Raw genomic sequence first — 57441 nt, 5'->3', positions numbered from 1 at the left:
TGTATCACGTTTTGCAATGATAGAAAGTAATAAAATATCTATACTTCCCTTCAAGATTTCTTTGTCCAACAATACCACCACCTTATATACATAGTATAACAACATATGTCGTTATACAACATAGTTAGAAAAATAACCCATAAAAAAACCACCTAAAGGCTCCCCTTCAGGTGGTTCTCTATTTTATGCTAACGCAGCTGCCTGTTCTTGTTGATCTACAGGAATTACAGCGTCTGTTAATGCTTTTTCTAGTTCAGCTGTATATTTCATTTGTTCTTCTTTGCTCCAGCCTAGTTTCGCAGCCATGTAGTTGATTACTGCTTCTTTCCACTCATATACCCAGTGGATGTTGAAGAATACAGCGCCTCTGCGGCGTACGAAGAAGTCAACTGGTTTTGCTGTCATTTCGTAATCCATTGCGTATACAAGTGGGATTAGAACGTCAAGCGGCATGTTGTATTCTTTCGCTTCGTCTTTATGTTTTTTCGCTAAGCCAAATAGTACATCAACGTTAGAACCATAGAATTTTGCGAATTCTTCTGCTTGTGCTTTCGTTAAACCAGATTTCGTACCTTCGTCTGCTTTTTTCGCAACGAATGCCGGGAATCCGTGTGAACCATCTACATGTCCACCAGAGATCGGCATATGTTTCGTATCACTCTTCGGATATGCACTATGACCTTCTTTTTGTAGTAAGTTCGTTACGTAATCTACTACCATTTCAGCCATTTTGCGGTATCCTGTTAATTTACCACCTGCGATTGTAATTAAACCAGATTCAGAAGTCCAAATTTCATCTTTACGAGAAATTTCAGATGCATTCTTACCTTCTTCATAAATTAACGGACGTACACCAGCCCAGCTTGATTCAATGTCTTTCTCTGTAATTTTCACGCTTGGGAACATGTAGTTAATCGCATTAATGATGTATGTGCGATCTTCTGTTGTCATTTGTGGTACAGCTGCGTCTTTATCATAGAACGTATCTGTTGTACCTACGTATGTTTTTCCTCCGCGAGGAATCGCGAACACCATACGTTTATCTGGTGTATCGAAGTAAATTGCTTGCCCAAGTGGGAAACGTTTTTGATCAATTACTAAGTGAACACCTTTTGATAACTGAAGTACTTTTCCTTTTTTCGAGTTATCTTTTTCACGAAGTGTATCTACCCAAGGACCAGCTGCGTTTACAATTTTCTTACCGTAAACTTCATATACTTCACCGTCTAGTAAATCGATTACACGTACACCGCATACTTTTCCATCTTTATATAAGAAACTGTCTACTTTTGCGTAGTTAACAGCTTTCGCACCATGCTCAATTGCTTCTTTCATTACTTCAATTGTAAGACGCGCATCGTCTGTACGATATTCTACGTAGTAACCGCCGCCTTTTAATCCTTCTTTTTTTACAAGAGGCTCTTTGTTTAGCGTTTCTTCACGGTTAAACATCTTTCTGCGCTCGCTTCGTTTTACACCTGCTAAGAAGTCGTATACACGAAGACCAATTGATGTACTAAATGATCCGAACGTACCGCCTGTATGGAACGGAAGTAACATCCACTCTGGTGTTGTTACATGGGGACCGTTCTCATATACGATCGCACGCTCTTTACCCACCTCTGCTACCATTTTCACTTCAAGTTGTTTTAAATAACGTAGACCACCGTGTACAAGCTTCGTTGAACGACTTGATGTACCTGCTGCAAAGTCCTGCATTTCAAACACAATTGTTGATAACCCGCGTGTTGCTCCATCTAATGCAATACCAGAACCAGTAATACCTCCACCAATTACGATCACATCTAACTCTTGTTTATTTACTCCGTTTAATACGTCTTTACGTTGTTTACTTGAAAATTTCATGGTAATTCCTCCCTTTGATAACGAAAAAAGAGACCACAAACTCCGCTATAGATTTCGCCTCTATAGCGCGTTGTGGTCTCTCCAAATCTCCTACCGAATTATTAACTTGTCACCATTATAACACTGTTTATGATTATTTGAAAGCTTTTGTTGCTTCAATTGCTTTTTTCCATCCAGCATATAGCTCTTCGCTTGTTTCCGCTTCCATCGTTGGTTCAAAGCGTTTGTCCATATGCCACTGTGATTTAATTTCATCTTGGTTTTTCCAATATCCAACCGCAAGACCAGCTAAGTATGCTGCACCTAGAGCCGTTGTTTCGTTAATCACTGGACGCTCTACAGGAACATCTAAAATATCACTTTGGAACTTCATTAAGAAGTTATTTTTAACTGCTCCGCCATCAACGCGTAATGTTTTCAGTTCAATACCTGAATCTGCTTCCATTGCGCATAATACATCTTTCGTTTGGTAAGCTAAAGATTCTAGCGTTGCACGAATGAAGTGCTCTTTCGTCGTACCGCGTGTTACACCAAACATAGCGCCGCGTACTTCACTATCCCAATAAGGTGTTCCTAGTCCAACGAATGCTGGTACAACGTATACACCATCAGTTGATTCAACGCGACTCGCATACACTTCACTCTCACTTGCATCTTTAAACATGCGCATTCCGTCACGTAACCACTGAATTGCAGAACCTGCTACGAAAATACTTCCTTCTAATGCGTAGTTTACTTTACCATCTATTCCCCATGCAATTGTTGTTAATAGACCGTGCTCAGAAGCTACTGCTTTTTCACCTGTGTTCATTAACATGAAGCAACCAGTTCCGTAAGTATTTTTCGCCATACCTTCACCGAAACAAGCTTGTCCAAATAATGCTGCTTGTTGGTCACCAGCTACACCTGCAATCGGTACATTTTGGCCGAAGAAGTGGTAATCAATTGTTTCTCCGTAAATTTCAGATGATGGACGTACTTCTGGAAGCATGCTCTTTGGTACTGTTAACATTTCTAGAAGCTCATCATCCCACTGTAAGTCGTGAATATTAAACATTAACGTACGTGATGCGTTTGAATAATCTGTTACGTGTGCTTTACCACCAGATAGTTTCCATACAAGCCACGAATCAATTGTTCCGAATAATAGATCACCGTTTTCTGCTTTCTCTCTTGCACCTTCAACGTTATCTAAAATCCATTTTACTTTCGTACCAGAGAAGTATGCATCAATTAAAAGACCTGTTTTTTCGCGAACCATTTCGCTATAACCTTTTTCTTTTAACTCATCACAAATTTCAGCTGTTTGGCGAGATTGCCATACAATTGCGTTGTAAATTGGTTTACTAGTTGTTTTATCCCAGACAACCGTTGTTTCACGTTGGTTCGTAATACCGATACCTGCGATTTGTTCTGGTTTTACATCTGCTTCGCTTAAGCAAGTTGCGATAACTGCTAAAATAGATCCCCAAATTTCTTGTGCATTATGCTCTACCCAGCCCGGCTTTGGAAAATGTTGTGTAAACTCTTTTTGAGCTGAATGAACAATTTCACCTTTTTTATTGAAAAGAATTGCGCGTGAGCTTGTTGTTCCTTGGTCTAATGAAAGAATATATTTTTTCATATCGGTTTCCCCCTTATGCTACTTTTCTACTATTTGTATTGCTTCCGCTTTTTTTACTTGTCATATAAGAGATTGCTAGTACAATCACAGTTGCGATAATCACATAAATAAGTGCTGAATTTTGCTTTCCTTCAAATACAACTTGATGGAATAAACCTGCAAGTGATCCACCTAAAATTGGACCTACTACTGGAATCCATGCATACTTCCAGTTTGAACCGCCTTTTCCTGCAATCGGAAGGAAGAAGTGTGCGATACGCGGACCTAAATCACGTGCTGGGTTAATTGCGTATCCTGTTGTCCCACCTAATGATAAACCAATACTTACAATTAAGAAACCTACGATAAATGGATTTAATCCATCTGCAAATTTATTTGCACCAATTGCTAATATACCAAATACTAAAACGAATGTTCCAATCATTTCACTTAAAAGGTTTGCAAATGTGTTCGGAATTGCTGGACCTGTTGCAAATACACCTAACTTTGTTCCTGGATCTTCTGTTTCTTTCCAGTGTGGTAAGTAATGTAAATATACGATAACTGCCCCGATAATTGCCCCAATCATTTGTGCTACGATATAACCTGGTACGTCACTCCATGGGAACGCTCCCTTAAATGCTAGTCCTATCGTTAAAGCTGGATTCAAATGTGCCCCACTAATTGATCCAACCGCATACGCTGCAACCGCTACTGCTAAGCCCCAGCCCATTGTAATAACAATCCAACCTGAATCTTTCGCAAACGATTTCTTTAAACTTACACCAGCACAAACGCCGCCACCAAGTACGATTAACAACGCAGTCCCTATTAACTCTCCTAAAAATGCTGACATAGTATCCCTCCACAATCAATTTAAACGCTTCCAAATGTGATAGAGGTAAAATGAATGGCCATTCGTTTTTGTCAAAAGAAAAAGACCCACAGCTTTGCACGCTTCTATATAAATTTATATAGAAACAATGAAATGTGGATCTCTTCTTTTCTCCGTCACGTTTATTAACTTGTCTATAATGTTAACCTCTTATGAAAGCGGTGTCAACAGAATTTTTTCACATTTTCGTCACTTTTTTTGGTAATGTTTCCATAGTTCGCGTTTTGACGTCGTAATCGCTGTCGCACCAGCGTTTAAAGCTCTTTCCACATCTTCTACAGTACGAATAAAACCACCTGCTAAAATCGGTACACCAGTACGCTCTTTCACTTCAGCGATAATATCCGTCATTGCTCCTGGAAGCACCTCAATATAATCCGGTTTCGTCTTATCTAAAAGATTGCAGCTCTTCTCCATCGCACTCGAATCGATTAAAAAGATGCGTTGTATTGCCACAACACCTTTTTGCTTCGCCTTCATAATAACGCTCGCCTTTGTCGAAAGTAACCCGTACGGCCTAAACTCCTGACATAAATATTCCGTCGCATGCCCATCACTCTGCAAGCCATGAATTAAATCCACATGTAAAAACACCTTTTTACAATATTGCTTCGCAAGTGATATAACACTCTTCAATTGGCCGACATGAATATCTAAAATAACGATATATTCATACGAACTATGTAATAGCTTTTCCAAATCTTTAATTTGCCTCACTGCCGGCAAAATCTTCTGTTCATGAAATTCCATTCTCTATATCCCCTTCTTTATGTCATCCTATCCTTTATAGTACACAATTTAAGTGAAAAGAACAGCTAGTGTAGGGGATTTCTTTCAAATCTTTCCTCTATTTATATATTTTCTTCAACTTATCAGAACCTATACCACCTATAATCATGAATACAAGGGGCAAAAGATTCATTACATATGGCGCATCTGCTACAATTGCAATACTTGCTCCAGCAAATTTATTTAGCATCCATACAACGATTTTTGCAATAAGTAAAAATACCCCTATCATAAATAAACTATCAAAAAACACCTTCCATTTTGGATATGCCAATTTCTTACTATCTTCAATTACTTTCTGCGTCAATTCTTCATCACTCCTTAGCAGTTCATCAATCGTAATATCGAACAAATCACTTAAATGAATAATAATTTCAATGCTCGGATAGTTCTTTCCCGTCTCCCATTTCGAAACAGATTGCCTACTTACATGAATTTTTTCAGCCAAATCATTTTGCGACCAATTTCTTTTTTCCCTTTCTTCTTTTAAACGCTCACTAAAAATCATACTGTGTTTATCACCTCTCTATGCCCATTATGTTCAAATAAATGATGAAGAGTAAAGCTAGTTATCGTTGCATCGCCTGTGCAACTTATGCGTTACAGCTTATAATAGTGCTATTTTATATGTATCTTCCCTATACTATGCTCCAATAATAATTTCCCGAACAATAATACAAAGAGCGGATACTAATAAAGTGAAACTTTAATCAGCCCTCACCAATCGGGCTTTTACAGACAGCCCGGCAAATAGCGGGATAAAGACTAGATTAGGCATAAAAAATACGCCATCCCTTCTTATCAGTCTCCAGAAAGAATAACGCAAATTTTCATTTTTACTCATCATTTTTCGGACTATATGAAAACCCCGGATATTTCACAACAGGCCACTTCTCCTTACGTAGGGAATCCATTACTTGCGGGCCAACATGTATATTACTCTCCACTATTTCTTTAGGAGTCAGTGCCATCCATTGATTTAACGATACATCTTCAAAACGATTGCTTCTGAACATCTCTAAAAACCATAATGTTTCGGTACCTGTATTTTGAATATAATGCCCCGTCGCAAACGGTACATATCCGACATCACCAGCTCTATAATCAAATGTACGAGCGGTACCATTTCCAAGAAACACAGTCATTCTCGCTTCTCCTGTCAAATAATATTGCCATTCATCATTATTCGGGTGCCAATGAAGTTCTCTCATTCCACCAGGCTCAACCTCAACGAGCGCTGCTGCGATCGTTTTTGAAATAGGGAAATTTGTAGAATCTACAATTCGAACGCTACCACCAGGAGTCTTAATTGGCTTTTGTTTTAACAGTTCATGTTTAAATGTTAAAGGAACTTCCCCTTTCGGTGATTGAACTTCCTGACTTTCAAGCGAACCTGGCACCTCTCCTTGATAAATATAAACTTGACCTGAAGGGATAGAATGAAAAGCACTCTCAGGTACTCCAAAATTAGCCGACAACACTTCTTTTGGCGTATGCGCAAACCAATCAGAAATAGCTAAAGTAGATAAATCAGAAAAATGTCCATCATCGAAAACAAGTAGAAATTCACAATGTTCCAATCCTTGAATGGAATGCGGAATACCAGGCGGAAAATACCAAAGATCACCTGGTCCAACATCAGCAATAAAATTCCGTCCATTTTGATCAACAGCCGTTATGCGTGCCCGTCCTAAAAGCATATACGCCCATTCCGCTTCTTTATGCCAATGAAGTTCTCGTATTCCACCGGCCGTTAAGCTCATATTTACCCCAGCAATCGTCGTCGAAACTGGTAGTTCCCGAGCAGTAATCTCCCGAGACCACCCGCCGTGTTTCAAAATCATAGAAGTGTCCGAGAATGAAAACTTCAAGTTAGGAACTAATCCTGCATCCGTTATAGGTGGAACAAGCATATTCGGATTTTGAATATCTCGCATAACATTACGAGGTCCAGAATCAATTGCACCTGCTCCGTCGCTGCGGATTGGTTGCGGCACTTTCCCTCCCGCTTCATTAACAGTACGTTTCTTCATGATTACACCCCTTTTTCATCCGGTTATTAGGTGAAAATCCTCCACCATAGTGTATGAATTGGGCTTTAGATGGTTACAGTTACTATGGAGTTACATCAACTGCCTATCATTATCGTTTTGTTCATTTCTCAACTTATACTAGTATGGACAGCGTCTGGAAAGATAATGAAGAAATTAAATTAAAACTAATAAAAAACCCTGTAAAATTTATTACAGAGTTTTTCACCAATTATTTATTGTTTTACATATCGAATACGAACATTATCGTCCATATGATAAATTTGTAATGTGTTTCCATAACTAATTCCTAACTCTTCACTTGCACCAACTGCACCCACAAGTACCCCTTAAAATAATTTATTCTTAGTTGGTTTTACTACCGATACTCTTCGCTGCCTCTTCAAACAGTTTCGAACCTTCTTGTGCTTTACTTAATGATTGATGCATTTTACTCTCGTCTTCTTGGTCTAATGCATCAAAGAGAAGTTGGAAACAATCCGCATACAGTTCCATCGATTGCTTTATCTTCACTTGTTCTCCCTGTAATTCAGGAGGTGCTTGTAGATTCTTCAGTTTCGTTGCAGTTGCCTTTGCTCCACCTAAACTCAGTTGTACTTCACTTTTCTTTTGTTTGTATGATTTTACGTCTGAATCTGCTATTCCTTCAATTAATTTCATTGTATCTTCAATTTGAGTAGCACTATTTATGATATCTGCCTTGTACCTTTCAACATCTGAACCAGTTACCTTACCAGTTGAAGAACTAGAAGAAGTTGAATTATTTGAAGAAGAACTTGGTTGACTACTTGATGAACTACTATTTGTACCTTCACCTTTCGCTACAGATAAGCTATCCTCTTTCTTGCTATCAGTTGACTTACTCTCTTTTTCAGAAGTCTTATTCTCTTTCTCTACCTTTTGCGTTTCTTCTTTCTTTGGCTCAGCTTTCTTACCATCAGTTTCAATTGTAATACAACCACTCAATAACATAACTGGTAACGCTAAACTTACTAATTTCTTTGCTTTCATGATTACTAATACCCCTTTATTTGTAAAATGTAGTGCAAACAAGTTAATATACTTAACTAATAAATTTCCCCCGAATAATTTATTAAAATCTACTATCCATAGATTTCCTGTATATTCATAATCTTTCCATATATATCATTTTACAAAGAATTACATATTTGGTCAAAGGGATTTATGTAGTCCTTAAAAGAAAATTTTAATCACAAAGAAAAGAAGCTAACAATAAATTGTTAACTTCTCGGCTTAAGGAAAAAATACTATCTTTCCTTATCTTCTAATATCTAGGTTGTGATTGAATATTTGTAAGATGAACATCATACATATCAATGATTTCAAGAAATCTATCAGCTTCACGGAAAACATGGTCTGCCAATAATGGATGAATGATGCTCTTTATTTTACATTGCTCAATTAAATCACGTGCTGTTTTCTTAAAATCCCGAAGAGATGCAACTGACACGCGATTTTGATCTAAAAATTGATCTAAAAGAGGAGCTGTTTGGGATTGTGGTTTCATAGATTCTAAGTCAATTGCTTGATACATCAATTCATCAAAATCATTGCTAAAATTCCGTGCTGTATCTACAAGCTTTCTTTCCGATGGATCAAGAAGATGGCCAATAAATTTAGCATGGTCTGCCATAATCCTTAAAAAGAAAACATTTTCTTTAATAATAGCATCAGGAAGAGCATCTAATTTACCTTCATTTAATTGTATTAAACGTTTTCTAAAATAATCCGCTTCCCTACTTGTATGGTCAACTAAAAGTGGAAAGTTATTTTGTCCTGGCAATTTACATGTGAGAATTAATCCTAAAATTTTTCGTTTAAATCCCCAAATATTAGTTGCGGCTTGTTGTACTTCTGCATTAAATCTTTTTATTTGCTCAGGATCTGTTTCATTTGTATAGGAATGCGCTATTTGTTCAATATGTTCAAACAATCGATAAAATTGATTCGCCTCTTCGATTAGTTGAGTATCCTCGCATCTAAATCCTAAACGTAGAAAAAAAGAATGCTCCTTCATGATTCTAGACCAAAAACGAATTTCATTTAATGAACGCTCAACAAACATTACAGATGTAACACCTGTATCCGGATGTAATGAAGTTTCATCCCTATGCATTGTTAATCCCCCCCAGTAAAATCCCCGCTAGTTCCATTCTTATGAAGAAAAATATATATAAATGCCATCAATAAAAGTTTATGATGACTCTCTTATACATGTAAAATTAAACTAATATAACCTTAGCTTGATGAACATATACTGCTCCCCAGAAGAAAAAAAGCTACCACCTAGATGTAAAATCCTACTAGGTGGTAGCCTTTCAAAATTTCTATTAAAGCAATACCGAATCTTTATCACTATCCTGATTACGTTTCTCACGTTCTTCTTCTAAACGCTTCATATATACTTCGCCTTCTTTTTCAATAAACTCATTATCCATATCTTGCTCTTTTTTCGAAGTATATAAAACCATGTAGCCACTTAGTACAATCCCGACAATTACAAGATACACCCACCATGGTAAAGTTTCCAAATCACTTCATTCCTTTCCTTAGACAAGCCTTATTAGTTTCACTTTATGAGGAAAGAAGTGGATTTATGCTTAAAATTTTTATTGTGGATGCTTCGCGAAAAATGCTTGTACATATTCCATAAACTCAATTGGTTCCTGACGAAACGGTGCGTGGTATCCTTTTTCAATAATATGAAACGTACTATTTGCAAATAGCCCATGATACAGTTCACCATTTTTCCAAGAAACACTTTTATCATGTCGTCCCCATATAATTAAAGTCGGTACCTTAATTTTATCAGCTTCCATCGCAATGCGGCGCTCTCTCATTTTCGTAAGCTGGTCATAATGCTCTTTATCATCACGACTATTTTTCACTTCATTTTTATTATACTTCGTAATCTCGGTTACAGTTTGTAAGTCCGTCGATAGCGGTGGTACTTCATAACTTTCTTTTTGCTGGAAAGACTCAATTCCTGTAGCATCCGCCAAGATGAGATGCGTTACTGCATCCGGATATAAATACGCTAAATTCAAGGACATCTCTCCGCCCATCGAATGGCCAAGCACCGCAAACTGATCGTATCCGAGCTTCTTCATTAACTTATAATATAAATTCACTTGCGCAGGAAACGAATACTGAAAATCAACCGGCTTCGAAGAACGTCCAAATCCTAAAATATCAACCGCGATAATCGTATGGTCCTTTACAAGTTCCGGATAAATATCACTAAACCCATCTGAAGAACCACCAAACCCGTGAAGCATAAGTAAAGGCGGCTTCCCCTCACCAATTTGCTTAAAGTAAATCGTCTGCCCATCAATTTGCGCCATACTCTCTTTCGTATGCAGCTTCATCATAACAGTATCTTTCACTTCTCCAACCTTCGCGATCGGCTTATCAACGAAGTTACATACGATTAACAAAACGAGCACAATACCGCTAATGAAATAAAATTTAAACCGTTTCAAAATTCCCGTCTCCTTTCTCAAGTTGCTATTTAAAGTTTTTACATTATTTGGTTGTTTTATGTTATCCTTTTAATTGTAACTAAAACAGTTACAATTATACTAAAAAAATATAACTCACTTCTATTACTAATGGTTATTCTGTAACTATTATAGTTACATATTTAAAGTAAGTCAATTCTTTTCTCTACATGGCCTGAAAATAGAAAAAGGGACTCCATGTTGAAGTCCCTTTCTTTGTTATTATAGTTGGCTTACTCCGCCGTCGCCCCTATTATCTGCTGGTGCTCCTCCTGTGTCGCCAATGTTAACGTAGTCTGGTCTTGCTGGTGCTCCTCCGTCACCAATATTAACTGCTTGCTGTGTAGTAGAAGAAAAATTAAGTCCCAATGAAAGAATCCCTACAAAAATTAATCCTTTTGCTATTACGCCTACTTTTTTCATTATTTCAACGCCCCTTTTTCTAAATGTTTTTTCTGTGCTTGATTATTTATATAAAAATATTTACTTGCCTTTACATGGTTTTCTTCTTTATAAAATTGCATAGCTAAAATCTCAGTATATTCTTGAATACAATCCAACAAACCTTCTTTCTCAAAATATAAAATCCCATTTAAAATAGTGGATTCTAATAATACACTAGACGTCTTTTGATTCATTTCCTTTAAAATTACAAAACGGTGCTGAAATTCTTTATTTTGTATCTTATTACATATATCTAATCCTTTTTCAATTAATTCAGCGGCAGTATCGATTTTTCCAATTTTGTAATATTCACGTGCTAATACAAACATTGCTTTGAAATGTTTGGGATTACTTTTTATTACTTCTACTAAATGTCGAATTGCTAAACTCGAAAGGTTTTGACTTGCATATAACCATGCTAAATTATGACGAACCATTGTAATAAATCTTTCATTATCTATCTTTTGAAATACATCTAATGCCAAATTCAACTTCTCTTCGGCTTGTTCATATTGCTTTAAATCAATACAAGCCATTGCAAAAATATTCTCACACAAAGCAATACAAACTTCATAGCCAGGATGTTTTTCATATTCATCTTTTGCTAAACGTATTTGATCAATCGCCATCAATGGTTTATACGTTTGATAAGACAAATATGCAAATCTATAATTGAATTCAGCATGTTCCAACGAAGATGTTATATATTTAATTAATTTCCCAGCCTCTTCAAAGTGATTTTGTGACTCAATGTAATTTGATATATACATTGCATGAATACCTTTAAATAAGTGATAATAATGTGTTAAAAGTGCGTCATCAGGAATTATAAAGGTATTAATTTCATCAAAACTATTCTCTGTAATACTCAAACTATCAATTAGCACATGATAACGGAATTTTAATAATGCGTGATAAAATGCCGCATACTGATCTTCTTTAATATAAATAACCTTGGACTCTATTTCCTCATTTAGTACTTTCGCTTTAACCACATCTTGTTTTAACATTGAATGATACCAATCATCCAATAAGTGTCTCATTTGCTCCCGCGTTACTACATCTGCTCCCATAAACTCGCATCCCCTTTTCTCCAAAATTATAAAATTAGGATTTTTATACAATTATCAAAATTGTATATTACCACTCCTTTTCTATGTATTGAAAAATAATTATCAGAAAATTAAATATTTTAATTAATTATACCAAACTTTTCCTTTTTAATAACTTGAGAAACAATTGTCAGAAAACTTAACAGGACAAATAAAAAAGCAAGCAGTTCCAGCACTCCGCTAAAACTACTTGCTCTCCTACTTACTATCTCTATTTTTACTCTTTAATGAATTCCTTCGTACTTCTCACTGTATCAATTGGACGAACTAATTTTTCAATTTCTTCACGTTTTGGCTCTAGGAATGGAGGTAAAGATAATTTTTCGCCAAGTGTTTCGTATGGCTCATCTCCCATAAACCCTGGGCCGTCTGTTGCAAATTCAAATAAGATTTGTGGTGCAACTCTTGCGTATAATGATTCAAAGAAATGACGGTCTACATAACCAGATGAAGGAAGTCCAACGCTACTGATTCTCTCAATCCATTCTTCTAATACAGCGCGATCTTCTACGCGGAATGCAGCATGGTGAACCGTACCAAAACCTTGTCGTGCTTCTGGAAGAACCGTATTATGTTCTACAACGACAGAAGCACCGTTTCCACCTTTATTTACTTCAAATAAATAGAATTCTCCTTCTTGCGCAACCTCTTTAAATAATAAAACTTTTTCTAGCACTTCTTTGAAGAAACTAAAGTTTGCAATACGGATAAATACAGGTCCTAAACCAGTGATTGCATATTCTAATGGTACTGGCCCGTTTTGCCAAGGTGTACCTGATTCGATTCCTTTATCAAGTTCATCTGAGATTAATTGATAGTGTTGGTCATCAAAGTCAACGAAAGAAAGAGTTTTCTTACCAAATTGCTCTTTAATTCCTGTATGTTCTACTTCAAGACGGTCAAAGCGTTTCACCCAATACTCTAATGCTGCATCAGTCGGAACACGGAATGAAGTTTTTGAAATTTCATTTGTACCGTGTACTCCTTTCGGAACACCTCGGAAGTCAAAGAATGTCATATCTGTTCCTGCACTACCTTTATCATCTGCAAAGAATAAATGATACGTTTGAATGTCATCTTGGTTTACTGTTTTCTTAACTAAACGCATTCCTAAAACGTGAGTGAAAAACTCATAGTTTTTTTCTGCACTACTTGTAATCGCTGTAACGTGGTGAATTCCTTTTAATTGGTTCATTTTATATTCCTCCAATATTTTTTAATTTATATTTTCTCTCCTATTACTTCTCTTCAATAGGTGCTAAATTCGCTTCAATCTCTGCACGCTGATCTTCTAAGAACGGTGGTAAATCAAGTTTTTCTCCTAAATGTTCCACATCTCCATCAACTGTAAATCCTGGTCCATCTGTCGCAATTTCAAAAAGGATTCCGTTTGATTCACGGAAATATAAGCTTTTAAAGTAGAAACGGTCGATGATTCCTGAAGACTGGAAGCCTCTTTGTTTCACCTGTTCTTCCCAATAGGCAAGCTCTGCATCGTTTTTCACGCGAATTGCTAAATGGTGAATGCTCCCTCGGCCCGGCTTTTCAGTAGGTCCATCTAAATATTTCACAACGATTTCTCCAAAATCCTCTCCTTTAATGGATTGAAAAATTGCTTCCTCTTCGCTACGGCTAACCGCTGTATAACCGAACATCTCTGTAAGTGTACTCGACATTTTATCAAGTCTACGAACTGTCATTTCCACAGAACCCATTCCTTGAATTTGATGCTTTGCAGGAACTTCTGATTTCTCCCAAGTTTCCCAGTGCTCTACTTTTTCTCCGTTTGAAACGAGTAGTACTAAGCGAAGACCTTCAGCATCCTCAAATTGTAAAGCAGGACGATTTGCATATGTTGTCATTTCACTATGTTTCACATCAAAATTCTCAAATCGTTCTTTCCAGTAATGTAAGCTTTCCTCTGAAGGAACGAGTAATCCAATTCGAGTAATCGCATTCGTACCGCGATATGTTCTTCCTACTAATGGAATTTCAAAAAATGATAATTCCGTACCTGGACTTCCTGTTTTATCTCCATAAAACAAGTGGTACATTGACGGATCATCTTGATTTACTGTCATTTTCACACGACGTAAGCCAAGCACGTTTTTATAAAAGTGATTATTTTCATTTGCATTTTTCGTAACCATTGAAATGTGATGATGCCCTTTAATTTTATACATTGGTTATTCCTCCGTTTCGTTTTACTAGTCAAGTGATAACTAAAAAAATAATATTTCCCACAACTAATATGGTTTTTAGCTTTTCAATTTATTCTTAATTATGTTTTTGTAAATTCATCTTAGTTTTTACTGTATAAGTTACTTTGTTTTTTAATCGAAAACAACTGAGTGTATGTTTTTCATATGACTCAATCGCTTTCGTTACTATCAATTTACACCTCAAGTGATTGAAAAGCAAGCGAAAAATCTCGAATTCAAGATTTTTTTGTTAAATAACATTTAGGGTGTAAAATCTGATTATTTACGTAATTGACATTCTATTAAAACGCTCATTTACAGAAGAACATTATTCAAGTGAAGCCCTCTATAATTCAATTATAACTCCTTGAAAGTTTATGATACTATCCTGATCACACTTTTTATATTTAATGTTTTAAGGAAAAAAGCTATACTATAAGCGAAACTAAAAATCAGAAAGGAAATACCATAACATGGAAAATTATATGCTATTTATCCTTACAGCACTCCTTATTATAATGATGCCTGGTCCCGGTTTTGCTTTAGTTACAAAAAACACTATCTCTCATGGTAGAAATGGTGGGATAAAGACCGTCTTAGGAACGGTATCTGGAATGATGATTCATACAATAATGGCTACACTAGGACTCTCTGCTATCTTAATGAAATTTGCTATGCTATTTACATTAATAAAATATGCTGGGGCATTTTATTTAATTTATTTAGCTGTAAAGTCAATTAAAAGTGCCTTTTCTAAAAAAGAAGATATGTCAAGTTCAGTGGAAATAAACTCTAAGGATATTGGAACGGTTAAAAGTTTTAGACAAGGATTTACCACGGCAATCTTAAACCCAAAAACGGCTGTATTTTTCCTTAGTTTTCTACCCCAATTTATTGTGAGTAATCAAAGTCATTTCTTCCAATTTCTTTTGTTGGGATTCACATTTACGACTTTGACAGCAATATGGTATTTACTTTATATCTCTCTAATACGTCAATTAAGAACTTTTTTAAGAAAAGAAAAGGTGAACCGTACAATAGAGGGTATTACTGGCACAGTATTATTAGTATTTGGAGTTAGGCTATTTTTCCAAAAATAAATATGTAATAGAGAGCGTTTAAAACTTTCGGTTTTTCCAATAAATGAATCAATATAAAAAGTATGGCTTTCAAACAGTAAAAAAGTGAACAAACGGGTGTGTTTGTGGAATAAGCTTCAATAAAATAACCAAACTTTTTATAAAGAAGTGAATCGATTATATTAAAATTGATATAAAGGCGTTATCCTTTCCTATGATTTCTCAGAAAGAATAACGCCTTTTTCTTTTTAGAGGGTATTTTGTCTAGTTAGCTTGATAGCGATGTGGTTCTATCCCTTATAAAGTGAAACTTTAATTAGTGGGGGTTTTGTTCATCCCCCACTGATTATTAGTTGAACCAATCGGGCTTTTACGGACAGTTGATCCCCCACCTAACTTCTTTGCTTCCGCTGAATTTTGAGGTGGGGGTCTTACTGCCCGTTAATGCGGGATAAATGTTACAAAAACATTTATAATAGCTCTAACTTGCACAATGCTTCCCGTTAATATAATACGCTGATTCTGTGAAAACCGTAAATACAACCTCTACTTCTGGAAGTCCAAAATCCATTACATATGTAGTAATGGCCTTGGCAAATCGATCACGAATTTCCTGTCCACGCTCGAACCATTTCACTTCAATAAGAGGAAACGCTTCTATTTCTTCTCCATTGAATACAAACGTAGAACTTGGTAGTTCCAACGTAAAATTATCCGTACCACACTCACAAATCTCTGCGAGCTCTTCTACTAATGGCTTGCTTATGTGTTTTAATTGTTCAGTAGTAATTCCATGAAACACAACATGCGGCATGTGAATCCCTCCTTTAGATAGTTTTATATTTGCTCACATCATAGCACAATTCTCCCACCTTTTAACAAAAATAGATGCTAAACAAGTTTCAACTCTTATTTTTAGGCCTGTTATACAGGCTGAAGCGATTCTAAGTATCTGCCATATTAAAGTTGATATGCTCCCATTCTAGTGGTGAGATATGTTTTAATCGTTCTTCGTTAACCCCATGCGTACTTCTTAACTATTTCATTTAATTTTTAATAAAGAAAACAGCCTCACTAAGCTTTTAAAACTTAATGAGGCCACTTTATTCACACTTTTAATTATGGAACGTCGGTTTATAGAACGAACGATTATCAAGTGCGAAGACACGCTCTGTGTATTCGCCTGGTTTTGTACGTCCTAATGCGCGGTCCATCATGTTCATTTTTGCATCTAAGTTATCGATGTAGTGCAGAATTTCTGCTTCTTTTACTAACGGTGGTTTTGGGCTACCCCATTCTGCTTTTCCGTGGTGAGAAAGGACGATGTGTTGAAGAATTAATACTTCTTCTGCATCGATGTTCAGCTCATCTGCTGCTTTACCAATTTCGTTCACCATGATAGAAATGTGGCCTAGTAAATTTCCTTCTAACGTATACGTTGTAGAAATTGGACCAGATAGTTCAATTACTTTACCAAGGTCATGTAAAATAACGCCTGCATATAGTAAGTCTTTATCTAATGATGGGTATAGATTTGAAATAGCTTTCGCTAAATCTAGCATTGATACAACGTGATAAGCTAGTCCAGATACGAACTCATGATGATTCTTTGTCGCTGCTGGATATTCTAAAAATTCATTTTGATGCTTATTTAATAAATGTCTTGTTAGACGCTGAATGTTCGGGTTTCTCATTTCAAATATGTATTGCGTAATTTTCTCAACCATATCTTCTTTTTTCACTGGTGCTTTTTCTACGAAATCCGAGATATCTGTTACTTCATTTTCATTCGCAACACGGATTTGTTTCACACGTAATTGAATACGTCCTTTGTAGTTTAAAATATCACCAGCTACTTTAACGATTGTTTCTGCTACATATTGTTTCTCAACTTCTGGTGATACGTCCCATAGCTTCGCTTCAATATCTCCACTTGGATCTTGTAAGATTACTGTTAAAAATGGCTTTCCATTACTTGCTAGACCTTTTGTCGCTGTTTTAATTAACAAGAAAACATCGACTTGTTCACCAACTTCATATTCTGCAATTTTCTTTTTCATTCGAATTCCTCCACCAAATCAGTTACTTTTAGTATAGCATATCACAACTCATTTTCTTTACGCTTATGTGTTAATTTTATAATCTGTTTTTCTGTAAAATACGCGAGTAAATGCGCATGACATGTAAAGAAGATTACTTGTCTATCTTTTGCGATTTCCTTTATTAGTTCAATCGTTCGATCCGTCCTTACCGCATCAAAGTGCACGAAACTATCATCAATAATAAATGGATAATCATGTTCAAATGTTTTCGCAAGTGCAAATCTCAGCGATAAATATAACTGCTCCGCTGTCGCTTGGCTTAGTTCATGACTGTAAAAACGCATACCGTCGTTACGCTCAACAATGAACGGTTCCGCCTCTGACGGTGAAAAGATTTTACTATATCGTCCGCCTGTTAAATAGACGAAATACTCTTCTGATTTTTGTAAAATACGAGGCAGATGCACTTCATGATAATATTGCTTCGTTTTCGTTAATACTGTCTTTGCGGCCGCATAAGCAGCCCACTTCTTCACTTGTTCACGCACTTGCGCTTTTTTCATTTCCCACTCATGCATTAAATCGCCGTACGTACTACCTTCTTCTAAATTCGCAATTTCCATACGATGTTTCGCAATGCGCTCTGTCAGTTCTTTCTCTTGCACCAGACAGTTTTGCACGACTGTAATTTCTCTCTTTAATTTCTCTTCATAACCGTCAGCTTCGTAATGTTCAGCTAATGATAAGCTCGTTAAACGCTGTTCCAACAAATCAATTTGCGGTAATAAACGCCCCACTTGTTTCTCTGCATCTTCACGTTTTTCCGCTAGTTTACCTGCTTCTAAAAACATCTCTTCATCTGCAGCCTCTGCAATATGCCATAAACTGTCTCGTTCTACTAGTAATTGCTTTAATTGTTCTTGCATAAACTCATATTCTTCTTGCCATTCCGCCAGTTTTTCTTTTAACTGCTTACAAGTTTGGCGCTTCTCTTTCTCATTTTGCATACGACTTTGTGCCCCGTGTAGCTTACTATACTCCGCACTACCGATAACAGTTTCTAGTTTCTGTTCAAAATGCGAAATTATTTCATATAATGAAGATTTTCGCGTGCCTTGCTTATCTAATGCACGATATAATTGCTGCATTTTTTCAATACGCTCAAACGCTGGCAATATGTGTGCATACGTATAAAATTCTGGGAACATATAGCGCGTTTTATATGCATCTACTTGTTCTCCCGCTTGGAACGTTTCTCTCTCCCATTCCTCATACGATGAAACGACTTTATCATAAGCTCGCTCCATTTGCTGCAATTTATAAGACTCACGCTCAAATAGCTTCCGAATCTCTTCATCTTTTTCTAACTCATAGCGCACAGACAGCGCTTCTTCACTTTGTCTCCCGCCAGCACTTTGCTGAAGAGTAAGAAGCTCTTCTTGTAATCCACTTGACGGATCTTTATATAAAACAAGGGCAAGAACAATCCCTACAAAAACAATAACACTAATAAATAAGAGCGGGCGGTTATCAATAAATAAACTCGTGAATAAAACAAGCGTGTTAATAAGAAGTAACAGAAGACAAACTCTTTGCCACTTCTTTTTCTTTTGCATAGCCGCTCCTGCTTTTTCCTCATACTTACGCTTCATTCTCTCTGCGCCCATACCGATAAACGCCGCGTCTTGGAACGATTTCTCTTTCTCAACTAACGTATCTCGCTCTTCATCAACTAACATTTGTTTCTGAATCTGTCTTATATTTTCTTCTTGTTCTTCTAATTGCTCTTGCGCTACTTTAAAACGATCATCAAGCTGTGCTTTTTGCGTTTCTAATTCACGCGCTTTTTGTACGGTTTGCGTAATTAATTCTTTCGTTGCCAAACTCATGTCAAACGCAAGAACCGCTTCCTTTTCAAAAGTAGCACCAATTTGTTGTTCTAGTTCTGCAATTTCTTCTTTTATATTCGCAATACTTCCTGTCATATCACGCATTTCTTGGCGTGCATTTTCGTAAGACATATGTTGCATACGAAGTTCTTCTACATAACTTTCTTTTTGTAAAAACTCTTCATCTATTTGAATCGAGGCAATTTCCGATTGCACTGTCTCGATTTTCTTATGGAGCGAATCAACTTGTAATTGGAGCGGCTCCATCTTCGCCTTAATCGCTTCATAGCGCGCCATTCCGTTTACAGGAAACTGCCCGCTCTCATTTTCTAACACTTTCTCATGCGCACGCTTTTCAATAACGAGTGGCTCAAGCGCTGCTAATATTTCATAATCTTGCTTTCGCTTTTCTGCATTCTCTTTTTCCACGCGAACAGAAGCAAGCTTCTCTTCACTTTCTTTTAACTGCTTCACTTGTTTTTCATACGTGCCAATTTTCCCTTGCCACTCTTTCATCTTCTCTTCAAGTTTCTTCATCTCTTGCAGTGACACGTTAATTTCCGGTTTACGCCCACTCGGTTTAAAACGCTGATCCATTTCTTTTTCTAGCTTTTTATCTAACTGTAATAGCGCATCGCTTCCGACTGCACTTGCCGAAAATAAATAATTGCCAATATCCGCTTCGCCGAGCTGATGAATATTTTGAAGACCATGCATATCAAATGAAAAGATCGATTCAAATAAACTTTCATTCATCCCGCTTAATATATCGTTTAAAATTTCCTCGCCGCCCGTTTTCCCGTCTTCAAAATAAACGGTCACCTCGCCAGATGCCGTCTTTGGCAATCGTTCAATTTTCAAACGACCGTACTTCTCTGTTTGTACAGTCATCGCTCCGCCATACTTCCCACCTTCTTTCGGCTCATAACGGCGCTGTCCTCTCGTCGGAAAACCGAACAAAATACTTTTCATAAACGAGCGAATTGTCGATTTCCCCGCTTCATTTTCACCGTATAACACCGTCAGTAAGGAAAGATCCATTTCCACATTTTCTAATTTTCCGTACCCATAAATATGGAGTTTTTCAATTCTCATTTTTTATCCCTCTCTTGCTGGAATAATTGCTCTAAAATAATATTTTCCGCTTCCTTTTGAATCTCTTTCTTCTCTTCTTCTGTAAAAGATTCAATACTATTACGTGCTACAGGAGATGTCCAAATGGTGCGCAATACGCCGTCCATATTTGTGAAAGCTTCTAGCTCCTTTAGCACACTACCGACGAAATGATTTTCTGCTTTCAAACGCTCGATTTCCGCAAAAGAAACCGTCTCATTTTTCCACTTCATTGCATATACGAAATCTTTTCGCTCTTCCCCAGATGCTAAAATGTGAAAAATCTCTTCCACACGCTTTTCGTCACGCAAATAAGGAGAAAGTGGGCCCTGCCCTATGAATACGACAGTTAAAAGCGTCCCTTCCTCTTCTCTTCGGCAATCATTCATCGCAGTTGACATGCTCGTCATAAGTTCATCAACAGTTTCAAGTCCATCAATACAAACCTCGATCTCATCCCATACAACATCTGCCGTATGGAAAAATGAACAGTGCGTTCCTTGTTTCGTAAGTTCAATAAGGTACGCACCCTTCTCGCCTGTTTCCTTACGATGACGACCTTGTATGTTACCTGGATAAATAATATACGGCTCTTCTGATAAAATTTCACGTTTATGTATATGGCCAAGAGCCCAATAATCAAACTGCTTTTCTTTCAATTCACGAATTTGAAACGGTGCATAGCGATTATGCTCTGCATCTCCTTCCACACTTCCGTGAAGCATGCCAATATGAAAAGGCGCATCACTCATTTTCGTATACTGCGCTGTCATATTATCCGTTACCGCTTGCTGCAAATAACTAAACCCATAAATAGAAGCTAATAGCTCACCATTTTTATAAAATGATTTCTCTTCTACGTAAGGCTCCGTAAACACATGAACATTTTCCGGAAACTCAATCGCTGCCCAGCTTCCTCCTAAATGATCATGGTTACCGTGAATAATAAAAACAGGGATATCGTACTGCGAAAGTCTCTTCATTTGCTCACGCACAAACACTTGCGCCCTCAAACTTCTCGTCTCCGCATCATACAAATCCCCAGCTAGTAATACGAAATCAACGCGCTCTTGAATCGCTTTATCAACAATACGCTCAAATGATTCAAACGTACTTTGCTTCATTCTCTCCCAAACAGACTGCGCAACATTCATCTCCATTCCTTTAAACGGACTATCCAAATGCAAATCAGCCGCATGTATAAACTTTACTTGTTTCACAAATAACGATCCTTTCTATCTTTCAAAAGTTTCATTTTATTAAAATTAACATCGCTGAAAACTAATCATCATCGAGAATGAAAATATTCTCGATGATTAAAGTTTCATTCTATTTTACCACGCAATGTCATATATTTCTTTGCATATTGTAGCGTTTTATGTCAAAATAATTATAAGATTCTGATTTTAATTATTGGAGGGAATTTTCATGGGAGTATACGTTCTAACAGTCTTTGAAAAAGATGGTTCAAAAGCATTAGACGAATCATTCGAGGCGGCAACTGAAAAAGAAGCAAAAGCAAAAGGTGAATCTATTTTACAAGAAAAAGGATTGTATGAAAAAACACATCGCTGTACATCTACTGCAGGTAAGCTCGTTTTATTCCAGCGCTAAAAAAAAGAAGCGTCATCCGCTTCTTTTTCACTCTACTATATCTTCGTCACACCACGTAAACACCACATCTAGAATGCGATTACCAATACGTACGCGTTTATTCCATTTACCTGTTTGGATCTGATGTTGCAATTCAGCTTTCATCTTTTCCGTCCAGTCGTGAATCGTTTCACTACCGTCGTACGGATATACGCCTGGAAACTCTTCCTGCAGTAGATGCAAGCTCTCTGCATCAAAATGAAAATGGAAGAAGTAGTTTGCTGTAAGCGATGGTTCTTGCAATCGTAAAAAATGATCATCAATTTGCTTTCTATTTCTATAGAAAGTAAAGATATTCACTTTACCGCTAGTAATTTGGTCAATTTGAATTTCGTGCTTCTCTATAATCACGTCTTGTCCACCTCGTTGTATACTATCTTTAGTATATATGTCTTTTGCAACAAAGTTAACCATTTTCGCGCGAAATTCATTTCCTTCATTATATTACCTGTACCTCCATATGCAATCAGAACAAATAAAAACAAAGTTGAAGGGGAGCGATCACATGTATTTCGGAAGCAAAGGTTGGTATGTAAAAGAACTTAAAAAATTAGGTATCCGTACTTATGAAGGTAAAAAACTAGAATCGTATCGTACGCATGTGTTATCTAGTTTACTTGAGAGAATGAAGAAGGCTTCGGCTTAATAGAAAAACACCTCCCGAATTTGCATACTAAGTATGCAAATTCAATGGAGGTGTTTTTATCAGTTTTCATAAAAGATTTTTTGCTTCCGCTGGAACGGATACGTTTTAATCTCAGCTGTATCTAAATTTTCATTGAATAAATGAATGGCTATAATTTGTCTACAATCGTAAGTATGGTAATAATATGTTCCAGACTCCATACACATTGCACTTGTATAGATAGTATTATCTAATATACCGTCTTCTGTTATTACTGCCCCCTTAGGAACCTCACAATTTGATAAGATATGAAAAATAGCCGATATCCCCTCTTCTTCGTTCTCTATACCTTGAATGTTTTGTTTGCCATATGCTGCCCGCACGAATCTTGATGGCGGGGTGAAATCTCCAGGAAGTCCCATCGATCCGGAACCTTGGCCAAAAGCACTTAATGGTACGTCTCCCCACTCGGTTGGTGCAAATGGCTGCGATTTAAGTCCAATATATTGTCTTAAATTTTGTAAATGCCAATTAAACTCCGGGCTATTAGTCATCACTCCTATTGGATTGTCATACATTTTTATTCCATCAGTTGTCGGCTCAAGTACAATACACTCTCCCCATTTATCTGCTAAAATCCAATGTAGTGGCGGAGTAATCCCTAAAACTGGTAATGGTACATCTATAAGGGAAATGTTATCAACAGATTTTTTTAACTCTTCAACAGAATTAAACTGCGTCAAGCTCCAAGCCACAAAATCAAATGGTGCTAAATTCGTTTTATGGTCATCTATGCTGTTACTATAAGTAGCGAATCCCGGGAAATAGAGAGTGGCACATGTCATACCAGCTTCATTTACTCCGTCCGCCATAATGACCCTTCCTTCATGATTAATTCCCATTCCGACAACAGCCTTTTTCGCTCGGATCGTTTCACCAGTTATATTTTTCCACTGATAACGCCGAGGAATGATTATTACTTCCTGATTCATATCTAATGTGAAATCCATTGTTCTCGCAAAAAGATGCTGGAAATTTTTTGTTTGTAACGTCAAACTAGTACACATGAAAAAATCCCCCCATTTTATAGTTATATACACATTTTATAAAATTCTGATAAATACGCAAATTAAAAAACCTATTTATCACTAACAAAATAACCACCTAAACCAAAAATGCTATAATAAACCCAATCAAACTAAGGGGGCAAATTACTTTGCTTGGAACATGCATTCAATTTCATAAGTTTGGCAATCCAAAAGACGTATTACAAGTTGAATATAAAAATATAGAACCACTGAAAGATAATGAAGTTTTCGTTCGTATGCTAGTTAGACCGATTAATCCATCTGACTTAATTCCAATAACGGGAGCGTACGCTCATAGAATTCCTTTACCTAACATACCTGGTTATGAAGGTGTTGGTATTGTAGAAGATGTAGGTGCGGGCGTTACGAGAGACCTTATCGGTAAACGTGTTTTACCGTTACGCGCAGAAGGTACTTGGCAGGAGTATGTGAAGACGTCAGCTGATTTTGTAGTCCCTATCCCTGATTCCATCGATGATTTTACAGCGGCGCAAATGTATATTAACCCTCTTACGGCGTGGGTTACTTGTACAGAAACGTTAAACTTACAGAGTAATGACGTTTTATTAGTGAATGCTTGTGGATCCGCTATTGGACATCTATTTGCGCAGTTATCACAAATTTTAAACTTCCAATTCATTGCCGTTACAAGAAATAATAAGCATACAGAAGAATTACTGCGCCTTGGTGCTGCATATGTAATTGATACTTCCACTGCCCCGCTTTATGAAACTGTTATGGAATTAACAAACGGGCTCGGTGCGGATGCTGCAATTGATTCTATCGGGGGACCGGATGGAAATGCATTAGCTTTCTCCTTACGTCCAAACGGGCACTTTTTAACGATCGGGCTTCTATCAGGAATACAAGTGAACTGGGCAGAGATTGTCACGAAAGCGAAAGTGCACGCAAACATATTTCATTTACGACATTGGAATAAAGAGGTATCACCATATAAATGGCAAGAAACGTTTCGTCACTTAATTTGCTTAGTAGAAAATGAGCAATTACGTTTTATGAAAGTCCATTCTACATATGACTTAGCGGATGTGAAAGCGGCAGTTGATGTTGTGCAGTCCGCTGAGAAAACGAAAGGGTAACTAACTGTTACGATTTATTTAACCAATTATAACGAAAGTTAATTAAATATATCAGTAAGCCCTGCTAGTCAAGTGATTGGCTAGTAGTGAGGGTTAACTGCGGGCAATCCCTAAAGCTGATTGAACTACAACGTGGCTAGAAATAGTGAGCGTGAATGTCGCGAAAGCAGAAAAAATCAATCAGATCGTGCAAGGTTAAATCCTAAACACTAGAACAATGGGTCTTCCGCCTCGAATCATCTAAGTCAAAATGGATAAGATGAACGTTCAACGACTATCTCGTATAACTGACGAGAGTACATCACAAGCCTATGGTGGTGGAAAAATCCTCTATCTCTAAGTAGATAAACATATAGTCTGCGCTCATGTGAAAACATGAGAAGTTCATAAGAGAACTGGCTAAGGAATTGCGCCCTTAGTTGAACAAGATAAATTTTATTGAATCTATCAAACTTTATTGATTTTATCGAACGTACGTGCTATGTTTGGTTCGATGAGGTGAGAATAATAATGAAATTTTCACGAGTTAGTCAAGTATCGGAATTAACAGGTTTGCATCCGAGTGGTCTCAGGAGAATGCTGGTGGAACACGCTACGATTCAGAAGAACAAATCTTTCATTAAAGGAGTTACATTCTGATGATATTGGCGAAGAAAGTTAGACTGATTCCAACGCCTGAACAAGAAAAAGTGCTTAGAAACCATGCTGGTGCTGCAAGATTTGCTTATAACTATTGTAAAAGAATGAGTGATAGATACTATAAGCTATTTGGAAAATCTGTTTCACAGTTAGCTTTACAGAAACGATTTACAAAGATCAAGAAGCGAAAGAAATATGAGTGGTTAAAAGACATTAATGCACAAGTTCCTAAACAGGCTTCAAGAGATTTTGATGCGGCGAGAAAAAATTCGTTCAAAAAGTACAAAAATGGTTCTCACACTTCTTATAAATCCAAAAAAGATGTAATCCAAGGATTTTATGCTAATTATGAAAGACTGATTATAGGAAAGAAAGTAGTTCACATTCAGTCTATTGGAGAAGTGAAAACAAGCCAACAACTACCAAGAAATAAAAAACCATCCAATCCAAGAGTTACCTTTGATGGTCGTCACTGGTGGATTAGTGTAGGGTTCCAAGAAGACTTTGAATTACAAGAACTAACGAATGAGTCGATTGGTGTGGATGTTGGTTTAAAAGAGCTTTTTGTAGCTTCTAATGGTATGAAAGAACGAAATATAAAAAAAGATGCCAAGGTTAAAAAACTTTTGAAAAGGAAAAAGTCAGCACAAAGAGATATGTCTAGGAGATTTAAAAAAGGTGCAAAAATTCAATCTGCCGGATATGAAAAAGCGAAAGCTGAGCACCTGCGATTATCTAGGAAAATTACGAATATCCGAACTAACCATATCCATCAAGCAACAGCTAAATTGGTGAAAACCAAACCAATGAGGATTGTTGTGGAAGACTTATCTATCTCAAACCTGTTAAAAAACAAAAAACTATCGAAATCATTTTCATTTCAAAAATTAAACTTCTTCTTTCAATGTTTATCATACAAGTGCGAGAAGTATGGCATTGCGTATGTAAAAGCTGATAAATGGTTCGCTTCAAGCAAGATTTGTTCATGTTGCGGCGTAAAATACGACCATTCAGTTCAACCAGAAGGACAGTGGAGTTTAAAAATACGTGAGTGGTGTTGTGTTTCATGTAATAGCCATCACGATAGGGATGTAAATGCTGCGATAAATTTATCAAGATGGGTAAAATAAATGCTTGATAATAGGAGGTAACGATACTGCCTCGTGTGGAGTGTTATACCCCTCGTCCCTTTGGGGCTGCGAGAACACTTTGAAGCACTAACTTGTGTAAATTTGATTGAATTGTATAGATTTAGTTAAGTTTATCGTATCGGAAAGTGTTTTTGACGAGTTATTAAATGCAAAAGAAGAAGTCTTTTGCATTTACCTTTTAAATAGACTAGATAGTACGTTTAGCAGTCTATAATTGTAATTTTTTGGTACAATTATATTGAAAGGTGAAAGGAGCTTCTAACATGTGGCTAATTTCGGCAATTTGGCCTGTTATACTAGTCGGCGGAATTGTAGTATTTGTAATAAAAAGAATGGAACGGAAATATAAAGAAGGAAAATTAGGTAAGAAAAAATCTCAAAAAGCTCAACTGTTATTAGATAGTTTCATACCCATAGGAATGCTTTTTGGCTGTATAATCGGTTTGGTTTTCGGCATGTTTTTCCCAGATTTCTCACTGCTTTCCATTAGTTTAGGATCCGGAATAGGCTATTTATTTGGTTTTTTTGCCTATGAAATTTATAGCAAGACAGGAAACAATTTTTGTTAATCCAAAAGGAATAAGCGGGACAGTACATAGTAATCATATAAAATATGTAACTGTCCTTTATTTTTGCATCAATGTTATCAATTTTTCTTCCACATCCTATACGCCTTTTTTATTGATTTTTCTCCCCTCTTTCTTTCGCATATTCGCTTTTTTGTTTTTCTCGGCTCTATACCCAAAGTAAAGTATCGCACATGTAGTAATAGAACCTACAATGTATCCTAAAAAGCCTCCTAACCAAAACATAATATAAATTGCCCCCAATCCATTATAAATTTTATGTAACAGACATCTGTAAAACGTTCTCGGTACCTCCGTTTTTTATTACAGATTGGAAAATCCCCTTAACCATTCCATCTATGAACACTCTGTCTTCTCTATTTTGATTATTATCTATAAAGTTATTTATACCACTAATTCTTCCATTATCTCAAATAACAATTTTATTATAAAATTCGCACTTACGTTACATATATGTAGTATTACTGTTTCTTTTTCATTTAGCCCTTAAAACTGTTCTATAATTTGAACGAGTTCGCTCTTTTGTACGAAATACCATTTATGCTACTGGCACTTCTATTTTTCTAAGAAATACAATCCCATTCTTTTTACTTTTACAACTTAAAAACAAAAAACCCCCTCAAAGCATGAACTTCAAGGGGTGAGCCTGTTTTTTATTTACTTATATACGTACAGCTGTACCACTGACAGCTACCATTAACATTCCATCACGAACAACCTCGTAATCTACGTCAATACCAACGATAGCGTTCGCACCTTTTTGTTTTGCAAGTTCTTTCATTTCGCCCATTGCGATATCACGAGCTTCTTTAAGCTTACTTTCATAAGAACCAGCACGACCACCGACAACATCACGAACAGAAGCGAATAAATCGCGGACAATGTTTGCACCCATAATAGCTTCACCATTTACAATATCAATATACTCAATAATCTCTTTACCTTGAATTCCAGAAGTTGTTGTTACAATCATGACTGACACTCTCCTAATAAGTTGTAGTTTTGATAAGCTTTCTTATGACTTTATTATGACATGGAAAAAGTATCTAATCTATTGAATTACCTTACAGGAATGTGACAGTTTTGTAATAATAAAACGCGCATTATGTTCCATTTGAATAAAGCGCTTTAATATTGGGATACATAAACGATTCTCTATTTTCTTTCCAATCTTTTTCTACTTCTTTAAAAGTTGGTCGTCCTAATTCTTTATTATTTTCATGTTTACTAAACCACTTTTTCACATACTGGTCTCCATTTTTATTTTGAACTGTACAAAGGAAGCTATTACTGCTATCCTTTAATATTTTTACAATCACGAAAAGGCACCTCTTCCCTTTTAAATAACATGATAGAACTTGATCTTTTACTATAAGCCCTTCCTCTCTTATAGTCATACGACTCCTCGGCCGCGCCAAAGTTGTAAGATCAAAAAAACGATATTCACTATGTTTATATTTTGCATAATTGATATGTGAAGTAAATATTATTTAAAGAAATCAGAGTTATAAGCATTATGCTTATCAAATATTTTATAAATTTCTAACTTATCATCTAATGTTGCATCTACTAAAATTAATATATTTCCATCGTAAATATATTCTTCATACTTTTTAGCATGTTCTTCTGGAATTCCTAATCCTATAAATGCTCCTATTAAACTTCCAGCTCCTCCGCCAATACCAGCTCCACCAATAGCTGCTGCGATTGGTCCTGCTGCTACAATTGGACCCATTCCAGAAATGGCAAGTATACCAAGGCCAGTTAATAAACCACCTAGTCCCCCTGCTACTCCTCCTGCTACAAGCCCTGTCGCTGAAAAGATATCTGCTTTATGTGCAGTTTCATTCTTAACTTTTTCACCCGATTTTTCTTCCAGGTGTTCAATTTCCTTTTGATCTTTTGCAATAGCTGAAATGTTATCTGCTGGGTATCCTTTATCATTTAATTCATTAATAACGAGTGCCGCATCATCAATTGTTCTAAAAACACCTACTATTTTTCTATCTACATTCATAACTATTAACCTCCTAAAGCTTTATATAATGTATCTTTATTTTTCTTCATTTCTGTATACACTAACCTTCTTATTAACATAACCATTTACGAAAAATGCGAATAGTAAAAGCACTACAAGTGAACTACTTAACAAGTAAATTAAATCAAATGTAATATCAATCATCATTTCATTCATGTATACCAGGCTCCTTTTTATTTAAAGTAAAAGTATATTTTGATAGACTAATCTACTAAACATAGACATCTTACAATTCATCTTCAGTCAATCTCTTTATAGTATATGTATACCCTTCCTAACTCTTTCTAAACGTAAAAAACTTTAATTATATTTTTCTTATTTATACGTTTAACATCTTCTAAAACGGGTATGTTTATATTGTTATGCTCACTATATGGAAAGGAATATTACGATGAACGCCATTCACTCTACTACTATTTCTTATAATGAAACACCTACAATAACTCAGATTCATCATTTTTATGCTTTAATGACAACATTTCAAGCTAATTTGTTTATAAGTAAACATGGAACAATGACATCAATCAAAAATTTAAGCACTCTAGTATCCTTTTTCCTTACTGTAAAAAAGAAAGATCTTGTATTATTTATTTTTGAAGGAATAGATGCAAAAAAAGCTTTAAGAACACTCTTTCCTTCTTAGAATGTTTGTTATCCTCTATTCCCCCGTTTACTACCTTTCATATATGTTTTTATATTTCAAAATGATTTCCTCTATGAAAAAAGAACCCCCTAATACAGTAGGGCGATTTCTAGTTTGGCCTTATGAAAACTGATATAATATATATTACGTTTTTTATTCTTTAAAATAGAAAACTTTTAATAATCTTGAAGGTAGGAATTTTTGATGAAATCGAAAGCAAAATTTAGTATTCGTTACAAAATTATGGCTGGTTATTTAGTTATCATTTTGTTCTTGCTTATTTCTTTCATTATGTTAAACAATGGGATTTCCAGTTTACAAAAATCTCGTAATTTTATTATTGATCACGATTTTAAAGTTCTTAATTTAACGAATCAAGTGGAGAAAGATTTACTAACAATTGAAAATAAAGCGAAAGGATTTATCACTTCTAATGATGCAAATTACGTTCAATCCCTTAACGCTGCAGAAAAGGATTACGAAAAACATTATCAAGATCTTTTTTCTTTATTAGAGGATAACCCCTCTCAGCAAGAAAAATTAAAACAGATTAACGAAAACATTACTAGTTGGATTAATAAAGAGATTCACCCACTCATTACAAATAATAATAGTAATAATGTACAAACAATCGACACGACTCAAATTCAGTCATTACAGTCGCAGCTAACTAACTTCCGTAGCACTGAGGAGCAACTAACGAAAAAAAGAGCTGCACAATTAGATATTGAAAATAATAAATTAGAGATTTGGTTATACAGTTTATTGTTCTTACTTTCTTGTATTTCCATTATCGTTTCACTCTATATTTCGAATTCCATTACAAAAACGATTAAAAATGTAATTCAAGCTATTAAATCCATTTCTTCCAAAGAAAAAATTACGGAAAGAATTCATGTAAATACACATGATGAAATAAAAGATCTTGCTCATACAACAAATCACCTACTAGACGAAATATCGAAAAGAGAGTGGTTACAAACTGAGCTTGCAGAATTAATTTTAATGTATCAAGGTGTATCTTCTATTGAGATGTTAGGTAAAAAAATTCTGAGTGGAATTATACAAAAAACGCAAACTTCTTGCGGTGCATTTTATGTTCGTGAAGAAATTGAAGACACTGTCTACTATATGAAGAAAGCTTCTTTCGCCGGTCAAGGTCCTGATGTTGGAAAACAGTCTATTAAAATGGGTGAAGGTTTCATTGGACAGTCTGCTTTAGAAAAGAAAAGTTTTATTCTCAGGGACATACCTGAAGAATTCCGTTACGTTACTACTGGATTATTAGAAATACGCCCTAAAAACCTACTAGTCATCCCTATCTTATTTGAGGATGAAGTAATTGCAGTAATGGAGTTAGTAAGTGTAACTGAGATTTCAGACTTGCATCAAGATTTAATTCAACAAACTGTTGATAATCTAGGTTTGACAATCCATAGTATTATGGGACGTATGCGAATTCAAACTCTTTTACATGAATCACAAACAATGACAGAAGAGCTGCAAGTTCAATCAGAAGAATTACAAACGCAAGCTGAAGAACTACAAATGCAAGCCGAAGAATTACGAACAACGAATGAACAATTAGAGTCTAGAACGGAAGAAGCTGAACAAAAGACAGCCGACTTACAAATTACTAAATTAGAATTAGAAGAAAAAGCAAGTGAGTTGTTACGCAGCTCAAAATACAAATCAGAGTTCCTAGCAAATATGTCACATGAATTACGCACACCATTAAATAGTATTTTACTATTATCTGAAATGTTAAGAGAAAATCATGATAATCATTTATCGGATGATGAAATTGAACTAGCAACTGTCATTCATTCATCAGGGAAAGACTTACTTACTTTAATTAATGACATACTAGATTTATCTAAAGTAGAAGCAGGCAAACTAGACATCATTTTTGAAGCAACGAACATAAGTGACATGGCAGCCAATATGCATCAAAACTTTTTACATATAGCTGCACAAAAAAATGTCGAATTTACTATTGAAGACAGTGATACGATTCCAGATTTGTTTTATACAGATGCAAAACGGATTGAACAAATTATTAAAAACTTACTATCCAATGCATTTAAATTCACAGAAAAAGGATCCGTCTCTTTACATTTCAATCCGATAGAAACAACCAATTTGAGTCATGATATGCAATCTATAAGTAAAGAGTGGATTACAATTTCAGTAAAAGATACTGGTATTGGTATCGCTAAAGAACAGCATCAACTTATTTTCGAAGCCTTTCAACAGGCAGATGGAGCAACAATTCGGAAATATGGTGGTACAGGCTTAGGGTTATCTATTTGTAAAGAGTTTGCTAGATTATTAGGTGGTTGGATTACGTTAGAGAGTAATTTAGGAGAAGGTAGTACTTTCACGTTATATATTCCTAACCTTCCAAATGGATTACATGATATACAGTTATCCAATTTAGAAGTCGCAGCAACGGTAGATGACGTTATTCCTGCTGAAGTTGTCGAGGAAACGATAGTTACTCCCGAAACAAATAACGTCTTCCAAAAGAAAACCATTTTAATTGTCGATGATGATCATCGAAATATATTTGCATTACAAAACGCATTAGAAAAACAACATGCTACCATTATTACTGCACAAAACGGTATAGAATGTTTAGAAATACTAAAAAGCAATACAAATATTGACCTTATTTTAATGGATATTATGATGCCTAATATGGACGGGTATGAAACGATGGAAAATATCCGAATGAACTTAGGGTTACATGAAATACCTATTATCGCATTAACTGCTAAAGCAATGCCAAATGATAAGGAAAAATGTTTATCTGCTGGCGCTTCAGATTATATAAGTAAACCATTAAATTTACATCAACTCTATTCGGTAATGAGTGTATGGTTAATAAAATAAGTGAGGTTTAGTTGGAGTGGAAAATAAGTATTATAATTTTGATCCATCAGTAGATACGGATAAGCGTACGAACTTAGAAATTGAATTACTATTAGAAGCGGTATTTAAACTATCAGGATTTGATTTTCGCCAATATGCTCGCACATCTATTTATAGAAGGATTTGTAATCGAATGCAGCTCTCTAATATCCCAACCATTTCAAAATTAATTGAAAAAGTAATTCACGAGGAAGGGGTTTTAGAACAGTTATTAAATGATTTCTCGATTAATGTAACTGAGATGTTCCGTAACCCTGCCTTTTTTAAAGCGCTAAGAGAGCATGTTATTCCTGAATTGAAAAAGCAACCTGAAATTAGAATTTGGCATGCTGGATGCGCAACTGGTGAAGAAGTATTATCGATGTCCATCTTACTTCACGAAGAAGGATTAAGTGAAAAGTCGGTTATTTACGCAACAGATATGAATACAAATGTGTTAGAAAAAGCAAAACAAGGCATCCTCCCGTTAAATAAAATGCAAACTTACACGAAAAACTATTTACAAGCTGGCGGTACACAAGCATTTTCTAACTATTATTCAACAGATAATCGTTTTGCTTATTTTAATCCTTCACTGTTACAAAACATTATTTTTGCACAGCATAATTTAGTAACCGATCAATCTTTTAACGAGTTTCATATTATACTTTGTCGTAACGTTTTAATTTACTTTACAAGTAAACTTCAAAATCAAGTGCAGCAACTATTTTATGAAAGCTTAAGTCACAATGGATTTCTATGTTTAGGAAATAAAGAAACTCTTCGTTTTTCAAATATAATGCCTCATTATACCCAATTTAATCCTAGCGAACAAATTTATCAAAAAATACAATAAAGTGAAACTTTAATCAGTGGGGGTATCCCCCACTGATTATTAGTTGAACCAATCGGGCATTTACGGGCAGTTGATCTCCCACCTACCTTCTTTGCTTCAGACTAATTTTTTGGTAGGAGTCTTACTGCCCGTTAATGCGGGATAAAAAGCGTATGAAATCCTCTGTTTGGATTTCATACGCTTTTTATTTTGCATTCGTTTGTATCATAATTAGGCACATATCATCTGATTGTGCTTTCTTCTGTTCTCCCTTATAAAACCCTTCTATCTCGCCTTCTAAATCTCCCCATTTTCTTTCTGTAAAAGTACGTAATTTCTCTTCAGACTCAAATTCATCATTTGCAATTGCTTCAAGAACACCATCTGTAAACAATAATATTTGAGCGTTCTTCTCAAAAGGTATAACTGTCTTTTCAACTTTTATTTCATCAAAAAATCCTACGGCACAACTCCCGCGATCTAGTTCAACTACATTTGTTTCATCGACTAAAACGTATCCAGAAGGATGTCCTGCATTTACATATTCAATCGTTCTCTTTTCTGTATCTACTACTAAATATATCGCTGTAAAATAATATGGAATATCGTCATTCTCATTATGTAAAAGAGTCATATATTTATTTAAGTCTTTAATGACAAGTTCTGGATCGATTAAAGATTTAATCGTTTCACGTAATACAGACGAAATAAACATACAAACTAATGAAGCAGATATACCATGTCCCATCACATCTAATAATATAATACCGTAGCGGTTTCCATCGATTTTATACCAATAATACATATCTCCAGCTAATTTAAATGAAGGTAAGTAACTTGCTTCAATTTCTATATAATCTTCTCTTAATGGGCTACTTAATAAGTTTCTTTGTACTTGCGTAGCTAAATCTAGTTCATTCCGAAGATTTTCTTCTTGTTCTTTATGCCAATTTAATTCCGATTTCAAGCGTAACGCTACACGCATACGTGCTAATAGTTCAACTTTATTTATAGGTTTCGTAATATAATCCATTGCCCCCATATCAAGAGCTTCGGCCAACTTATTTGCATCCTCTAAAGCTGTAACAAAAATAATAGGAATATCTTTAAACTTCTCCTCTTTTTGTAATCGCCTACAAACTTCAAGTCCATCAATTTCAGGCATCATAATATCTAATAGTATTAAGTCAATTTCATTATGCCTGGAAGAATCTTTTCCAAACTGTATGTATTCGAAGAGCTCTTGTGCAGAATTGAGCGATACAAGATCATGATATCCGGCTTGTTTTAAAATTTTCTCAATTACAAATATGTTAACCGGATTATCATCAACAATTAAAATGGACACAAGTTATTTCCCCTTTTCTTATTTAAAATGTAAATCTATTATCATTTTCTATTTTTCTAGTATTACATACTCAGTTACAAAATGAAAATTTCGTACTCAAACATATTTATACAACAAAAGAACAAACCCCTAGAAATAGGAATTTGTTCTTTCACTGTATAAATTTCTACTTTTAATTTAACACCATTGCTTTATCATTTAAAAGACGATCTAATTCTTCCATATGATTTGTTTCATCTGCAATCATATCTTCTAGTTTTACAACTAACTCTGTCATATTTAATTTCGCTGCCTGTTCTTTTCTCGTTTCATAACGCTTAATTGTTTCATATTCTGATTGTCTAGCGGATTCTAACATTTCTCTAACATCTTCTACTTGTTTCACTGGTAAAGGGATCGTAGTAGGTGTACCACCTAACGTCTTAATTTTCTCCGCTAAATATAGGGCATGTCCTTGTTCATCACTAATTTCAGATTCAAAGAAAGGTTTCAATACTTGTCTATATATACCAGAAACTGTAGCTGCATTATGGTTATACATAATAATTGCTGAGTATTCTCCTGCTAAATCTTCATTCAATCCTTCGATTAGTTCTTTCACATCGTGTGACATTTTTATATCTCCTCCTATACTTAATAAGTACCCCTTTCCTCATGTTTTAAACATAATTATTTAAAATTTTTATGTATCTAAAAATGCAGCTTGCTTCAATTTACTTATCGCTTGTCTTTTAATACGAGAAACGTGCATTTGCGAAATACCTAACCGTTCTCCTGTATCTTTTTGATTTAAATTTTCTCCAAATATATAATGAATAACACTCTTTTCCGTATCATTTAATACGTTAAAAATATCCTCTAAAACGAGACGTCTTTCTGTCTGTTCATATCCTTGCTCTACTTCACCTACAGATTCAATTCTCGCTACCGAACTTCCATCAGATGAATTTTCAACTACATCATCTAAGGAAGATACTCGATAATTATTTTTCGCATCCATAATTTCTAGCACTTCCTCTTCGGATAGTCCTAAATGATCTGCAATCTCTATAATCTTCGGTGAACGCTGCAGGTGATCTGTTAACTCCTCTATCGCAAGTTTAATTTTCCCGCCTAAATCTTTAATTCGCCTTGGAACATGAATACCCCAAGTTTTATCACGTAAATACTTCTTTATTTCGCCTACTATCGTAGGTATTGCAAACGGCTCAAAAGCATTCCCTATCGAATAATCATACCTTCTTATTGCGCCTAAGAGCCCTAACATTCCTACTTGTATAATATCTTCATGCATCGGCCCACCTTTTGAATAGCGATATGCAATGGAATATACGAGATTTTTATAATGATCAACTAACCTTTCCTGCGCTTCATTACATTGGTTTTGTTGGAATTCTGCAATTAGCTTAATAACGTCTTCTTTAGTAAGAGTTGTAGGTTGAGATTGGATTTCGATCATTCTCCACCTGCTCTCTTTGTATATATTTTGTCATTAAAACTGTCATGCCCTCATCATGCATGATTTGTATATCATCCATTAACGTATTGATTAAATATAAACCTAAACCATTTTCCGGCAAATGTTCTACTGGTTTATTAATATCATACGGACCGACTTTACTTTTTAAGCTACTGAAATCAAAGCTAACTCCATTATCCGCAGCCATAATTTCTAATCGATCTTCATATAGACCAAAGACAATTGTAATTTCTCCAACGTCTTCTTTATATGCATGTTGTACAATGTTTGTACATGCTTCACTAATAGCAATTTTCATATCTTCTATATCGTCATAAGCAAAGCCCATTCGATTCGCAACACCAGCCATTGTTAAACGAATAATAGCCACATATTCTGCTTTTGCAGGAATTTTCATTTCTATCTTTTCAAATCTCTCCATCATCCCTAGTCACCTTCTTTCTACTTTTTCAAAATCGGAATTCAAATTTAATATTTCTGTTAGCCCTGTAATATCAAATAATCTTTTTAGCCTTTTAGATACACCAATAAACTCTAGCTTCCCATCATTTTTCTTAACTGCTTTTAATAAAGCTATAAAAACTCCTAAGCCTGTACTATCCATATAATCTACGTTATGAAAATCTACTACAATATGAACCTCTTTTTCATTTGCAATAGGCATAATCTTATTTTTTAAATCTGATGCCGTATATGCATCAATCTCACCATTAAGTTGTACCGTATAACCTACATCATTTTGCAAAATATTTATTTCCAAATTCATCATTTCCGCCCCCTCATCTCAAACTTTTACTATTTAATTACCCATAAAAATTAGTTTTAAACATATTTTTTTATTTTCATTATAAATAAATTTTCTACACCTTTCTCAGCTTAACACTAAAAAAAATACTACCGAATGTTTAAACCTTATAAATTTGTGTATGTATAATGTATAAACATTATTTTTAGGGGGATCTATCTATGGAAGAGCACAACTTTAAAAAGGGAGATTTCGTTCAATTTTCTTATCGACACGATCATGCTACAAAGTTAGTTGGTTCCATTATTAATATACTAACGAATACAATTGTAGTTGATATAGGTAATAACGAGGACTTATCTCATATAGAACCAAGGCAGGTCGTAAGGATAAATAATTGTAAAAGAGTAACGATGGTTTAATATGTAATATAAAGTGTAATCTCAATCAGTGGGGCCATCCTCACTGATTATTTATTGAATAAACATGATGATTGCGAGCAACCTTCATACAGATTACATTAAAAAAGCATCCAAATTATTTTAATTGGATGCTTTTTTATGTATATTTATCAGTTCATTAACCCTATCGCTATATATAACAAACTTAAAATTACTATTCATTATCATACTTACGCTTTCCGTAGCATTCTAGAGAAGAATGTGACGATTAAAATAAAGACGATTGCGCCTAATAAAGCTGGAAGAATAAAGATGCCTCCCCATTCAGGACCCCAGTGACCAAATAATGCACTACCAACCCAAGATCCGATTAATCCAGCAATTACATTACCAACTATACCTAAAGGAAAGTCTTTCCCTGTAATCATTCCAGCTAACGCACCAATAAGTCCACCTACAATACATGTAATAATAAGTCCCACAATTAAACCTCCTATATTATTTTTATATTGGATTCATCAAGCTTTGGTATGTAACCAAAGCTTGATGAAAATGTATTATTCTTTATTATCCAACTCATCGCTTATCTTTTGTTTCACTTTTCCGACTTTTTCTTTTATAGTTCCCTTCGTCTTCTCCCACTTCCCTTCAGTTTTCAACTCTCTATCTTCTGTAACTTCACCAATTCCTTCTTTTATTTGTCCTTTTTTCTTTTCAACTTTACCCGTAATTTGTTCTTTTAGCCCGCTCTCACTCATATTTCCCATCTCCTTTTCGTAATAGATTTATAGATTTAAAGGATACAAATTTAAATAGAATACATGCATCTTCTTTCTTGTAACCATTCACCGACTCTTTCTAAATCCTTAACGAATAACAAGATTTTCCCTTCATCCAGCTTTTCTTCATAAAAGTTCGCTTCTTCCTCATTAAGCCCTAACTCCTGCATCTTATTTCTTAACTGATCTCCTGTTTTTTGAAAGACGTTAATAATGCTTGTCCCAAGTCCCTCCTCTTTTATCCCAATTGTATTCACGTCTGCATTGTCTGCAATTCTATCTGTCCTATCTTTCTCATGTGTTAATACGTAAATATCTTTTTGTTCTATTCCTTTCTTCACTAGATCATTCGCTGCATTCATGACCTCTTTCTCCGTAATAAATTCATATACAAAAGGTTTACTATACTTCGTTTCCATCTTTAACTTCCTCCTTTAAAATGAATTATTTGTTATATTATATGTAGTACACCTATTTTCGAAATGTTAAACATAAAATTCAAAAAAAGTTATGTGAATTTTGATTTTAATAGAAAATAAACAACATCATTTACCACTTTAAAACATCTTCTACTTACAATAACCTCCTAAATTAACGGAAAATTGTTATAATTGAACGTAAGGAGGGATAATATGAAAAAAATCATATCTATATGCGCTCTAACCGCTCTATCTTTCACTTTAATAGGTTGTACAAGTACCTCGGTTACAGATAAAGCTTCACAAGTTAAGCAAGAACATACACAAAATACCTTTCAATTAAACTCCGCAAATATTACCGACATTGAAATACTGAAAACAACAAATCATACTACGTCCAAATCTCAAACAGATAATGAAGAAATGATAAAATCTATCGTTTCAGCAGTTCAAAATGGAACACCTAAAACTATCACTTTAGATCAAAAAAAGAAACAATCTGTGCATTCTACTATAACCGTTACATATAAAGATGACGAAAAAGAAGAGTTTCTTGTTTGGGTTGATAATAAGGAACAAATTACAATTGCCAAAGATGAGAAGAAAGATAAGGTAGAAAGTGTGATAGTGAATATTAAAGATACTAAAATGATGAAGGATTTCTTTTAAAATTCTAGTTAACATTAAAAAAAGAGTAGGATTACATCCTACTCTTTTGTTTAATCATACCCAATAAATAGACTTTTATAAGATCTATTTAAGGTCTAATTTTGCTAAATCATGTTGTAAAACATTATTTCCTTCTTGTGGGTTAAATACGATTGCACTAAGACCAAAAACATTCGTAACAACATCTCTATCTTTCGGACGAATGATTCTTACTTCATAAGCAAACAGTGCTGGAGGAAGAGCTGCTGAACGAAAAGTAACATATTGATTAGGTGGCAATGTTTGTGTTGAAGGGTCTATTAATGGTAACAATACCGGAGAACCAGATGACCAATCAAACATTTCAACAGTTACTCTACGAGTATCATCTGGATCAACATTCATAGCATCCACAGTAAGAAATAACGTAGCGGAATGTCTACGTAATATACCCGTTGATAAAGTTTCATTATGATGTTCACAGCATTTTTTTGGAGGGTGACCATAGCCATAACTCATACCAATTCCCCCCTTTCATTTACAATTAAGGACAAGTATTCCTTATAATATATAATGTTAGTATTCTTTTAGTGCAAGGTATAAAAGCGGATTTTCATCTGTATTTTTGGATATTTTTTTCATTTATTCGCTTTTAAAGAATAAAGTGAAACTTTAATCAGCCCTCACCAATCGGGGTCTTACTACCCAGCAAATAGCGAGATAAATCTATTTTGAAAAGGACCTGCTCCATTCATTCGTAAAAGCATAAAGTAAATGGAATCCGTTAAAACACATGAGTGACCCCTTGGTTTTCCCTTCCTATTAAAAGGAGGAACTGTTATGGGCTTTGGTGGTAGTTGTGGCGGCTGTGGCTTCGCTGGAGGATTTGCTTTATTAGTTGTATTGTTTATTTTATTAATCATCGTTGGAGCTGCTTGCTTCTGCTAAAAAACTATCGGAAAAGACACTCATGTGAGTGTCTTTTCTTTATATGTAAAAAAAAGCCCGCCTATTTCCGTAGGCGGGCTTTATCTTTATTACACAATACGAAAGTATACTCTCTTTTTCACTAAAATTTTATGTAATTATACATATTCATGAAAATAGAAGACTTAAAATATGCCAAAATAAAGTGAAACTTTAATCAGTGGGGGGTGTTCATCCACCACTGATTATTAGTTGAACCCAATCGGACTTTTACGGGCAGCCCGCCCCCCACCTAACTTCTTTGCTTACGCTGAATTTTGAGGTGGGGGTCTTACTGCCCGTTAATGCGGGATAAAAAATATAAAAAAATATCCAGAAAAACTGTCACAAAATCCGTTTTTCTGGTTTCTCTATAATACAGGTATCAAATTGAAAGTGAGGTTTAAACGGACATGTTAACCATAGAAAATGAAGAAAGTCATGCTTCTGATATGACCTTTGAAGATTTATTTAAGCAGTACTATGCTTACGCTGTGAAACAAATCATCTGGATTGTTAAAGATCAATCTATCGCTGAAGAGTTAGCACAAGAAGTATTTTTACAATTATATCGTAGCGATTGGAAAGGAATTGAAAACATACCTGGATGGTTGATTAAATCTTCTACTTATGTAGCTTATAACCATTTTCGATCTGAAAAAAGGCAACAAGCGAAGATTGATAAAGAAATACAATACCATGAAGTACAAAATGTTTCATCATTAGACGATGATTGGATAAGAAAAGAAGAAATTACAAAGGTCCAAACGATACTAAATAAAATGAATGATCGAGAACGAACCCTTTTACTAATGAAATTCTCTGGTTTTCAATATAAAGAAATTGCAGAAGTACTTCAAATTGAAATATCTTCTATTGGAACATTATTGGTCCGAGCAAAAATGAAATTCCGCAAGATTTATAAACAAATGGAGGAGGCATAACAAATGAAATGTTATGATATCGGGTTTATTCAAACATATATTGATGGAGAACTTTCTCATGATATAAGAAAGGAATTCACAAAGCACCTAGATACATGTGAAGCATGCCAAGATTTATTAGTAGAAATCAGTAAATTAAATCAATGGGAAAACGTAATGCTAGATGAAGAATCTGCAAATTCACCACAAGAAATCAAAATTGATATAGAACAAGCATGGAAAACATTTGAAAGCCGTTCCAAGTTAGACAATGTTTCTAATATAAATCACAAAAAGCACCAAAAGAAGGGAATGTTTACAAACATGAGTAAAAAATCAAAACGTTTCATTTATACAGCAGTAGCTGCAGCTGCACTTTTTACAACAGCAATGATTCCACAAGTACAAGTGGCGGCTACAAATGTTGCTTCATATTTTTCTGATGCAATTACAAATGATAAAGTTGTAAATGAAGGAATAGGAGATGAAAATGGTGTCATACAAGATATGATGAAGAATGGTAAATATATTCCTATTGATGAAAAAATTACAGATCAAGGTATTACTGTACATCTCAAAGAAGTATTTATCGCAGATGCACGTATATCAGTTCATTATAGAATGGAAAAAGCTGATGGTAATTTAGTACCATTTGAATTTGATACATCAGGATTAAATCTTGAAAATGATGGTAAAATTAATGGGCAACAAGAGGAAAACCCTGAGATTAAAAATGACGGGAGACTATCATTTATCCATGATTCAGATGATCGTCTTCCTTTTGAACTTATGGCAGCAGGTAAAAAACTAAATGATGTAGGCATTCGTGATAATGATAAACCTGAAGGTGTTGCTACATTTGTTATAGATTCTAAAGGAAAAGACGCTTTTAAACAGCCCCTTACTTTAGATGTAAATATAACTAGAATTGGAAAAGTAATTGGATCTTGGAAAGGTCAAATTCCAATTGATACTTCACATTTGAAAAACAATACGAATTAACATGAAAAAAAGAATAGAACAATATGTATCTAATTCTCAGTTTATATGTTTTCTTGTTTTCGTTATATTTATTTCTTATATAGTTTTTACTCTATCTTTTATTTATGATTTAAGTTTATAACCTTAAATCAATCATTTAAAACCATTACAAAAAAAAGCCCCCTAAAAAAGTAGGCAAATAAATAACCGGTTTCTTAACGTATAAGGAATCGGTTATTTTGTATTTAAAATGCGTCTAGACGTACAATTTTTTTGATATGGTGACCTCTAATAAACCATATCAAAAAAAGAATAGACAGCCTAAGGTGCCTTTCTCCGACTTGAACCATGTTTAATTGTTTTGTTTATTGAGAAATACAATGGTTTATTTATGCTGATCTTCTATATTAGGTCCGTTTGCAGTCCATACAGCAATTAACAAAAGAACAATAGCGATGAAAAAGTTGATGAGCATTTTTACTAAACTACGCATAGGTAGAAAAGCATATATACTTCTCTACCTATCTTAATGTTACTTGATAAGTACTTGTTTTAATTATATATACAAGGAAATTAAACCAGCTATAACAATCAATGGAAGAATTACTGCAAGTTTATTTTGTAGAGGGACACGTTTGTCTGGGACTCCTGGATGGATAACAAAAGCCAGTAAAACAATTGCTCCAATAATACCTAAAAGTATATTAATGATAATCATCCTCCTAAGGAATATTATTAAAATTATATCAAATTTAAACACAAACAAAAGGAATTAATGTTAACAATTACCAAACAACCTATTTATACATAAAAAAACCCCCAAAGTATCTACTTTAAGGGGATCCATCCTATCACCTTCTCTCTTCATACAACCGATTTGCTTTATACGAGCAAACGAAATACATACATGTCACAACGGGGATAAATGTCAAAAAAAGTCCTCTCATTAATGCAAATGGCGTTTCAAATAAGAATGACCATAGAAATGATACACCTTGCTTATCCCATAATCCTGGCGTCAAGTATAGTTCTTTCGGATTTACAAAGGCTCCTAAATTCATTGTATTACTATACATAAATAAAAATAATATCGGCAAATAACAGATCGCTAATTCTAAAAATGTTTTAGATAGACGCTTATACTTCCCTGCTCGTGACATTGGATCTGAAAAAATGTCATCTTCACTTTCTTCATCTACCTTTTTAAAATATTGCGTACCTGACCACCTATTACCAGCTATATGCTCCCAGCCACTATCTTCAAATAATGTGCAGTAATTAATAAAATCACTTTTTCTACTAAATACTCTATGGTCTATTTTAATCGTCGCATCTTCCGGTTCTGTATATCTAAATGTATAACCAAATGTATTGCTTTCTAGTTGATAGCCTTTCCAAGCCATCTCCTCTAACCATTTTTCCTCTTTCTCAAAGTCTAAAAAGAATTTCAATCTCCACATCATCGTTTCCCCCTAACTATACGTGTAATAAACTTTTTGTAACCGCAATAATGTGCTGCATTCTCATAAAGTCTAAATGCAATACTTCTTTCCCGCGTTCCGTAATGACATACACTTTTCTTCGTTTATCTTCGCTTTTTACCGATTCTATTAACCCTTGTTTTAATAAATTTTCAACCGCACCATACAATGTACCCGCTGCGATTTTCACTTGATGATTACTCAGTTCCTCCACCTTTTGCATAATTAAATATCCATGAGCTGGCTCTAATAAAGCTAAAAGAACGTAATACGTTGTTTCCGTTAATGGTAAATTTTTATCTCTATTCATAAAGACCTCCAATGTAACGATAAGTATATAGCTAAACTATATAGTTCAACTGAATAGTTTCATTTTATACAGTCAAACTGTATATGTCAAATGTAGGAATAACTTTATAACCCAAAACAAAAACGCTACCTTTTTAAAAGATAGCGTTTTTGTTTTATCCTTGCTTATTCTTCGCCTTCATTTGCTCTTCATAAACAAACTTCGCGGTCATAAAGTCGTTAGAAAAATCTTTCAATGCATTCTTCATTACATTTAATTCTTCTTGTGATTTAATTTCAATACTGTTTAAGAAATCAAATGCTTTTGATTGTTCCTCCGCAACAAAGTTTTGTGTCATATAATCATCTTGGAAGTCTTTCTTCGCCTTTTCTTTTACTTTATTCATTGCCTCTGTTTTGTTTATGCTTTTCATTGGATTTTCGAATGCTCCAGTAGGTTGTTCTGGTTTTGGCTCTTCTTTCTTTTCCGGCTGTTGCGCTGGTGCCGGTTGTTGTGGTTCCTGCTTTGGTTGTTCTTGTTGAACCGGCTGCTGCGCTACTTGTTGCTCTTTTTTCGCTAACTCATCTTTTAACTTCTTCACTTGCTCATCAAGAGATTTTTTTTCAGTTTCTAACACACTCATATCACTTTTCAACTTTTGCGTCTCTTCAAAATGTTCATCTACTAATTTATTATATTCTTTCTCAGAGTACATTTTTTCACTGGTTGATGTCGTTTTCTCTTTCGTAACAACTACATTAATAATTATAAATAAGGCTACAATTCCTATTAACGCAGCGAAAATCTTCTTTTTATTCATGATTAATCCTCCAAAATGTAAAATTTCAAAAATTATCATAACAGACCAATTCGTTTTCACCTGTCATATTTTGTCGAATCAATATAATAAAAAAAAGCATCTGAAACAGATGCTTTTTTCTCATTCTTAATACGTAAACGTAATTGTCACTAAAGAATACCCTTCTTTCGCATTGTAAGGCTCCGCTTTATAAGAAACTCGATTTGCCCCTTGCGGATAATCAATTTCGCCAATTGCCTTTTTCACATCTTGCAGTGCACCATTCATTGATTGCTTGTACAGCACTTCAATTTTCTCTGGTTTTGCACTATAGCGCTGCTGCATTTTATTTTTTAATTCGGTATAGTTATTTGCAATATATTCATTTCCTAAATAGTTTAACTTTGTATCTTTTAATATTTGCTGATATGCAGGCGTTTTCGTACTACCTGCCGCAATTTTGTTTGTCAGTGTACTATAATAATTTGTTGTAGCTTGCGGATAGTCTCCGCGGTTCCACTCATGATTTCTTGCGATTTGTTCATCTGATAAATTGAAATACGAATACGTTACGCGGCCCTGTTCATCTGGAACCGGATCATCGAATGTTGTATCAAGGTGATACCATTTGTTTTCGATTTTCACTAAATTCCAAGCATGAGGTTGTCCGTCCCCAGTTCCTGTCACGAAATGATTTTCAATTCCTGCTTCTTTTAATAATTGATAAGTTAATAGTGCGTAACCTTGGCAAACCGCAGAACGATTTACTAGTGCTTCATATGCTGTGTAAGCTTTATAAGACGTATCATAAGAAACATGTTTTACTACGTAATCATGAATCGCCTTCACTTTTTCGTGATCATCCATTCCAACTTGAGTAATAGAAGAAACGATTGCTTTCGCTTGTTTCATGACATATTCCGTCTGTTCTTTCGTTTCACGATATGTAATCTTAAGTGTAAATGTATAATTTCCAGGTGATCCAGAAAGTCCATATGAAACATTCGATCTATTATTATTTGTATACTCATTTTTACTTGCAACTTCTTTATATGCGTTAAAAAGTGTATTCATCACTTCGTTTGTATTATTGTTTTTCGTTTTATATGGAAGTGTAATATTTGTCTCGTATGTATTAATACGCTTTTGTACTTCCTCTTTAAAAGCTGTTAATAATGCCGCATCTCCTGTGTCTTTCACATCAGCATTTTTATACTTCAAAGTTTTATATAAAAACTGCGCATACTGTTCACGTGTTACTGTGCCATACGGTTCAAAATTCCCGTTCCCTGTGCCATCTGCGATTCCATTTGACTGCACTGCACTAATTGCGTTTTCTGCCCAAAATGGATTTGGAACATCCTTAAAGGTATGTTTTTGTTTTGCCGCAAGATGGAAAGCATTTGTAAGAATTTGTGCCATTTCCGCACGACTCACAGAAGCTTTCGGTCTAAATTGGCCATTTTCATCACCTTTAAAAACTCCTAAATTCGTTAAAGTTAATACCTCTTCTGGAAACATTGTAGAACTTTGATTAATATCACCGTAAGGATTTTTAAACGTAGACCCATCCTTTAATACGTAACGAGTTCCATCATTACTAAACGAACCGCCTTGTTTATTCGGTACTAACACTCGATAAATTAAAGCCGCAACTTGCTCCCTTGTCGCAACATCTCCAAAACCAAATATCCCATTTCCATAACCGGAAATAATATTTTTACTCGCTAAATCTTTAATCGCAGGATATGACCAATGTGATGTCGGCACATCAGAAAAAACACCCACTTCAGCAGCTTTTACATCGCTGCCATTTGTATATAACAACGCACCACCAATAAGTGATAGTGATGTAATTGATTTTAATAGTTTTGTGTACATAATTTCTTCTCCCAATATGTTCTCTATTTTTGTTGGTTTATGTCGAAAAATCTAAAAATATGACAAAATATATTATACAATTAAAAGTTTTTGAGGGATATATCGAATTTTAAAATATGCAAAAATTCATATTGTTATAAGGATTCATAGTGATATTATGTTGTTTTACTTGCGAATATACAAATAAAAAAACGCTCATCTGAGCGTTTCATCTATATACCTAATAATTACTTTTTCTACACTTCGAACTCTTCTTCGGTAATAATCCTTTAATCTAACAACTCTTTATTCTCCAATATTTCTTCAGCCCGATGGCCCTCCATGCGTATATTGTATAACACTTGTTGTATTAACCTTTGATTGGTCTGTTGAAACATTTCATCCATTTAGAAATAGTTCTATTGAATTTTTCACCACTAGCCATAAAAATATCTTATAATCTTTATATAATAAATTATTGTATTAGGAGTAGATAAAATGCCAGTTACACTCGAACTTATTCTTTTCATTCTTATAGCAATTAGTGCTGTTGGCTATTTAATAAAAGAATTTCAAAAAACTAGGAAACGAACACTTGGAATTTCACTAGAATTTTTAATTCTTTTCTGGTCAATATGGAGAATATCAACTATCATAATCTAATTTATAAAACATGAATTCCTTTGAATAAAACTCAATATTATGTCCATAATGTTGATAGGCTGTATGCCAGAATCCATTTAGTCTTCTCTGTATCTCCTTGTATTAAGCAGTTAGCCTTTGCTAGCTGCTTAATACAAGGAAATATTTTTTATTTAAATTAACTATTTTGTTCACTTTTTTGATACATTTACGAAACATTCATATGTTACGTTATATAAGTCCTTTTTTAAATCATATTCATTCTAGAAAAAAGTCCTAGTCCCCCTAGGGCTTTTTTCATTCAAATAAAGAGTTTTATTGTTTCTCAATAACCGCAACTATTTAATGTGGTAAAATAATAATTGGATTGGCATCCAATACCATATTACGATGGATCAAATCGCAAGAAGGCACCTTAGGGTGTCTTTTTTATAGAAAATCAGTTTAAAAACTAAAAATAAAAGAACCTCAATAAATGAGGTTCAAAAAATCTACTATTTTAAATTACCTTCGTAAAAAGCAACTCCATTTTGAACATGTTTTAAATACCACGTAATCGTCCCGCCACAAACATTTTCATTAAAACTATTAGCATATACTCCATTTGAGTAATAAAGAGTTCTTTTGAACTTACCGTTAGAATACTCATAAGGAATTGAGCATGTTGCTTGTTTCGGAGAGCTCACAGCTTTTTGCGTATCAGCTGAAGCTGCCCCAATTCCTCCTGTTAATGCAATACCTGTTGCCAATAGCCCTACTACTAATTTCTTGAACATAATAAATCCCCCTTTAATAGTTTTTATAACTTACAACTTAAATGTATCACTTTTGTAATTTATGTAAATATCTTGAATATGTAGAAATATTTATTTAATTATTGGTAATATTAGGATTTTATTTTATCAAATGGAAAATAGAGGGGTTAGGAAGGTTTGTAAAAATCCATACTAAATAAACTAAATATCAAGATATACCATTAATGGGCTGATCCAAAATTTTTTCTGATTGGAAAACTATAGTCTCATATATCAATTGCGAGGATACCTTAAGGTATCTTTTTTGTACATATAAAAGTCTCAGCATCTTATTCCTTTAAAACAATAATTGCAACTATATTAATTTTACATTACATTAAGGTTAGGGAATATTCTTATATTAATAAAGTGAAAGTGCTAAATAGTAGGTGGAAGAATGGAATTTAACGATTTGGGTATTACCATTAAAGAACTTAGAATCAAAAAAAATATATCACAATCCGAATTATGTCATGGAATATGTTCACAAAGTCAAATTAGCAAGATTGAAAAAGGTATGATTTATCCATCTAGTATATTGCTATATCAATTATCAGAAAGACTTGGTATTGATCCAAATAATATATTTGCACTAACTCAAAATAAAAGATTAAAATATGTAGAAAATGTAAAATACGTAATAAAAGATTGCTTAAAGCAAAAACAATATAAAGAACTTTATGAAATAGTGAAAAAAGAGAAAAACTTAAATAATTTTCAAACAAAAGAAGAGAAACAATTTCTAATATGGCATGAAGCAATTGCTATATTTATAGTGGATAAATCATTAAAAAATGCTTTAGATTTTTTAAATAATGCATTAAAACTGACTTTAACTAATTCTGATTTTTTATCAGAAAGAGAAATAGATATTATGCAAACAATGGCTATATTTTATGCGGAAAATAAAGAATATGAAAAAAGTATTAATATATTAAAAAGATGTTTAAGTAATTTTAATAAGTTAGATTTTCCTAGAGATAAAGAAATTAAGTTGAAAATCATGTTAAATTTAGCAAAATCTTTGGACTTCACATATCAACATGAAGAGGCAATAAAATACATTGATAAGGGCATCAAATTAGCAATTAATCTAAATACGTTATACCTATTAGGTGAACTCTTCTATTTAAAAGGTCAGTTTTTATTAAAAATTAAACAACATAATGTAGAAGATGTTATTTATAACTGGAAAAAAGCATTATTTATATTTGAACTAACAGAAAAAGAATATTATACAAAAATGCTACCAGATGAACTTATTGAATTACAAAATAAAAAACACTCATAATTTCGTAAAAACTACTTACAAATCCCACAGAAAAAATCCCTATAGCTTTTAAACTTAGAACGATAATATTAAAATAATTTAAGTCGGCAGAATGCTCCTTTTGGTATCTTTTCTTTATTTTTACAAGTACCTACTCAATTAATTCTTAAAAACATAATAGGAAACATTGTTTTATTTATCCTATTTTCATTCATGCTATATATAAAATTCGTTAATAAACCCACCTCAAATACTAGTTCCTTTTATAAGTCGTTTTTTTGATGTAGCTGATATTATTCTCAATACAATAGAATTAATTATTGGAACATATTTAGCAATATATATCAAAAAACAATAATAAGAAGATCCCTTCCACCTTAAGGTAGAAGGGATCTTCTTATTTCTATTTCAAACTACTCGCAATCTCCGTAAAGATAACCCCAAGTGCGTCAACAAGCGTTTTTTCACCAACTACCGCTCCTCTACCGAACGATCTTTCACCGATAGATTGTATGCCTTGAAGTGCTGCTTGCTACATTTCAGCGAACTCTTTCACTGTTAGCTCACGTTTTTCGCCTGCTGCATTTACGGGCAGCCCGTTAATACGGAATAAATGTTAAATCAACTCCTATTTAACATTTCAATTCAGATATACGACCGTAAAGAATGCATCATCACGGTGTCAGCAAGCAAAAGTGTATTCTGCATTTCTGAAAACAGTAGATGGCAGATTATGCCCTACTGAATCTGCTAAGAAAGAATATACAAGAACATCCTTAACATCATCTTTATTTCCACTAATGATGACATCAAGGAAATCTTCTATTTGGAATTCTGGAGTAAACAACACAATCTTAGTTGTTCTGTTTGGTTCTAAAGAAACAAAAGTACGAGAGATTTCAACTAATTCATTTTGAGTTGGGAAAAAAGTGTTTCGGCTTCTCTTAACAGTTACCGTTACATTACTAGTATGGCAGCGTGAATCATTGTTTAACATAATGTTGAGAGCAGTTGGAATAATCCCATTTTCAGAAACTGGAACTCGAAACACCCCAGTAGATTTATGAGCCATATAATCACATCCTTTCAAAATAAAATATATTTACAATATATTAGATGCAAAAAACGTTCATTTTGATATGGACAAATTATATGATTAATATATCTATAATAACCCTCGGTATTACTAAGCTAATGTTTTAAAAGATTAACAAATATCGCGAGAACCAATCGAATGTATATTAAAATTAAAAAGAATAAGATGTCTAACCCACCCCTATTTTGTGCCAATAATGAGACATTATGTTAATCTTATATGTATAGCTGCACAAAATTGAGAAACTTAAGGAGACAGATAAATTTTATGAGAAAATTATCTATATTACTTACTTTCATTCTAGTATTAGTCAGTGTTACGGCTGCTTGCACACAAGATAAAACAGATAGTGCCGTTGAAAATGCTCCAATAGAAGAACCAAGCGCAAAAAATGTAAATGAAGAATTAATAAACTTTGAAGAAAAGGAAGATATGAGCCGCTTGGAACAAGGTATTTTATTAGTTGGCGAGAGTGTTAAGGGAGGCTATTACTTGGCCGCTGTTCAAAGTGCATATTTAAATGCTAGCAACGATTCCGTCATGGTTAATGTCTCTGTAAAAAATGTACGAGGTCAAACGATTGGACTATCAGAATTAAAATATAACTTAAAAGATGAAAAAGACGGAAAGATCTATAAAGGAAAGGTGCTTGATCAAAACCCTTCTGATATACAAGTTAAACCAAATGAAACGGTAGAATTGAAAATAGCTTTTGAAGCACCAGGTACCGTAGATGAATATATGTTTTATATTGAAAGCTCTTTAGACCCTCTACAAACATACTGGAAAATTGATAAGCTGCAATCACAAAAAAACTAAGTCTAAAATACAATTTGATTGAAGAAATCTCTCAAATAAGCAAAAAGTACCGGAAAATTTGATATAGATACAAATGAATAATATATAAAAGTCCCTCCGCCCTAAGGCAGAGGGACTTTCTAATTCCTATTTCAAACTACCCGCAATCTCCGTAAAGATAACCCCAAGTGCAAGTGCACCTGCATCTGGATATCCTAAGCTTCTTTCGTATACTCTGCTCCTTTTTCAAAGGTAATTTTCACTATATTTAAAATATCTGAACACATAAATTCATTTACTTTTTACGAAAATAAAATTGTATTTTTTAGAATTTTAATGTTAATCAATTTGAAACTTTATGAGTTAATTAAATGTGATATTTAAAGAAGGAATTTGTGATGAAGTACTCACATGATGGAATTAATATAAAAAAACTCTAACTAATTCGTCATGGCGATTTAGTTAGAGTTTTTTTGTTTGAAATATTCACGAGTATCTACCCTTATCTTTTCAGGTAAAGCAATGTCAAGTTCTTTATCTAACCATGCAAGAGTCTTTTTGCGAAGAAACTCACGCATGTGTTCTTCTGCTTCAAGCATTACTAAGTTAATTGTACAAGAAGAATTGCTAGGTTCACAAGAATTACAAGCCTCATCCCGATATAGTACACCATTCTGTACAATATTTTTACATTGAAAAATAGGTTTTGGGCCTTCGACGGCTTCTATTACATCCCAAAAAGAAATATCTTCTGGAGACTTAGCTAACCTATATCCTCCCTTTACACCTGGGACAGAATTCACAATATCAGCTTTAGATAATTTTCCGAAAACTTTTGAAAGAAATGTTTCAGAAAGTCCTTGAAACTCTGCCAAATCTTTTATTCCAACACTTTCCTTGGAAGGAGTATTAATTAAATAAACTAGGCAATGCAAGGCATATTCAACCCCAACACTATATTGCATATACAAATCACCTGCTTTTTATTTTAAGGGTTATCAAATTGTATCTTAGGACCATTTAGAATTTTAGTCAAATAAAAAAAGCTCTTTTAGAATAGTATGTATTTCATTTGACAAAAATAATTTCAGAGTTTATATTAAAGACCAAGTNNACTTGGTCTTTAATATAAACGTAAAAACTTTTAAAAAGGGGAAATACAAATGAACAAAACACTTATCATAAACGCACATCCGAAAGTGGATGATCCATCATCAGTCAGCATTAAGGTTCTTAACCACTTTTTAGTATCTTATAAAGAATTAATTCCTAATAATGAAACGATTGAACAGATTAATTTATACGATGATGTAGTACCAATGATAGATAAAACTGTTTTAAGCGCATGGGAAAAGCAAGGAAATAGACAAAAGTTAACTGATGAAGAACAAAAAGTAACAGAGCGTATGTCCGAGATTTTACAACAATTTAAAAGTGCAAATACGTATGTTATCGTATTACCTTTGCACAACTTTAATATTCCATCAAAGTTAAAAGATTACATGGACAATATCATGATTGCACGTGAAACATTTAAATATACTGAAACTGGATCAGTCGGATTACTTAAAGATGGAAGAAGAATGCTTGTTATACAAGCAAGTGGAGGAATTTATACAAATGATGATTGGTATACAGAAGTGGAATACTCTCATAAATATTTAAAAGCAATGTTTAATTTCCTAGGTATTGAAGATTATCAAATCGTTCGTGCACAAGGAACAGCAGTACTAGATCCAAATGAAGTATTACAAAATGCGTATAAAGAAGTTGAAGAGGCGGCTTCTAGATTGGCTAACAAATAAATTTTTTCACTGGAAGAATGATGGTTATAATTAAAGATCCCCTCCACCTTAAGGCAGAGGGGATTTTCTCATTCCTATTTCAAACTACCCGCAATCTCCATAAAGATAACTCCAAGTGCATGTGCACCTGCATCTGGATAGCCTAAGCTTCTTTCACCAACTGTACCGGCGCGGCCCATGCGAGCTACGATTTCTTTCGTATACTCCGCTCCTTTAACTGCTGCTTCTGCTCCTTTTTCAAAAGCAGTTTTCATGTCTTCTTCGTTTGAAGCGCTATCTAACCAAGAATCTACACATGGAGCAAGCGCGTCAACAAGTGTTTTGTCACCAACTACCGCTCCTCTACCAAATGATCTTTCTCCGATAGATTGTATACCTTGAAGTGCTGCTTGCAACATTTCAGCGAATTCTTTCACTGTTAGCTCACGTTTTTCTCCTGCTGCTTTGCTAGCTGCGCGGAATGCACCACCCCAAATTGGACCAGATGCGCCGCCGCAATGTTCCATAATAATCATTGAACAACCGTCAAGGAATGACCCAATCGTTACGTTCTCTTGATCTACAATAGAATGCCACTCACGTTTTAATTGCTTAAATCCTTTTGCCACACTCATTCCGAAGTCGCCGTCACCTGCGTGTGTATCTAACTCACAGAACGGTACTTCGTTTTTAATAATAACGTCGCTCATTTTATCAACGAGATAAATCATGTTGTTTAATGTAATAACATTATCCTTAATAACAGCGTGCTCTTCCGCCGTTTCTATTTCAAAGGAAACTTCCTTCTCTTCTGTCTCTTCAAGCACATTCACGTACTCTACACTTTCAACTGGCCCATCTACTTTAAACGCTGGTGTATTACACTCTTTTGATAGTAATGTTTTTAACTCATCATCTAACTTCATCACTGTTAAAGACATGCCAGCCATATCGATACTTGTCATATAGTTACCGACGAATACTCTATTGATTTTAATGTTTCTAGCAGCTAATTCTCTCGTCACTGCGTTGTTAAATAAGTAAAGTTCTTGCAGTGGTGTTCCGCCAAAACCGTTAACTAGAAGTGCGATTTCCTCGCCATCTTTTACTCCTAAATCTTTTACAAGATCATTTGTCATACGGTTAGCTAGTTCATCTGCTGACAGCATTTTTTCACGCTTAATTCCTGGTTCGCCGTGAATACCTACGCCGTATTCCATTTCATCTTCCGCAAGTGTGAAAGTAGGTGATCCGCTCGCTGGAACTGTACAAGAAGTTAACGCTAAACCGATTGTGCGCACGTTAGCCGCTGCTTTTTCCGCTACAGCTTTCACCGCTCCTAAATCCATACCTTCTTCCGCTGCTGCGCCGGCAATTTTATGAACTAAAATAACTCCCGCAACGCCGCGGCGTCCTACTGTATATAGGCTATCTTCTACCGCAATATCATCATCCACTTTTACGTAGTCGACTTCAATTCCATCTTCCGTCGCTAAATGAGCCCCGTTTTTGAAATTCATAATATCGCCGCTGTAATTTTTAATAATTAATAACGTTCCTTTTTTACTAGCTGTCTCTTTAATCGCTTGATACACCTGAATTTGTGAAGGTGACGCAAACACATCTCCGCACACCGCCGCATCTAACATTCCTTTTCCGACTAATCCTGCATGTGCCGGCTCATGGCCACTACCGCCGCCACTAATTAACGTTACTTTGTTTTCGTTCATTTCTTTCTTCTTAATAACTTTATATTTTTTCAAAAGTTCAAGCTCTGGGTGAGCCATAACCATTCCGTTACACATTTCCATTACTAATGTTTCTGGTTTGTTTATAATCTTTTTCATTGTGATTATCCCTCAATTCCTTTAATATATTGTGATATATTTGAAATCTTCTTCTTACTACTCATGTTAAAATGAAAGCGTTTTACAGTAAACGGACAAAATGGACAATCTGTCTAAAGACACCGCTCTCATTTATAGATAGGATTTTTATATTAATAACATTCTAGGGATGATTCAGATGACCTCTTCTATAATTTCTAAAAAGATAATCGCGAACTCATTGAAATATTTAATGGAAACAGAGTCGTTTCATAAAATATCAGTGAGCGATATTATGTTACACTGTCAAATGCGTAGGCAAACTTTTTATTATCATTTTAAAGATAAATTTGAACTATTAAGCTGGATTTATAGAGAAGAAACGAAAGAAAACATTATCGACTTTCTCGATTATGAAACATGGGAAAACATTTTCGATTTATTATTTGATTACTTTTACGAAAATCAAAAATTTTACCGAAATGCTTTTAAAGTCATTGAACAAAACTCGTTTAATCACTATTTATTTGAGCATACGAAAAACTTATATATGAAGATTATTGATGAATTATCTGCGAACTGTGGATTCAGCCCTTCTGACGAGACAAAAAATACGATTGCCTCCTTTTATAGTCACGGCTTCGTTGGAACGATAAAAGATTGGATTGAAAGCAAGTGCGAAGTAGATCCTTCCATTATGTCTTCTCTCATGAAAAATATGATAAACAATCAATTACTACTATTACTGGAGCAATCAGCAAAGTAATTAAAGGGTGGCAAAAGCAATGAAAAAGATTATGAATGATGTACAAAATATCGTTCAAGATATGCTGCATGGCTTTTATTTTGAACATAATGACAAAGTAAATTACGACGAAACAAATAACATCATTTATGTAAAAGATATTGAAAAACTGAAGCAAAACGTTGCTATAATAAGCGGCGGTGGTAGCGGACATGAACCCGCTGATATTGGCTATGTAGGAAAAGGAATGCTTACGGCAGCAGTAAACGGAAGCATCTTCACTCCGCCTACAGTGGAACAAATTGTGGCGGCAACTCGCCTCATGCCGAAAGATAAAAATATTTTATTCATCATTAAAAACTTTAAAGATGACGTTGAAAACTTTCTAGCGGCAAAGCAAATTGCTAAAGAAGAAGGAAGAAAAATTGACCACATCATCGTAAATGACGACGTTTCAATTGAAGATGATGCTTCTTTTAATAAAAGAAGACGCGGCGTAGCTGGCACTGTTTTCGTTCAAAAAATACTTGGTGCGGCCGCTCTTGAAGGACATTCTTTAGAAGAACTAACAGCACTCGGCCGTTCTATTACTGAAAACTTACACACATTAGGAGTTGCCCTTTCCCCTGCCAACGATCCAGTGAAAGGAAAAGCTTCATTCACATTAAACGATGATGAAGTGTTTTACGGCGTCGGCATTCACGGAGAAAAAGGTTACCGTAAAGAAGCACTATCCTCTTCTGAAATATTAGCGATTGAACTGATGAACAAACTAAAAAGTATTTACCGCTGGAGAAAAGGAGACAACTTCGCTATCCTTATTAATGGACTCGGCGCAACTCCATTAATGGAACAATACATTTTCGCAAATGACATTCGCCGTTTGTGTGAACTGGAAGGATTACATGTGGAGTTCGTAAAGGTTGGTACGCTGTTGACTTCTTTAGATATGAAGGGTGTTTCTCTCAGTTTGCTTAAGGTAGAGGATTTGGATTGGGTGAAGTGGTTGAAGGCGGATGTTAGAGTGGGTAATTGGTAAGTAAAAATTATGATGATAAAAGCCTTTAACTATAACAAGTTAAAGGCTTTTTACAAATTGAAATATCGCTCGAGCGTTCAAAAGAAATTCATACTCACCTCACTGAATGATTACAGGTCTTCCAAATAAAGCTGGATAATAAATGAACATCGCACCTACAAATGAACACACTAAACAAAAAACAGCCTCGTATTTTATGACTAGAGACGAGTTTGTATCAAGCTTTTTTTCCTCTCTTTTCAATATCAATTTAAATAACGCTGTATATAATACTTTATATAAGACATACCCAATAATTGCCCCAAGGGTATTCGTAAATAAATCATCAATATCTGTAATTCTATTATTTAGTAATTGATTTAACTCAATTGCCAATGAAAAAAAGAATCCCGCGCATACGGTGTTTTTTATCTTTCTAAACTGCGGCCAAATAGTCGGTAATAAAAAACCT

At 34.6% G+C, this 57441-nt stretch carries 64 protein-coding genes and 1 pseudogene (2 of these 65 cut by a window edge); 19 read left to right on the top strand and 46 right to left on the bottom strand.

Features of this window, described 5'->3' with window-relative positions; all coding sequences use genetic code 11:
- The 15 genes from CN409_RS10930 to CN409_RS10860 all read right to left on the bottom strand — a co-directional run.
- A protein-coding gene (locus tag CN409_RS10930) for a PadR family transcriptional regulator (protein ID WP_000356630.1) crosses the window boundary here: on the bottom strand, positions 1 to 69 show its beginning. 264 nt of this gene lie to the left of the window's left edge; the window shows 69 of its 333 coding nt (coding positions 1-69); its start codon is at positions 67 to 69; its stop codon lies beyond the left edge, outside the window.
- A gap of 114 nt (positions 70 to 183) precedes the next feature.
- A complete protein-coding gene (gene glpD, locus CN409_RS10925) occupies positions 184 to 1866 on the bottom strand; it encodes an aerobic glycerol-3-phosphate dehydrogenase (RefSeq protein WP_000672828.1) in 1683 nt (560 codons plus the stop codon).
- Between the two features lie 133 nt (positions 1867 to 1999).
- Positions 2000 to 3490 carry a glycerol kinase GlpK gene (glpK, locus tag CN409_RS10920; protein WP_000760013.1) on the bottom strand — a complete coding sequence of 497 codons (1491 nt, stop codon included), beginning with the start codon at positions 3488 to 3490 and terminating at the stop codon, positions 2000 to 2002.
- A 13-nt stretch (positions 3491 to 3503) separates the two neighbouring features.
- Entirely contained in the window at positions 3504 to 4325 is an 822-nt protein-coding gene (gene glpF / locus CN409_RS10915) for a glycerol uptake facilitator protein GlpF (protein WP_001272200.1), read from the bottom strand.
- Positions 4326 to 4553: 228 nt separating this feature from the next.
- Positions 4554 to 5114 carry a glycerol uptake operon antiterminator GlpP gene (gene glpP, locus CN409_RS10910; protein WP_000394286.1) on the bottom strand — a complete coding sequence of 187 codons (561 nt, stop codon included), beginning with the start codon at positions 5112 to 5114 and terminating at the stop codon, positions 4554 to 4556.
- Between the two features lie 97 nt (positions 5115 to 5211).
- A complete protein-coding gene (locus CN409_RS10905; RefSeq protein WP_000577641.1) occupies positions 5212 to 5661 on the bottom strand; it encodes a helix-turn-helix domain-containing protein in 450 nt (149 codons plus the stop codon).
- A 328-nt stretch (positions 5662 to 5989) separates the two neighbouring features.
- The gene (locus CN409_RS10900; protein ID WP_000747506.1) at positions 5990 to 7186 is read right to left on the bottom strand and encodes an oxalate decarboxylase family bicupin; all 1197 of its coding nucleotides are present in this window, start codon (positions 7184 to 7186) and stop codon (positions 5990 to 5992) included.
- Between the two features lie 363 nt (positions 7187 to 7549).
- On the bottom strand, positions 7550 to 8215 hold the full coding sequence (locus tag CN409_RS10895) for a DUF7018 domain-containing (lipo)protein (protein WP_000644836.1): 666 nt from the start codon (positions 8213 to 8215) through the stop codon (positions 7550 to 7552).
- A 274-nt stretch (positions 8216 to 8489) separates the two neighbouring features.
- A complete protein-coding gene (locus tag CN409_RS10890) occupies positions 8490 to 9341 on the bottom strand; it encodes a DUF2935 domain-containing protein (RefSeq protein WP_000554479.1) in 852 nt (283 codons plus the stop codon).
- 214 nt (positions 9342 to 9555) lie between these two features.
- Positions 9556 to 9756 (bottom strand): sporulation YhaL family protein, encoded by a 201-nt coding sequence (locus CN409_RS10885; protein WP_000449223.1) that lies wholly within the window; start codon positions 9754 to 9756, stop codon positions 9556 to 9558.
- A 78-nt stretch (positions 9757 to 9834) separates the two neighbouring features.
- Positions 9835 to 10707, bottom strand: coding sequence for an alpha/beta fold hydrolase (locus tag CN409_RS10880; protein WP_017762879.1), 873 nt, complete (start codon positions 10705 to 10707; stop codon positions 9835 to 9837).
- Positions 10708 to 10947: 240 nt separating this feature from the next.
- The gene (locus tag CN409_RS10875; protein ID WP_000755466.1) at positions 10948 to 11148 is read right to left on the bottom strand and encodes a Phr family secreted Rap phosphatase inhibitor; all 201 of its coding nucleotides are present in this window, start codon (positions 11146 to 11148) and stop codon (positions 10948 to 10950) included.
- Positions 11148 to 12242 carry a response regulator aspartate phosphatase gene (locus CN409_RS10870; protein WP_000500598.1) on the bottom strand — a complete coding sequence of 365 codons (1095 nt, stop codon included), beginning with the start codon at positions 12240 to 12242 and terminating at the stop codon, positions 11148 to 11150. The genes CN409_RS10875 and CN409_RS10870 overlap by 1 nt, the downstream gene beginning before the upstream one ends.
- A 256-nt stretch (positions 12243 to 12498) precedes the next feature.
- Positions 12499 to 13476: a ring-cleaving dioxygenase gene (locus CN409_RS10865; RefSeq protein ID WP_086390207.1), complete on the bottom strand. Its 978-nt coding sequence runs from the start codon at positions 13474 to 13476 to the stop codon at positions 12499 to 12501.
- 43 nt (positions 13477 to 13519) lie between these two features.
- The gene (locus tag CN409_RS10860) at positions 13520 to 14464 is read right to left on the bottom strand and encodes a ring-cleaving dioxygenase (protein ID WP_000276686.1); all 945 of its coding nucleotides are present in this window, start codon (positions 14462 to 14464) and stop codon (positions 13520 to 13522) included.
- 491 nt (positions 14465 to 14955) lie between these two features.
- Here CN409_RS10860 and CN409_RS10855 point away from each other — a divergent pair, with 491 nt between their 5' ends.
- Entirely contained in the window at positions 14956 to 15582 is a 627-nt protein-coding gene (locus tag CN409_RS10855; protein WP_000433010.1) for a LysE family translocator, read from the top strand.
- Positions 15583 to 16042: 460 nt separating this feature from the next.
- Here the strand turns inward: CN409_RS10855 and CN409_RS10845 are convergent, their stop codons facing one another.
- From CN409_RS10845 to CN409_RS10830, 4 genes are all read right to left on the bottom strand, one after another.
- Positions 16043 to 16375: a DUF1904 family protein gene (locus CN409_RS10845; RefSeq protein WP_086390206.1), complete on the bottom strand. Its 333-nt coding sequence runs from the start codon at positions 16373 to 16375 to the stop codon at positions 16043 to 16045.
- 301 nt (positions 16376 to 16676) lie between these two features.
- Positions 16677 to 17621 carry a 3'-5' exoribonuclease YhaM gene (yhaM, locus tag CN409_RS10840; protein WP_000726650.1) on the bottom strand — a complete coding sequence of 315 codons (945 nt, stop codon included), beginning with the start codon at positions 17619 to 17621 and terminating at the stop codon, positions 16677 to 16679.
- A gap of 41 nt (positions 17622 to 17662) precedes the next feature.
- Positions 17663 to 20587, bottom strand: a complete 2925-nt coding sequence (locus CN409_RS10835; RefSeq protein ID WP_086390205.1) for an ATP-binding protein — start codon at positions 20585 to 20587, stop codon at positions 17663 to 17665.
- Positions 20584 to 21825 (bottom strand): metallophosphoesterase family protein, encoded by a 1242-nt coding sequence (locus CN409_RS10830; protein ID WP_000815700.1) that lies wholly within the window; start codon positions 21823 to 21825, stop codon positions 20584 to 20586. The genes CN409_RS10835 and CN409_RS10830 overlap by 4 nt, the downstream gene beginning before the upstream one ends.
- A 208-nt stretch (positions 21826 to 22033) precedes the next feature.
- Between CN409_RS10830 and CN409_RS10825 the strand changes: the two genes are divergently transcribed.
- Positions 22034 to 22219 (top strand): YhzD family protein, encoded by a 186-nt coding sequence (locus tag CN409_RS10825; protein WP_000539552.1) that lies wholly within the window; start codon positions 22034 to 22036, stop codon positions 22217 to 22219.
- 27 nt (positions 22220 to 22246) lie between these two features.
- Here the strand turns inward: CN409_RS10825 and CN409_RS10820 are convergent, their stop codons facing one another.
- Entirely contained in the window at positions 22247 to 22609 is a 363-nt protein-coding gene (locus CN409_RS10820) for a hypothetical protein (protein WP_000582776.1), read from the bottom strand.
- 154 nt (positions 22610 to 22763) lie between these two features.
- Here CN409_RS10820 and CN409_RS10815 point away from each other — a divergent pair, with 154 nt between their 5' ends.
- Positions 22764 to 22904 (top strand): YflJ family protein, encoded by a 141-nt coding sequence (locus tag CN409_RS10815; RefSeq protein ID WP_000273536.1) that lies wholly within the window; start codon positions 22764 to 22766, stop codon positions 22902 to 22904.
- Positions 22905 to 22963: 59 nt separating this feature from the next.
- Here the strand turns inward: CN409_RS10815 and CN409_RS10810 are convergent, their stop codons facing one another.
- Positions 22964 to 23950: a choloylglycine hydrolase family protein gene (locus CN409_RS10810; RefSeq protein ID WP_000337587.1), complete on the bottom strand. Its 987-nt coding sequence runs from the start codon at positions 23948 to 23950 to the stop codon at positions 22964 to 22966.
- A gap of 149 nt (positions 23951 to 24099) precedes the next feature.
- On the opposite strand from CN409_RS10810, the gene CN409_RS10805 reads away from it, so the two are divergent.
- The 3 genes from CN409_RS10805 (at position 24100) to CN409_RS10795 (ending at position 27430) form a co-directional block, all read left to right on the top strand.
- Entirely contained in the window at positions 24100 to 25071 is a 972-nt protein-coding gene (locus tag CN409_RS10805) for a zinc-dependent alcohol dehydrogenase family protein (RefSeq protein WP_017762875.1), read from the top strand.
- A 638-nt stretch (positions 25072 to 25709) separates the two neighbouring features.
- Complete coding sequence (locus CN409_RS10800) at positions 25710 to 26840, top strand: RNA-guided endonuclease InsQ/TnpB family protein (protein ID WP_017763368.1); 1131 nt, start codon at positions 25710 to 25712, stop codon at positions 26838 to 26840.
- A 284-nt stretch (positions 26841 to 27124) separates the two neighbouring features.
- Complete coding sequence (locus CN409_RS10795) at positions 27125 to 27430, top strand: hypothetical protein (protein WP_000266263.1); 306 nt, start codon at positions 27125 to 27127, stop codon at positions 27428 to 27430.
- Positions 27431 to 27526: 96 nt separating this feature from the next.
- Here the strand turns inward: CN409_RS10795 and CN409_RS31785 are convergent, their stop codons facing one another.
- From CN409_RS31785 to CN409_RS31780, 5 genes are all read right to left on the bottom strand, one after another.
- Positions 27527 to 27673, bottom strand: a complete 147-nt coding sequence (locus CN409_RS31785; protein WP_000498641.1) for a hypothetical protein — start codon at positions 27671 to 27673, stop codon at positions 27527 to 27529.
- A 436-nt stretch (positions 27674 to 28109) separates the two neighbouring features.
- Complete coding sequence (locus CN409_RS10790) at positions 28110 to 28421, bottom strand: YbjQ family protein (RefSeq protein WP_000637513.1); 312 nt, start codon at positions 28419 to 28421, stop codon at positions 28110 to 28112.
- Positions 28422 to 28551: 130 nt separating this feature from the next.
- Entirely contained in the window at positions 28552 to 28767 is a 216-nt protein-coding gene (locus CN409_RS10785; protein WP_003276970.1) for a DUF4028 family protein, read from the bottom strand.
- A gap of 167 nt (positions 28768 to 28934) precedes the next feature.
- Complete coding sequence (locus CN409_RS10780; RefSeq protein WP_001100085.1) at positions 28935 to 29465, bottom strand: general stress protein; 531 nt, start codon at positions 29463 to 29465, stop codon at positions 28935 to 28937.
- 36 nt (positions 29466 to 29501) lie between these two features.
- A complete protein-coding gene (locus CN409_RS31780) occupies positions 29502 to 29642 on the bottom strand; it encodes a hypothetical protein (protein ID WP_001004568.1) in 141 nt (46 codons plus the stop codon).
- A 235-nt stretch (positions 29643 to 29877) separates the two neighbouring features.
- Between CN409_RS31780 and CN409_RS10770 the strand changes: the two genes are divergently transcribed.
- The 3 genes from CN409_RS10770 (at position 29878) to CN409_RS10760 (ending at position 33898) form a co-directional block, all read left to right on the top strand.
- A complete protein-coding gene (locus CN409_RS10770; RefSeq protein ID WP_000991351.1) occupies positions 29878 to 30129 on the top strand; it encodes a hypothetical protein in 252 nt (83 codons plus the stop codon).
- A gap of 204 nt (positions 30130 to 30333) precedes the next feature.
- Entirely contained in the window at positions 30334 to 33024 is a 2691-nt protein-coding gene (locus CN409_RS10765; RefSeq protein ID WP_097981493.1) for a response regulator, read from the top strand.
- Positions 33025 to 33040: 16 nt separating this feature from the next.
- A complete protein-coding gene (locus CN409_RS10760; RefSeq protein WP_097981494.1) occupies positions 33041 to 33898 on the top strand; it encodes a CheR family methyltransferase in 858 nt (285 codons plus the stop codon).
- Between the two features lie 184 nt (positions 33899 to 34082).
- On the opposite strand, the gene CN409_RS10755 is transcribed toward CN409_RS10760, so the two are convergent.
- The 5 genes from CN409_RS10755 to rsbV all read right to left on the bottom strand — a co-directional run bounded on the left by CN409_RS10755 (position 34083) and on the right by rsbV (position 37474).
- A complete protein-coding gene (locus tag CN409_RS10755; protein WP_063675048.1) occupies positions 34083 to 35225 on the bottom strand; it encodes a fused response regulator/phosphatase in 1143 nt (380 codons plus the stop codon).
- Positions 35226 to 35397: 172 nt separating this feature from the next.
- Complete coding sequence (locus tag CN409_RS10750) at positions 35398 to 35838, bottom strand: ferritin-like domain-containing protein (RefSeq protein WP_000017755.1); 441 nt, start codon at positions 35836 to 35838, stop codon at positions 35398 to 35400.
- Positions 35839 to 35907: 69 nt separating this feature from the next.
- Positions 35908 to 36684: an RNA polymerase sigma factor SigB gene (sigB, locus tag CN409_RS10745; protein ID WP_097981496.1), complete on the bottom strand. Its 777-nt coding sequence runs from the start codon at positions 36682 to 36684 to the stop codon at positions 35908 to 35910.
- A complete protein-coding gene (gene rsbW / locus CN409_RS10740) occupies positions 36647 to 37129 on the bottom strand; it encodes an anti-sigma B factor RsbW (RefSeq protein ID WP_097981497.1) in 483 nt (160 codons plus the stop codon). Before rsbW ends, sigB begins: the two co-directional genes overlap by 38 nt.
- Before the next feature lie 6 nt (positions 37130 to 37135).
- Positions 37136 to 37474 (bottom strand): anti sigma b factor antagonist RsbV, encoded by a 339-nt coding sequence (rsbV, locus tag CN409_RS10735; protein ID WP_016097861.1) that lies wholly within the window; start codon positions 37472 to 37474, stop codon positions 37136 to 37138.
- Between the two features lie 197 nt (positions 37475 to 37671).
- Between rsbV and CN409_RS10730 the strand changes: the two genes are divergently transcribed.
- Positions 37672 to 37872 carry a hypothetical protein gene (locus CN409_RS10730; protein ID WP_000390996.1) on the top strand — a complete coding sequence of 67 codons (201 nt, stop codon included), beginning with the start codon at positions 37672 to 37674 and terminating at the stop codon, positions 37870 to 37872.
- A gap of 209 nt (positions 37873 to 38081) precedes the next feature.
- Here the strand turns inward: CN409_RS10730 and CN409_RS10725 are convergent, their stop codons facing one another.
- The 3 genes from CN409_RS10725 to CN409_RS10715 form a co-directional block, all read right to left on the bottom strand.
- On the bottom strand, positions 38082 to 38333 hold the full coding sequence (locus tag CN409_RS10725; RefSeq protein ID WP_000522902.1) for a GlsB/YeaQ/YmgE family stress response membrane protein: 252 nt from the start codon (positions 38331 to 38333) through the stop codon (positions 38082 to 38084).
- A 75-nt stretch (positions 38334 to 38408) separates the two neighbouring features.
- Positions 38409 to 38609 carry a CsbD family protein gene (locus tag CN409_RS10720; RefSeq protein WP_000004260.1) on the bottom strand — a complete coding sequence of 67 codons (201 nt, stop codon included), beginning with the start codon at positions 38607 to 38609 and terminating at the stop codon, positions 38409 to 38411.
- A 50-nt stretch (positions 38610 to 38659) separates the two neighbouring features.
- Positions 38660 to 39049 carry a YflT domain-containing protein gene (locus CN409_RS10715; RefSeq protein WP_000448818.1) on the bottom strand — a complete coding sequence of 130 codons (390 nt, stop codon included), beginning with the start codon at positions 39047 to 39049 and terminating at the stop codon, positions 38660 to 38662.
- A gap of 213 nt (positions 39050 to 39262) precedes the next feature.
- Here CN409_RS10715 and CN409_RS10710 point away from each other — a divergent pair, with 213 nt between their 5' ends.
- Complete coding sequence (locus CN409_RS10710; protein ID WP_000720866.1) at positions 39263 to 39718, top strand: hypothetical protein; 456 nt, start codon at positions 39263 to 39265, stop codon at positions 39716 to 39718.
- Positions 39719 to 39802: 84 nt separating this feature from the next.
- On the opposite strand, the gene CN409_RS10705 is transcribed toward CN409_RS10710, so the two are convergent.
- Complete coding sequence (locus tag CN409_RS10705; RefSeq protein WP_016097858.1) at positions 39803 to 40216, bottom strand: hypothetical protein; 414 nt, start codon at positions 40214 to 40216, stop codon at positions 39803 to 39805.
- 321 nt (positions 40217 to 40537) lie between these two features.
- On the opposite strand from CN409_RS10705, the gene CN409_RS10700 reads away from it, so the two are divergent.
- The 3 genes from CN409_RS10700 (at position 40538) to CN409_RS10690 (ending at position 42588) form a co-directional block, all read left to right on the top strand.
- Entirely contained in the window at positions 40538 to 40645 is a 108-nt protein-coding gene (locus tag CN409_RS10700; protein WP_000505670.1) for a YjcZ family sporulation protein, read from the top strand.
- Between the two features lie 431 nt (positions 40646 to 41076).
- Positions 41077 to 41607, top strand: a complete 531-nt coding sequence (locus tag CN409_RS10695; protein ID WP_000955505.1) for an RNA polymerase sigma factor SigX — start codon at positions 41077 to 41079, stop codon at positions 41605 to 41607.
- Between the two features lie 3 nt (positions 41608 to 41610).
- Entirely contained in the window at positions 41611 to 42588 is a 978-nt protein-coding gene (locus tag CN409_RS10690; protein WP_000650416.1) for a DUF4179 domain-containing protein, read from the top strand.
- Positions 42589 to 43123: 535 nt separating this feature from the next.
- Here the strand turns inward: CN409_RS10690 and CN409_RS31775 are convergent.
- The 6 genes from CN409_RS31775 to CN409_RS10655 form a co-directional block, all read right to left on the bottom strand.
- Positions 43124 to 43285: a hypothetical protein gene (locus CN409_RS31775; RefSeq protein WP_000583951.1), complete on the bottom strand. Its 162-nt coding sequence runs from the start codon at positions 43283 to 43285 to the stop codon at positions 43124 to 43126.
- 133 nt (positions 43286 to 43418) lie between these two features.
- Positions 43419 to 44030 (bottom strand): DUF2812 domain-containing protein, encoded by a 612-nt coding sequence (locus CN409_RS10685; protein WP_002083001.1) that lies wholly within the window; start codon positions 44028 to 44030, stop codon positions 43419 to 43421.
- Positions 44031 to 44043: 13 nt separating this feature from the next.
- A complete protein-coding gene (locus CN409_RS10680; protein WP_001078063.1) occupies positions 44044 to 44358 on the bottom strand; it encodes a PadR family transcriptional regulator in 315 nt (104 codons plus the stop codon).
- Between the two features lie 154 nt (positions 44359 to 44512).
- Positions 44513 to 45157, bottom strand: a complete 645-nt coding sequence (locus CN409_RS10675; protein ID WP_001035204.1) for a hypothetical protein — start codon at positions 45155 to 45157, stop codon at positions 44513 to 44515.
- Positions 45158 to 45283: 126 nt separating this feature from the next.
- Positions 45284 to 47017 (bottom strand): S-layer homology domain-containing protein, encoded by a 1734-nt coding sequence (locus tag CN409_RS10670; protein ID WP_000288184.1) that lies wholly within the window; start codon positions 47015 to 47017, stop codon positions 45284 to 45286.
- Positions 47018 to 48132: 1115 nt separating this feature from the next.
- Positions 48133 to 48414 carry an LCI fold-containing protein gene (locus tag CN409_RS10655; RefSeq protein WP_000473837.1) on the bottom strand — a complete coding sequence of 94 codons (282 nt, stop codon included), beginning with the start codon at positions 48412 to 48414 and terminating at the stop codon, positions 48133 to 48135.
- A 415-nt stretch (positions 48415 to 48829) separates the two neighbouring features.
- Between CN409_RS10655 and CN409_RS10650 the strand changes: the two genes are divergently transcribed.
- The gene (locus CN409_RS10650) at positions 48830 to 49723 is read left to right on the top strand and encodes a helix-turn-helix domain-containing protein (RefSeq protein ID WP_000395471.1); all 894 of its coding nucleotides are present in this window, start codon (positions 48830 to 48832) and stop codon (positions 49721 to 49723) included.
- A gap of 661 nt (positions 49724 to 50384) precedes the next feature.
- Here CN409_RS10650 and CN409_RS10640 read toward each other — a convergent pair.
- Positions 50385 to 50774: a hypothetical protein gene (locus CN409_RS10640; protein WP_000940658.1), complete on the bottom strand. Its 390-nt coding sequence runs from the start codon at positions 50772 to 50774 to the stop codon at positions 50385 to 50387.
- A gap of 291 nt (positions 50775 to 51065) precedes the next feature.
- Here CN409_RS10640 and CN409_RS10635 point away from each other — a divergent pair, with 291 nt between their 5' ends.
- Positions 51066 to 51617, top strand: coding sequence for a hypothetical protein (locus tag CN409_RS10635; RefSeq protein WP_001228900.1), 552 nt, complete (start codon positions 51066 to 51068; stop codon positions 51615 to 51617).
- 126 nt (positions 51618 to 51743) lie between these two features.
- Here the strand turns inward: CN409_RS10635 and CN409_RS32810 are convergent.
- Both CN409_RS32810 and CN409_RS10625 read right to left on the bottom strand, forming a co-directional pair.
- A pseudogene (locus CN409_RS32810) lies at positions 51744 to 51830 on the bottom strand (DAK2 domain-containing protein); the annotation flags it as partial.
- A 224-nt stretch (positions 51831 to 52054) separates the two neighbouring features.
- Positions 52055 to 52561 (bottom strand): RrF2 family transcriptional regulator, encoded by a 507-nt coding sequence (locus CN409_RS10625; protein WP_001200339.1) that lies wholly within the window; start codon positions 52559 to 52561, stop codon positions 52055 to 52057.
- Positions 52562 to 52759: 198 nt separating this feature from the next.
- On the opposite strand from CN409_RS10625, the gene CN409_RS10620 reads away from it, so the two are divergent.
- Positions 52760 to 53401: an FMN-dependent NADH-azoreductase gene (locus CN409_RS10620; RefSeq protein WP_001044343.1), complete on the top strand. Its 642-nt coding sequence runs from the start codon at positions 52760 to 52762 to the stop codon at positions 53399 to 53401.
- Between the two features lie 74 nt (positions 53402 to 53475).
- Here CN409_RS10620 and dhaK read toward each other — a convergent pair whose 3' ends face one another.
- Positions 53476 to 55227, bottom strand: a complete 1752-nt coding sequence (gene dhaK / locus CN409_RS10615) for a dihydroxyacetone kinase subunit DhaK (protein ID WP_000720762.1) — start codon at positions 55225 to 55227, stop codon at positions 53476 to 53478.
- A gap of 178 nt (positions 55228 to 55405) precedes the next feature.
- Here dhaK and dhaS point away from each other — a divergent pair, with 178 nt between their 5' ends.
- Positions 55406 to 55972, top strand: coding sequence for a dihydroxyacetone kinase transcriptional activator DhaS (dhaS, locus tag CN409_RS10610; protein WP_063675043.1), 567 nt, complete (start codon positions 55406 to 55408; stop codon positions 55970 to 55972).
- Positions 55973 to 55991: 19 nt separating this feature from the next.
- On the top strand, positions 55992 to 56990 hold the full coding sequence (dhaQ, locus tag CN409_RS10605) for a DhaKLM operon coactivator DhaQ (protein ID WP_063675042.1): 999 nt from the start codon (positions 55992 to 55994) through the stop codon (positions 56988 to 56990).
- Positions 56991 to 57089: 99 nt separating this feature from the next.
- Here the strand turns inward: dhaQ and CN409_RS10600 are convergent, their stop codons facing one another.
- Positions 57090 to 57441 carry the 3' portion of a VanZ family protein gene (locus CN409_RS10600; protein ID WP_000556849.1) on the bottom strand. The gene runs 299 nt beyond the window's last position, so 352 of the gene's 651 nt are visible here — the last part of the coding sequence; its start codon lies off the right edge, out of view — the gene reads right to left on this strand; it ends in the stop codon at positions 57090 to 57092.

Origin of the sequence: Bacillus sp. AFS012607 (assembly GCF_002558005.1) — a bacterium.
GTDB lineage: Bacteria > Bacillota > Bacilli > Bacillales > Bacillaceae_G > Bacillus_A > Bacillus_A thuringiensis_S.
Note: the sequence above shows the minus strand (reverse complement) of the source record. Positions and strands in the feature narration are given on the sequence as shown.

Excerpts from the sequence above, each read along its gene's own strand:
- glpD (WP_000672828.1), bottom strand. The coding sequence starts at position 1,866 with ATGAAATTTTCAAGTAAACAACGTAAAGACGTATTAAACGGAGTAAAT.
- glpK (WP_000760013.1), bottom strand. The coding sequence starts at position 3,490 with ATGAAAAAATATATTCTTTCATTAGACCAAGGAACAACAAGCTCACGC.
- glpF (WP_001272200.1), bottom strand. The coding sequence starts at position 4,325 with ATGTCAGCATTTTTAGGAGAGTTAATAGGGACTGCGTTGTTAATCGTA.
- glpP (WP_000394286.1), bottom strand. The coding sequence starts at position 5,114 with ATGGAATTTCATGAACAGAAGATTTTGCCGGCAGTGAGGCAAATTAAA.
- CN409_RS10905 (WP_000577641.1), bottom strand. The coding sequence starts at position 5,661 with ATGATTTTTAGTGAGCGTTTAAAAGAAGAAAGGGAAAAAAGAAATTGG.
- CN409_RS10900 (WP_000747506.1), bottom strand. The coding sequence starts at position 7,186 with ATGAAGAAACGTACTGTTAATGAAGCGGGAGGGAAAGTGCCGCAACCA.
- CN409_RS10895 (WP_000644836.1), bottom strand. The coding sequence starts at position 8,215 with ATGAAAGCAAAGAAATTAGTAAGTTTAGCGTTACCAGTTATGTTATTG.
- CN409_RS10890 (WP_000554479.1), bottom strand. The coding sequence starts at position 9,341 with ATGCATAGGGATGAAACTTCATTACATCCGGATACAGGTGTTACATCT.
- CN409_RS10875 (WP_000755466.1), bottom strand. The coding sequence starts at position 11,148 with ATGAAAAAAGTAGGCGTAATAGCAAAAGGATTAATTTTTGTAGGGATT.
- CN409_RS10870 (WP_000500598.1), bottom strand. The coding sequence starts at position 12,242 with ATGGGAGCAGATGTAGTAACGCGGGAGCAAATGAGACACTTATTGGAT.
- CN409_RS10865 (WP_086390207.1), bottom strand. The coding sequence starts at position 13,476 with ATGAACCAATTAAAAGGAATTCACCACGTTACAGCGATTACAAGTAGT.
- CN409_RS10860 (WP_000276686.1), bottom strand. The coding sequence starts at position 14,464 with ATGTATAAAATTAAAGGGCATCATCACATTTCAATGGTTACGAAAAAT.
- CN409_RS10855 (WP_000433010.1), top strand. The coding sequence starts at position 14,956 with ATGGAAAATTATATGCTATTTATCCTTACAGCACTCCTTATTATAATG.
- CN409_RS10845 (WP_086390206.1), bottom strand. The coding sequence starts at position 16,375 with ATGCCGCATGTTGTGTTTCATGGAATTACTACTGAACAATTAAAACAC.
- yhaM (WP_000726650.1), bottom strand. The coding sequence starts at position 17,621 with ATGAAAAAGAAAATTGCAGAATATGAAGTTGGTGAACAAGTCGATGTT.
- CN409_RS10835 (WP_086390205.1), bottom strand. The coding sequence starts at position 20,587 with ATGAGAATTGAAAAACTCCATATTTATGGGTACGGAAAATTAGAAAAT.
- CN409_RS10825 (WP_000539552.1), top strand. The coding sequence starts at position 22,034 with ATGGGAGTATACGTTCTAACAGTCTTTGAAAAAGATGGTTCAAAAGCA.
- CN409_RS10815 (WP_000273536.1), top strand. The coding sequence starts at position 22,764 with ATGTATTTCGGAAGCAAAGGTTGGTATGTAAAAGAACTTAAAAAATTA.
- CN409_RS10810 (WP_000337587.1), bottom strand. The coding sequence starts at position 23,950 with ATGTGTACTAGTTTGACGTTACAAACAAAAAATTTCCAGCATCTTTTT.
- CN409_RS10800 (WP_017763368.1), top strand. The coding sequence starts at position 25,710 with ATGATATTGGCGAAGAAAGTTAGACTGATTCCAACGCCTGAACAAGAA.
- CN409_RS10795 (WP_000266263.1), top strand. The coding sequence starts at position 27,125 with ATGTGGCTAATTTCGGCAATTTGGCCTGTTATACTAGTCGGCGGAATT.
- CN409_RS31785 (WP_000498641.1), bottom strand. The coding sequence starts at position 27,673 with ATGTTTTGGTTAGGAGGCTTTTTAGGATACATTGTAGGTTCTATTACT.
- CN409_RS10790 (WP_000637513.1), bottom strand. The coding sequence starts at position 28,421 with ATGATTGTAACAACAACTTCTGGAATTCAAGGTAAAGAGATTATTGAG.
- CN409_RS10780 (WP_001100085.1), bottom strand. The coding sequence starts at position 29,465 with ATGAATGTAGATAGAAAAATAGTAGGTGTTTTTAGAACAATTGATGAT.
- CN409_RS31780 (WP_001004568.1), bottom strand. The coding sequence starts at position 29,642 with ATGAATGAAATGATGATTGATATTACATTTGATTTAATTTACTTGTTA.
- CN409_RS10770 (WP_000991351.1), top strand. The coding sequence starts at position 29,878 with ATGAACGCCATTCACTCTACTACTATTTCTTATAATGAAACACCTACA.
- CN409_RS10765 (WP_097981493.1), top strand. The coding sequence starts at position 30,334 with ATGAAATCGAAAGCAAAATTTAGTATTCGTTACAAAATTATGGCTGGT.
- CN409_RS10750 (WP_000017755.1), bottom strand. The coding sequence starts at position 35,838 with ATGTCACACGATGTGAAAGAACTAATCGAAGGATTGAATGAAGATTTA.
- sigB (WP_097981496.1), bottom strand. The coding sequence starts at position 36,684 with ATGATCGAAATCCAATCTCAACCTACAACTCTTACTAAAGAAGACGTT.
- rsbW (WP_097981497.1), bottom strand. The coding sequence starts at position 37,129 with ATGATGGAGAGATTTGAAAAGATAGAAATGAAAATTCCTGCAAAAGCA.
- rsbV (WP_016097861.1), bottom strand. The coding sequence starts at position 37,474 with ATGATGAATTTGGAAATAAATATTTTGCAAAATGATGTAGGTTATACG.
- CN409_RS10730 (WP_000390996.1), top strand. The coding sequence starts at position 37,672 with ATGGAAGAGCACAACTTTAAAAAGGGAGATTTCGTTCAATTTTCTTAT.
- CN409_RS10720 (WP_000004260.1), bottom strand. The coding sequence starts at position 38,609 with ATGAGTGAGAGCGGGCTAAAAGAACAAATTACGGGTAAAGTTGAAAAG.
- CN409_RS10715 (WP_000448818.1), bottom strand. The coding sequence starts at position 39,049 with ATGGAAACGAAGTATAGTAAACCTTTTGTATATGAATTTATTACGGAG.
- CN409_RS10710 (WP_000720866.1), top strand. The coding sequence starts at position 39,263 with ATGAAAAAAATCATATCTATATGCGCTCTAACCGCTCTATCTTTCACT.
- CN409_RS10705 (WP_016097858.1), bottom strand. The coding sequence starts at position 40,216 with ATGAGTTATGGCTATGGTCACCCTCCAAAAAAATGCTGTGAACATCAT.
- CN409_RS10700 (WP_000505670.1), top strand. The coding sequence starts at position 40,538 with ATGGGCTTTGGTGGTAGTTGTGGCGGCTGTGGCTTCGCTGGAGGATTT.
- CN409_RS10695 (WP_000955505.1), top strand. The coding sequence starts at position 41,077 with ATGTTAACCATAGAAAATGAAGAAAGTCATGCTTCTGATATGACCTTT.
- CN409_RS10690 (WP_000650416.1), top strand. The coding sequence starts at position 41,611 with ATGAAATGTTATGATATCGGGTTTATTCAAACATATATTGATGGAGAA.
- CN409_RS31775 (WP_000583951.1), bottom strand. The coding sequence starts at position 43,285 with ATGATTATCATTAATATACTTTTAGGTATTATTGGAGCAATTGTTTTA.
- CN409_RS10685 (WP_002083001.1), bottom strand. The coding sequence starts at position 44,030 with ATGATGTGGAGATTGAAATTCTTTTTAGACTTTGAGAAAGAGGAAAAA.
- CN409_RS10680 (WP_001078063.1), bottom strand. The coding sequence starts at position 44,358 with ATGAATAGAGATAAAAATTTACCATTAACGGAAACAACGTATTACGTT.
- CN409_RS10675 (WP_001035204.1), bottom strand. The coding sequence starts at position 45,157 with ATGAATAAAAAGAAGATTTTCGCTGCGTTAATAGGAATTGTAGCCTTA.
- CN409_RS10670 (WP_000288184.1), bottom strand. The coding sequence starts at position 47,017 with ATGTACACAAAACTATTAAAATCAATTACATCACTATCACTTATTGGT.
- CN409_RS10655 (WP_000473837.1), bottom strand. The coding sequence starts at position 48,414 with ATGTTCAAGAAATTAGTAGTAGGGCTATTGGCAACAGGTATTGCATTA.
- CN409_RS10650 (WP_000395471.1), top strand. The coding sequence starts at position 48,830 with ATGGAATTTAACGATTTGGGTATTACCATTAAAGAACTTAGAATCAAA.
- CN409_RS10640 (WP_000940658.1), bottom strand. The coding sequence starts at position 50,774 with ATGGCTCATAAATCTACTGGGGTGTTTCGAGTTCCAGTTTCTGAAAAT.
- CN409_RS10635 (WP_001228900.1), top strand. The coding sequence starts at position 51,066 with ATGAGAAAATTATCTATATTACTTACTTTCATTCTAGTATTAGTCAGT.
- CN409_RS10625 (WP_001200339.1), bottom strand. The coding sequence starts at position 52,561 with ATGCAATATAGTGTTGGGGTTGAATATGCCTTGCATTGCCTAGTTTAT.
- CN409_RS10620 (WP_001044343.1), top strand. The coding sequence starts at position 52,760 with ATGAACAAAACACTTATCATAAACGCACATCCGAAAGTGGATGATCCA.
- dhaK (WP_000720762.1), bottom strand. The coding sequence starts at position 55,227 with ATGAAAAAGATTATAAACAAACCAGAAACATTAGTAATGGAAATGTGT.
- dhaS (WP_063675043.1), top strand. The coding sequence starts at position 55,406 with ATGACCTCTTCTATAATTTCTAAAAAGATAATCGCGAACTCATTGAAA.
- dhaQ (WP_063675042.1), top strand. The coding sequence starts at position 55,992 with ATGAAAAAGATTATGAATGATGTACAAAATATCGTTCAAGATATGCTG.